Source organism: Kribbella sp. NPDC026596, from assembly GCF_040638415.1.
Taxonomy (GTDB): Bacteria; Actinomycetota; Actinomycetes; order Propionibacteriales; family Kribbellaceae; genus Kribbella.
This window is the reverse complement of sequence record NZ_JBEZYF010000041.1, coordinates 1-54,999: the sequence shown is the minus strand read 5'-3', so window position 1 is coordinate 54,999 and position 54,999 is coordinate 1. Positions and strand designations below refer to the sequence as shown.

Annotated in this window: 58 protein-coding genes (1 of these 58 only partly in view); 21 read left to right on the top strand and 37 right to left on the bottom strand. The window is 69.2% G+C overall.

Going from position 1 to position 54,999, the window contains the following annotated elements; genetic code table 11:
* Positions 1 to 48, top strand: the final stretch of a protein-coding gene (locus AB0E63_RS29135; protein ID WP_360373145.1) for an NADP-dependent oxidoreductase. Its footprint begins 897 nt before the window's first position; 48 of the gene's 945 nt are visible here — the last part of the coding sequence; its start codon lies beyond the left edge, outside the window; the stop codon is at positions 46 to 48.
* A gap of 221 nt (positions 49 to 269) precedes the next feature.
* A complete protein-coding gene (locus tag AB0E63_RS29130) occupies positions 270 to 893 on the top strand; it encodes a superoxide dismutase (protein ID WP_360373142.1) in 624 nt (207 codons plus the stop codon).
* Positions 894 to 991: 98 nt separating this feature from the next.
* Here the strand turns inward: AB0E63_RS29130 and AB0E63_RS29125 are convergent, their stop codons facing one another.
* The 4 genes from AB0E63_RS29125 to AB0E63_RS29110 form a co-directional block, all read right to left on the bottom strand.
* Positions 992 to 1,726, bottom strand: a complete 735-nt coding sequence (locus tag AB0E63_RS29125) for an alpha/beta fold hydrolase (RefSeq protein ID WP_360373139.1) — start codon at positions 1,724 to 1,726, stop codon at positions 992 to 994.
* Positions 1,723 to 2,496, bottom strand: coding sequence for an alpha/beta hydrolase (locus tag AB0E63_RS29120; RefSeq protein WP_360373136.1), 774 nt, complete (start codon positions 2,494 to 2,496; stop codon positions 1,723 to 1,725). The genes AB0E63_RS29125 and AB0E63_RS29120 overlap by 4 nt, the downstream gene beginning before the upstream one ends.
* Positions 2,497 to 2,665: 169 nt before the next feature.
* Entirely contained in the window at positions 2,666 to 3,922 is a 1,257-nt protein-coding gene (locus AB0E63_RS29115; protein WP_360373133.1) for an RNA polymerase sigma factor, read from the bottom strand.
* 326 nt (positions 3,923 to 4,248) lie between these two features.
* Positions 4,249 to 4,626: a YciI family protein gene (locus AB0E63_RS29110; RefSeq protein ID WP_360373130.1), complete on the bottom strand. Its 378-nt coding sequence runs from the start codon at positions 4,624 to 4,626 to the stop codon at positions 4,249 to 4,251.
* 322 nt (positions 4,627 to 4,948) lie between these two features.
* On the opposite strand from AB0E63_RS29110, the gene AB0E63_RS29105 reads away from it, so the two are divergent.
* A complete protein-coding gene (locus AB0E63_RS29105; RefSeq protein WP_360373127.1) occupies positions 4,949 to 5,242 on the top strand; it encodes a hypothetical protein in 294 nt (97 codons plus the stop codon).
* 353 nt (positions 5,243 to 5,595) lie between these two features.
* Here AB0E63_RS29105 and AB0E63_RS29100 read toward each other — a convergent pair whose 3' ends face one another.
* Together AB0E63_RS29100 and AB0E63_RS29095 are read right to left on the bottom strand one after the other, a co-directional pair.
* Complete coding sequence (locus AB0E63_RS29100; RefSeq protein WP_360373124.1) at positions 5,596 to 7,098, bottom strand: LCP family protein; 1,503 nt, start codon at positions 7,096 to 7,098, stop codon at positions 5,596 to 5,598.
* An 87-nt stretch (positions 7,099 to 7,185) separates the two neighbouring features.
* Positions 7,186 to 7,860: an SDR family NAD(P)-dependent oxidoreductase gene (locus tag AB0E63_RS29095; protein ID WP_360373121.1), complete on the bottom strand. Its 675-nt coding sequence runs from the start codon at positions 7,858 to 7,860 to the stop codon at positions 7,186 to 7,188.
* A 55-nt stretch (positions 7,861 to 7,915) separates the two neighbouring features.
* Between AB0E63_RS29095 and AB0E63_RS29090 the strand changes: the two genes are divergently transcribed.
* Positions 7,916 to 8,863, top strand: coding sequence for an NAD-dependent epimerase/dehydratase family protein (locus tag AB0E63_RS29090; protein ID WP_360373118.1), 948 nt, complete (start codon positions 7,916 to 7,918; stop codon positions 8,861 to 8,863).
* Positions 8,864 to 8,930: 67 nt separating this feature from the next.
* Here AB0E63_RS29090 and AB0E63_RS29085 read toward each other — a convergent pair whose 3' ends face one another.
* Both AB0E63_RS29085 and AB0E63_RS29080 read right to left on the bottom strand, forming a co-directional pair.
* A complete protein-coding gene (locus AB0E63_RS29085) occupies positions 8,931 to 9,806 on the bottom strand; it encodes a hypothetical protein (protein ID WP_360373116.1) in 876 nt (291 codons plus the stop codon).
* 33 nt (positions 9,807 to 9,839) lie between these two features.
* On the bottom strand, positions 9,840 to 10,772 hold the full coding sequence (locus AB0E63_RS29080; RefSeq protein ID WP_360373113.1) for a GntR family transcriptional regulator: 933 nt from the start codon (positions 10,770 to 10,772) through the stop codon (positions 9,840 to 9,842).
* A 94-nt stretch (positions 10,773 to 10,866) separates the two neighbouring features.
* On the opposite strand from AB0E63_RS29080, the gene AB0E63_RS29075 reads away from it, so the two are divergent.
* The 5 genes from AB0E63_RS29075 (at position 10,867) to AB0E63_RS29055 (ending at position 16,042) form a co-directional block, all read left to right on the top strand.
* Entirely contained in the window at positions 10,867 to 11,682 is an 816-nt protein-coding gene (locus AB0E63_RS29075) for an ABC transporter ATP-binding protein (RefSeq protein ID WP_360373110.1), read from the top strand.
* A gap of 9 nt (positions 11,683 to 11,691) precedes the next feature.
* Positions 11,692 to 12,663, top strand: a complete 972-nt coding sequence (locus AB0E63_RS29070; RefSeq protein ID WP_360373107.1) for an iron-siderophore ABC transporter substrate-binding protein — start codon at positions 11,692 to 11,694, stop codon at positions 12,661 to 12,663.
* Positions 12,660 to 14,744, top strand: a complete 2,085-nt coding sequence (locus AB0E63_RS29065) for an iron ABC transporter permease (protein ID WP_360373104.1) — start codon at positions 12,660 to 12,662, stop codon at positions 14,742 to 14,744. Before AB0E63_RS29070 ends, AB0E63_RS29065 begins: the two co-directional genes overlap by 4 nt.
* A gap of 20 nt (positions 14,745 to 14,764) precedes the next feature.
* Positions 14,765 to 15,349, top strand: a complete 585-nt coding sequence (locus AB0E63_RS29060; RefSeq protein ID WP_360373101.1) for an HhH-GPD-type base excision DNA repair protein — start codon at positions 14,765 to 14,767, stop codon at positions 15,347 to 15,349.
* 102 nt (positions 15,350 to 15,451) lie between these two features.
* Complete coding sequence (locus AB0E63_RS29055; RefSeq protein ID WP_360373099.1) at positions 15,452 to 16,042, top strand: TIGR03086 family metal-binding protein; 591 nt, start codon at positions 15,452 to 15,454, stop codon at positions 16,040 to 16,042.
* Here AB0E63_RS29055 and AB0E63_RS29050 read toward each other — a convergent pair.
* The 3 genes from AB0E63_RS29050 to AB0E63_RS29040 all read right to left on the bottom strand — a co-directional run bounded on the left by AB0E63_RS29050 (position 15,992) and on the right by AB0E63_RS29040 (position 20,020).
* The gene (locus AB0E63_RS29050) at positions 15,992 to 17,224 is read right to left on the bottom strand and encodes an FAD-dependent monooxygenase (RefSeq protein WP_360373096.1); all 1,233 of its coding nucleotides are present in this window, start codon (positions 17,222 to 17,224) and stop codon (positions 15,992 to 15,994) included. The two genes, AB0E63_RS29055 and AB0E63_RS29050, sit on opposite strands and share 51 nt — an antisense overlap.
* Before the next feature lie 113 nt (positions 17,225 to 17,337).
* Complete coding sequence (locus AB0E63_RS29045) at positions 17,338 to 19,359, bottom strand: NADPH-dependent 2,4-dienoyl-CoA reductase (RefSeq protein WP_360373093.1); 2,022 nt, start codon at positions 19,357 to 19,359, stop codon at positions 17,338 to 17,340.
* A gap of 118 nt (positions 19,360 to 19,477) precedes the next feature.
* The gene (locus tag AB0E63_RS29040; RefSeq protein WP_360373090.1) at positions 19,478 to 20,020 is read right to left on the bottom strand and encodes a PadR family transcriptional regulator; all 543 of its coding nucleotides are present in this window, start codon (positions 20,018 to 20,020) and stop codon (positions 19,478 to 19,480) included.
* A 170-nt stretch (positions 20,021 to 20,190) separates the two neighbouring features.
* Here AB0E63_RS29040 and AB0E63_RS29035 point away from each other — a divergent pair, with 170 nt between their 5' ends.
* Together AB0E63_RS29035 and AB0E63_RS29030 are read left to right on the top strand one after the other, a co-directional pair.
* On the top strand, positions 20,191 to 20,676 hold the full coding sequence (locus AB0E63_RS29035) for a TrkA C-terminal domain-containing protein (RefSeq protein ID WP_360373087.1): 486 nt from the start codon (positions 20,191 to 20,193) through the stop codon (positions 20,674 to 20,676).
* Between the two features lie 3 nt (positions 20,677 to 20,679).
* Positions 20,680 to 21,897, top strand: a complete 1,218-nt coding sequence (locus AB0E63_RS29030; RefSeq protein ID WP_360373084.1) for a cation:proton antiporter — start codon at positions 20,680 to 20,682, stop codon at positions 21,895 to 21,897.
* A gap of 195 nt (positions 21,898 to 22,092) precedes the next feature.
* On the opposite strand, the gene AB0E63_RS29025 is transcribed toward AB0E63_RS29030, so the two are convergent.
* The 4 genes from AB0E63_RS29025 to AB0E63_RS29010 are packed head-to-tail and all read right to left on the bottom strand — an operon-like array spanning position 22,093 to position 25,225.
* Positions 22,093 to 22,662 (bottom strand): YdeI/OmpD-associated family protein, encoded by a 570-nt coding sequence (locus AB0E63_RS29025; RefSeq protein WP_360373081.1) that lies wholly within the window; start codon positions 22,660 to 22,662, stop codon positions 22,093 to 22,095.
* A 54-nt stretch (positions 22,663 to 22,716) separates the two neighbouring features.
* Positions 22,717 to 23,202 carry a methylated-DNA--[protein]-cysteine S-methyltransferase gene (locus tag AB0E63_RS29020; protein WP_360373078.1) on the bottom strand — a complete coding sequence of 162 codons (486 nt, stop codon included), beginning with the start codon at positions 23,200 to 23,202 and terminating at the stop codon, positions 22,717 to 22,719.
* Positions 23,199 to 23,753: a GNAT family N-acetyltransferase gene (locus tag AB0E63_RS29015; protein ID WP_360373076.1), complete on the bottom strand. Its 555-nt coding sequence runs from the start codon at positions 23,751 to 23,753 to the stop codon at positions 23,199 to 23,201. Before AB0E63_RS29015 ends, AB0E63_RS29020 begins: the two co-directional genes overlap by 4 nt.
* A gap of 2 nt (positions 23,754 to 23,755) precedes the next feature.
* Complete coding sequence (locus AB0E63_RS29010) at positions 23,756 to 25,225, bottom strand: AlkA N-terminal domain-containing protein (protein ID WP_360373073.1); 1,470 nt, start codon at positions 25,223 to 25,225, stop codon at positions 23,756 to 23,758.
* Positions 25,226 to 25,360: 135 nt separating this feature from the next.
* Here AB0E63_RS29010 and AB0E63_RS29005 point away from each other — a divergent pair, with 135 nt between their 5' ends.
* The 4 genes from AB0E63_RS29005 (at position 25,361) to AB0E63_RS28990 (ending at position 30,721) form a co-directional block, all read left to right on the top strand.
* Complete coding sequence (locus AB0E63_RS29005) at positions 25,361 to 26,101, top strand: SDR family oxidoreductase (RefSeq protein WP_360373070.1); 741 nt, start codon at positions 25,361 to 25,363, stop codon at positions 26,099 to 26,101.
* Between the two features lie 30 nt (positions 26,102 to 26,131).
* The gene (locus tag AB0E63_RS29000; protein ID WP_360373067.1) at positions 26,132 to 26,911 is read left to right on the top strand and encodes an LLM class flavin-dependent oxidoreductase; all 780 of its coding nucleotides are present in this window, start codon (positions 26,132 to 26,134) and stop codon (positions 26,909 to 26,911) included.
* Positions 26,912 to 26,983: 72 nt separating this feature from the next.
* Positions 26,984 to 27,994 (top strand): LacI family DNA-binding transcriptional regulator, encoded by a 1,011-nt coding sequence (locus AB0E63_RS28995; protein ID WP_360373064.1) that lies wholly within the window; start codon positions 26,984 to 26,986, stop codon positions 27,992 to 27,994.
* Positions 27,995 to 28,036: 42 nt separating this feature from the next.
* The gene (locus AB0E63_RS28990; RefSeq protein WP_360373061.1) at positions 28,037 to 30,721 is read left to right on the top strand and encodes a glycogen debranching protein; all 2,685 of its coding nucleotides are present in this window, start codon (positions 28,037 to 28,039) and stop codon (positions 30,719 to 30,721) included.
* Positions 30,722 to 31,285: 564 nt separating this feature from the next.
* On the opposite strand, the gene AB0E63_RS28985 is transcribed toward AB0E63_RS28990, so the two are convergent.
* The 10 genes from AB0E63_RS28985 to AB0E63_RS28940 form a co-directional block, all read right to left on the bottom strand.
* Entirely contained in the window at positions 31,286 to 32,083 is a 798-nt protein-coding gene (locus AB0E63_RS28985; RefSeq protein ID WP_360373058.1) for a hypothetical protein, read from the bottom strand.
* A gap of 76 nt (positions 32,084 to 32,159) precedes the next feature.
* Positions 32,160 to 33,086, bottom strand: coding sequence for an ABC transporter ATP-binding protein (locus AB0E63_RS28980; protein ID WP_360373055.1), 927 nt, complete (start codon positions 33,084 to 33,086; stop codon positions 32,160 to 32,162).
* Positions 33,086 to 33,448 carry a GntR family transcriptional regulator gene (locus tag AB0E63_RS28975; protein WP_360373052.1) on the bottom strand — a complete coding sequence of 121 codons (363 nt, stop codon included), beginning with the start codon at positions 33,446 to 33,448 and terminating at the stop codon, positions 33,086 to 33,088. The genes AB0E63_RS28980 and AB0E63_RS28975 overlap by 1 nt, the downstream gene beginning before the upstream one ends.
* Positions 33,449 to 33,519: 71 nt before the next feature.
* On the bottom strand, positions 33,520 to 34,227 hold the full coding sequence (locus AB0E63_RS28970; RefSeq protein ID WP_360373049.1) for a GPP34 family phosphoprotein: 708 nt from the start codon (positions 34,225 to 34,227) through the stop codon (positions 33,520 to 33,522).
* Positions 34,220 to 34,429: a hypothetical protein gene (locus AB0E63_RS28965; RefSeq protein WP_360373046.1), complete on the bottom strand. Its 210-nt coding sequence runs from the start codon at positions 34,427 to 34,429 to the stop codon at positions 34,220 to 34,222. Before AB0E63_RS28965 ends, AB0E63_RS28970 begins: the two co-directional genes overlap by 8 nt.
* Before the next feature lie 9 nt (positions 34,430 to 34,438).
* Positions 34,439 to 35,350 carry an SPFH domain-containing protein gene (locus AB0E63_RS28960; protein ID WP_360373043.1) on the bottom strand — a complete coding sequence of 304 codons (912 nt, stop codon included), beginning with the start codon at positions 35,348 to 35,350 and terminating at the stop codon, positions 34,439 to 34,441.
* 283 nt (positions 35,351 to 35,633) lie between these two features.
* Positions 35,634 to 36,329, bottom strand: coding sequence for an aminotransferase class IV (locus AB0E63_RS28955; protein WP_360373040.1), 696 nt, complete (start codon positions 36,327 to 36,329; stop codon positions 35,634 to 35,636).
* Positions 36,326 to 37,699 carry an aminodeoxychorismate synthase component I gene (gene pabB, locus AB0E63_RS28950; RefSeq protein WP_360373037.1) on the bottom strand — a complete coding sequence of 458 codons (1,374 nt, stop codon included), beginning with the start codon at positions 37,697 to 37,699 and terminating at the stop codon, positions 36,326 to 36,328. The genes AB0E63_RS28955 and pabB overlap by 4 nt, the downstream gene beginning before the upstream one ends.
* A gap of 42 nt (positions 37,700 to 37,741) precedes the next feature.
* Entirely contained in the window at positions 37,742 to 38,521 is a 780-nt protein-coding gene (locus tag AB0E63_RS28945) for a methyltransferase domain-containing protein (RefSeq protein WP_360373034.1), read from the bottom strand.
* 81 nt (positions 38,522 to 38,602) lie between these two features.
* A complete protein-coding gene (locus AB0E63_RS28940) occupies positions 38,603 to 39,307 on the bottom strand; it encodes a metal-dependent transcriptional regulator (protein ID WP_360373031.1) in 705 nt (234 codons plus the stop codon).
* Between the two features lie 60 nt (positions 39,308 to 39,367).
* On the opposite strand from AB0E63_RS28940, the gene AB0E63_RS28935 reads away from it, so the two are divergent.
* Positions 39,368 to 40,684 carry a deoxyribodipyrimidine photo-lyase gene (locus tag AB0E63_RS28935; protein WP_360373028.1) on the top strand — a complete coding sequence of 439 codons (1,317 nt, stop codon included), beginning with the start codon at positions 39,368 to 39,370 and terminating at the stop codon, positions 40,682 to 40,684.
* 73 nt (positions 40,685 to 40,757) lie between these two features.
* Positions 40,758 to 41,150, top strand: coding sequence for a GntR family transcriptional regulator (locus tag AB0E63_RS28930; protein ID WP_360373026.1), 393 nt, complete (start codon positions 40,758 to 40,760; stop codon positions 41,148 to 41,150).
* 38 nt (positions 41,151 to 41,188) lie between these two features.
* Here AB0E63_RS28930 and AB0E63_RS28925 read toward each other — a convergent pair whose 3' ends face one another.
* On the bottom strand, positions 41,189 to 42,370 hold the full coding sequence (locus tag AB0E63_RS28925; protein ID WP_360373023.1) for a transposase: 1,182 nt from the start codon (positions 42,368 to 42,370) through the stop codon (positions 41,189 to 41,191).
* A 47-nt stretch (positions 42,371 to 42,417) separates the two neighbouring features.
* Here AB0E63_RS28925 and AB0E63_RS28920 point away from each other — a divergent pair, with 47 nt between their 5' ends.
* Both AB0E63_RS28920 and AB0E63_RS28915 read left to right on the top strand, forming a co-directional pair.
* Positions 42,418 to 43,347 (top strand): ABC transporter ATP-binding protein, encoded by a 930-nt coding sequence (locus AB0E63_RS28920; protein WP_360373020.1) that lies wholly within the window; start codon positions 42,418 to 42,420, stop codon positions 43,345 to 43,347.
* Entirely contained in the window at positions 43,344 to 44,393 is a 1,050-nt protein-coding gene (locus AB0E63_RS28915) for an ABC transporter permease subunit (RefSeq protein WP_360373017.1), read from the top strand. The genes AB0E63_RS28920 and AB0E63_RS28915 overlap by 4 nt, the downstream gene beginning before the upstream one ends.
* Here AB0E63_RS28915 and AB0E63_RS28910 read toward each other — a convergent pair.
* The 3 genes from AB0E63_RS28910 to AB0E63_RS28900 form a co-directional block, all read right to left on the bottom strand.
* The gene (locus AB0E63_RS28910; protein WP_360373014.1) at positions 44,359 to 45,606 is read right to left on the bottom strand and encodes an APC family permease; all 1,248 of its coding nucleotides are present in this window, start codon (positions 45,604 to 45,606) and stop codon (positions 44,359 to 44,361) included. The two genes, AB0E63_RS28915 and AB0E63_RS28910, sit on opposite strands and share 35 nt — an antisense overlap.
* Positions 45,607 to 45,720: 114 nt before the next feature.
* On the bottom strand, positions 45,721 to 46,245 hold the full coding sequence (locus AB0E63_RS28905) for a hypothetical protein (protein ID WP_360373011.1): 525 nt from the start codon (positions 46,243 to 46,245) through the stop codon (positions 45,721 to 45,723).
* Between the two features lie 73 nt (positions 46,246 to 46,318).
* Complete coding sequence (locus AB0E63_RS28900) at positions 46,319 to 46,876, bottom strand: hypothetical protein (protein ID WP_360373008.1); 558 nt, start codon at positions 46,874 to 46,876, stop codon at positions 46,319 to 46,321.
* Between the two features lie 86 nt (positions 46,877 to 46,962).
* Between AB0E63_RS28900 and AB0E63_RS28895 the strand changes: the two genes are divergently transcribed.
* Complete coding sequence (locus tag AB0E63_RS28895) at positions 46,963 to 47,220, top strand: hypothetical protein (protein ID WP_360373005.1); 258 nt, start codon at positions 46,963 to 46,965, stop codon at positions 47,218 to 47,220.
* A gap of 10 nt (positions 47,221 to 47,230) precedes the next feature.
* Here AB0E63_RS28895 and AB0E63_RS28890 read toward each other — a convergent pair whose 3' ends face one another.
* The 5 genes from AB0E63_RS28890 to AB0E63_RS28870 form a co-directional block, all read right to left on the bottom strand.
* Positions 47,231 to 48,067, bottom strand: a complete 837-nt coding sequence (locus AB0E63_RS28890) for a class II fructose-bisphosphate aldolase (RefSeq protein WP_360373002.1) — start codon at positions 48,065 to 48,067, stop codon at positions 47,231 to 47,233.
* A gap of 9 nt (positions 48,068 to 48,076) precedes the next feature.
* Positions 48,077 to 48,991, bottom strand: coding sequence for a hexose kinase (locus tag AB0E63_RS28885; RefSeq protein ID WP_360372999.1), 915 nt, complete (start codon positions 48,989 to 48,991; stop codon positions 48,077 to 48,079).
* Complete coding sequence (gene nagA, locus AB0E63_RS28880) at positions 48,979 to 50,109, bottom strand: N-acetylglucosamine-6-phosphate deacetylase (protein WP_360372996.1); 1,131 nt, start codon at positions 50,107 to 50,109, stop codon at positions 48,979 to 48,981. Before nagA ends, AB0E63_RS28885 begins: the two co-directional genes overlap by 13 nt.
* Before the next feature lie 118 nt (positions 50,110 to 50,227).
* Positions 50,228 to 51,178: an ROK family protein gene (locus AB0E63_RS28875; protein WP_360372993.1), complete on the bottom strand. Its 951-nt coding sequence runs from the start codon at positions 51,176 to 51,178 to the stop codon at positions 50,228 to 50,230.
* A 164-nt stretch (positions 51,179 to 51,342) separates the two neighbouring features.
* Positions 51,343 to 51,981, bottom strand: a complete 639-nt coding sequence (locus AB0E63_RS28870; RefSeq protein WP_360372990.1) for a TetR family transcriptional regulator — start codon at positions 51,979 to 51,981, stop codon at positions 51,343 to 51,345.
* Positions 51,982 to 52,309: 328 nt separating this feature from the next.
* On the opposite strand from AB0E63_RS28870, the gene AB0E63_RS28865 reads away from it, so the two are divergent.
* Positions 52,310 to 53,035, top strand: coding sequence for a hypothetical protein (locus AB0E63_RS28865; RefSeq protein WP_360372987.1), 726 nt, complete (start codon positions 52,310 to 52,312; stop codon positions 53,033 to 53,035).
* Here AB0E63_RS28865 and AB0E63_RS28860 read toward each other — a convergent pair.
* The 3 genes from AB0E63_RS28860 to AB0E63_RS28850 are packed head-to-tail and all read right to left on the bottom strand — an operon-like array spanning position 53,032 to position 54,900.
* The gene (locus AB0E63_RS28860; protein WP_360372984.1) at positions 53,032 to 53,631 is read right to left on the bottom strand and encodes a CGNR zinc finger domain-containing protein; all 600 of its coding nucleotides are present in this window, start codon (positions 53,629 to 53,631) and stop codon (positions 53,032 to 53,034) included. The genes AB0E63_RS28865 and AB0E63_RS28860 overlap by 4 nt on opposite strands.
* Positions 53,632 to 53,641: 10 nt before the next feature.
* Positions 53,642 to 54,604 (bottom strand): SPFH domain-containing protein, encoded by a 963-nt coding sequence (locus AB0E63_RS28855; protein WP_360372981.1) that lies wholly within the window; start codon positions 54,602 to 54,604, stop codon positions 53,642 to 53,644.
* A complete protein-coding gene (locus AB0E63_RS28850; protein ID WP_360372978.1) occupies positions 54,604 to 54,900 on the bottom strand; it encodes a hypothetical protein in 297 nt (98 codons plus the stop codon). The genes AB0E63_RS28855 and AB0E63_RS28850 overlap by 1 nt, the downstream gene beginning before the upstream one ends.
* Between the last annotated feature and the right edge of the window lie 99 nt (positions 54,901 to 54,999).

The following is a 54,999-nucleotide window of genomic DNA, read 5'->3' as shown; positions in this document are numbered from 1 at the left end:
CTGGAGGACGGGCGGACCCGCGGGAAGCTGGTGCTCGAGGTCGAATGAGACTCCCCCGTGGATCGCGCGGAGGAGTATGTGAAGCTGGGGGTGTCCGGTGCGTGCGCGTGTGTCAAAGCGGTCGCATCGGGCACCGGTCGGAGGTGCCGCCTGGCCCGTTCCACAGCGTGGCGTCTTGACCTCAACCGTGGTTGAAGTTTCAAGCTGGTGCCGCTGACACAGGACATCGGAGATATCGGCCCGGTCCGGGCCCCGACGAAGGAGCAGAGTTGACCACGTACACGCTTCCCGACCTCCCCTACGACTACAGCGCGCTGGCGCCGAGCATCGCCGGTGAGATCATGGAGCTGCACCACGACAAGCACCATGCGACCTACGTGAAGGGTCTGAACGACACCCTGGACAAGCTGGCCGAGGCCCGCGACAAGGGTGACTTCGGCTCGATCGTCGGGCTGGAGAAGACGCTCGCCTTCAACCTCGGCGGGCACGTGAACCACTCGATCTTCTGGAAGAACCTGTCCCCGGACGGCGGCGACAAGCCCGACGGTGAGCTGGGTGCCGCGATCGACGAGTACTTCGGCTCGTTCGACGGCTTCCAGGCCAACTTCACCGCCAGTGCCACCACGATCCAGGGCTCCGGCTGGGCGATCCTCGGCTGGGACGCGCTCGCCGGCCAGCTGCTCGTGCACCAGCTGTACGACCAGCAGGGCAACCTGCCGGCCGGCCAGATCCCGATCGTGATGCTGGACATGTGGGAGCACGCGTTCTACCTGCAGTACAAGAACGTGAAGCCGGACTACGTGAAGGCCTGGTGGAACGTGGTGAACTGGGCCGACGCGCAGGCTCGCTTCGACGCGGCCCGCAGCGCTTCCGGTCTGATCGCCGGGGCCTGACAGCCTTCCGGGGTCCGGCGAGCCATCGGTTGGCCGGACCCCGCGTGCTCAGCTCGTGAAGAACCCGGTCAGAACCGGGGCGATCGCGGTCGCCTTGATCAGGTGGTTCTGACCGGGGACCTCGCGGTGCTCCGCACCCGTACGGCGCCGGCGAGCGCGCGGACCGAGGTCTTCATCCAGGCCGGGCTCTTGCCGCCGTTGACCACCAGTGCCGGGATCTCGATCGCCGCCCACTGGGAAGCGTCCAGCGGCTTGCCGGCCACATTGCCGCCGACCACCCGGGCGTCGTACGGCAGCGTCGGGGCCATCGCCTTCAGGTGCTTCCAGGCCGGCATCAGCCTCATCATCGCGACGACCGGACCGGGCAGGCCGATCACCTTCGTCATGAAGTACTTCACCGCATCCGCCGGATCGCGGGCCTCGAGGTCCTCGACCCAGGTCGCCGGAATCGGCGTACGGCTGTCGTCCACCACGAACGGCGGCTCGAACGCGACCACCTTCTCGATCGGCACCCCCGCCGCCGCGGCCCGCAGCGCGAGCGCCGCACCGGACGACGAGCCATAGACGTACGCCGAACCACCCGCGGCCTCGATCACGGCGGCCAGATCCTCGATCTCGCGATCCACCTCATAGGCGTCCGTGTCGCCGGAACCACCCCGGCCGCGCCGGTCGTAGTTGTAGACGGTGAAGCTCGACGCGAGGGTCTCGGCAAGGTCGGGCATAGGTCCTTGGACTCGCCCGCACAGGGCGCCGTCGACCAGGACCACCGCGGGTCCGGCGCCACGCTTGTCGTACGCGATCGTCGTACCGTCCTTGGAATCCACTGTGTTCATCCGAAGAACTCCTTCACGAACGGCGCCAAAGCTGCCGGGTCCACATTGTGCTGCTGGTCGGGGACAACGCGGGCGGTGGCGTTCGGGATCGCCTCCACCACGGCCTCGTTGCCGACCTTCATCCACTCCTCCGACGCGCCGCCGGTGAACACCCTGGTCGGCACGGTCACCGATCCGGTCGCGGCCGGGATCGAGTAGTCGCCCATCACGGTCGCGTCGTACGCGAGCGTGTGCGCGATCGCCTCCTGCGCCGGCCACCACGGCGACTCCTTCGCCATCGCGACGAAGTCGGCTGGCAGCCCGACCACCTCGGCCATGAAGTACTCAGCCGCCTGGTCCCGGCGGCCCTCGGCGACGAACGCGCGGTAGATCGACGCGGTGTCGGCCGGAGGCCGCTTCCGGGTGCCTTCGAGGATGTACGGCGGCTCCCAGAGCGCAAGCTTGGTCACCGGGCGACCGGCGGCGGTCGCCAGCAGCGCGAGGGCGGCACCGGACGACGTCCCATACAGGTGGGCCGCGCCACCGACCGCCGCGAAGATCGCGTCCAGGTCCTCGAACTCGCGCTCGATCGCGTACTCGGCGCCGTCGCCGGAGTCGCCGCGGCCACGACGGTCGTAGTTGTAGACGGTGTAGTCCTGCGCCAGCAGCGCAGCCAGCGGGGCGTTGGACATCCGATCCACCGAGCCGCCACAGACGAGGACCACCGCAGGCCCTTCGCCGAGCCGGTCGTACGCAATGGCGGTGCCGTCCGCCGAAGTGATCTTCTCCATGATCTTCCTCCTGAATTGAGCTCTCACCCACGGCGTCGTACGACGGCACTCACGATCGACCCCGTGTGACGCAGATCACTGGACGGTTCTCGTCGTACCGGGGTGGTTGCGTAGCGGCCGCGCTCGGTGTCTGTGCCGTTGTCTGGAAGATCAGCGGGAACAAGGTGCGTCAGCAGGCGGCCGCGCGCTCCAGCAGCAGAGTGCGCTCGCGTTCGTTGCGGGTGAGGGCGGCGGCCTTCTCGAACTCAATCCTGGCCTCGTCGAGGCGGCCGAGTTTGAAGAGGAGGTCGCCGCGAACACTCGGGAGCAGGTGGTAGTCCTTCAGGGACGGGTCGTCGGCGAGGACGTCGACGGCGTCCAGGCCGCGCTGCGGGCCGAACGCCATCGAGATCGCGACCGCCTGGTTCAGCTCGACGACCGGTGACGGCGTGACCTGCGCGAGGATGGCGTACAGCCCGGCAATGCGGGCCCAATCCGTGTCCTCGGCGTCGGCGGCGCGGGCGTGACAGGCGGCGATCGCGGCTTGGAGCAGATACGGGCCGGGCGGTTTCTCCAGGGTCCACGCGCGGTCGAGGCCTTCGAGGCCGCGGCTGATCAGCAGGCGGTCCCAGCGGCGGCGGTTCTGCTCGAGGAGCAGGACCGGTTCGCCTTCGGGGCCGATGCGTGCGTTCGCGCGCGACGATTGCAGCTCCATCAGGGCGAGCAGGCCGAGGACCTCGGGTTCGTCGGGCATGAGCTCGGCGAGCAGCCGGCCGAGGCGCATCGCCTCGTTGCAGAGCGCCGGACGCATCCAGTCGTCCCCGGCGGTCGCGGAGTACCCCTCGTTGTAGATCAGGTAGACAACCTCGAGTACGGACGACAGCCGCTCGAGCAACTCGTCCCCGGCCGGCACCTCGAACTGCACGTTCGCCTTCGCGAGGTTGCGCTTGGCCCGGACGATCCGCTGCGCGATCGTCGCCTCCGGGGCGAGGAACGCCCGGGCGATCTCATCGGTCTTCAGGCCGCCGAGCAGCCGGAGTGTCAGCGTGACCCGCGCGTCCATCGTGAGTACCGGATGGCAGGCGGTGAACACCAGCCGGAGCAGATCGTCCTCGATGTGGTCCTCGAGGATCGCCTCCACGTCGTCCTCGACGCTGTCACCGTCGATCTCCAGCTCGTGACCCATCTCGGCGAGCTTGCGCTGGTAGGTCTCCTTACGCCGGATCAGGTCGATCGCGCGCCGCTTGGCGATCGCCATCAGCCAGGCGCCCGGGTTGTTCGGTACGCCGGACTCCGGCCACTGCTCCAACGCCGCCACCAGCGCGTCCTGGGCCAGCTCCTCGGCCAGCCCCACATCCCGCACGATCCGGGCGACACCCGCGATGATCCGGGCCGACTCGATCCGCCAGACCGCGTCGACCGCCCCCGCCGCCTCCGTAACTGTCACCCGCCGATAGAACAACACCCCCGCCCCAACATCAACCCACCCCACCCCCCGCAGCCGCGCGCACAACCCTCCAACTCACCGGGCAGCCCCCTCGTACACAACCCTCCACCTCAGCGGGCAGCCCCCTCGTACACAACCCTCCACCTCAGCGGGCAGCCCCCTCGTACACAACCCTCCACCTCAGCGGGCAGCCCCCTCGTACACAACCCTCCACCTCAGCGGGCAGCCCCCTCGCGCACAACCCTCCAACTCAGTGGGCAGCCCCCGAGCTGGAGGGTTGCCCACTGAGAATCTGAGGGGGCAACCCTCCAGCTGAGGGGGCAAGGTCAGCCCAGGTAGAGGTCGGAGTTCGGGTCGAAGTCGGCTTCCTCGACTACTCGGCGGACCTCGACCTCGTTGCCGAGGGCCTCGGCCAGGCGGGCGGCCCACTCGACGGCCTCGTCGCGGTTGCGGACCTCGACGACGATCACGCCGCCGATCAGCTCCTTGGTCTCGGCGAACGGGCCGTCGGTGACCGTGCGCCTGCCGTCCTCGACCTTCACCCGAGCGCCCAGCGAGCTGCGGTGCACACCCTCCGCGAACAGTAGGACACCGGCCTTCGCCAGGTCCTCGACGACCTTGCCGACGCCCTCGGCCACCTCCGGCGCCGGGAACTTCCCGGCCTCGCTGTCGGCGTCCGCCTTGTTGATGATCATGTAGCGCATCGCACCCGCTCCTCGTCATGTCGGTCGATCCTTACTCTCACGTCGATCGCCCCACCACCAGATCGACACCCAACTTCAGACCAATTGCGCGGCGAGAACGCCGCCGAGATCCGCGCGACCGTCCGCAGCGGCTGCGGCAGGTGATTGGTCCCGCTCTTCGTGTACGGCGGTGGCAGGTCGGCCCGCACGAACACCGCCTCTCCAGGCAGTACGGCGGCATCGCGCAAGAACTGCTCACCCCGCGCCGCCGTGCTGCCAAGTCCGCCCTGTTCACCGAGGCGATGGCTGGGTCGACGGCTCCCGTCGTACGCCGGACGGGCCGGTGGAGGAGCTACCGGCGAGGCTGTTGCACCAATTGGTGTTCGGGGCCTGGCTGCTCGGGATCGGCATCCTGCGGACCGCCGTGGGTACGCCGACGTTGTCCAAGGCAACGGAAGCAGAGCTCAGGCCGCACCTGGCCGCGGTTGCCGAGGCGCTGTTCGGCCGCCCGATCCCTACATCTCCCCCGGGGTCTCCGGTTCCTGTCCAAGGCCCCGACAACCTGTTCAACCGCCCGACCCCCGGGACTCCGCAGCTGTCGGCCGCGGTGGGTTCGGAGAGTCACCGGTGGCCGTGAACAAGCAATAACCTGTTCAAGGCCCCGGGTCCCCGTCACAGGTCCCCGGTTCCCGCCCATGGTCCCCGGTTCCCGCCCGAGGCCCCGGTTCCGGCCCAAGGCTCCCGCGTCCTGTCCAAGGTCCCCGGTTCCCGCCCAAGGCCCCGGGTCCCCGTCACAGGTCCCTGGTTCCTGTCCAAGGTCCCCGGTTCCCGCCCAAGGCCCCGGGTCCCCGTCACAGGTCCCTGGTTCCTGTCCAAGGTCCCCGGTTCTCGCCAGAGACCCGGTTCCTGTCCGAGGTCCCGAGGTCCCGCCCAAGGCTCCGGTTCCTGTCCAAGGCACCCAGTTCCTGGGCGCGGGCCCGGCGTCGGTCGTTAGTTCGGCTGGTCGCCGTTTGGGTGGTAGGCGCAGGCGTCTACGAGGTTCTGGGTGGGGCCTGGGGGCGTGGCCGGCGGGGTGACGGGATTGCGGGTTGTCTTCGTGGAGGGCGTCGTGGGCGGGGTGGCTGGGGCCGGGTCGGATTCGAGGGCGGTCTCGACGGTGTCGCGCAAGGCGTCGTAGTCGGGGTGCAGGTACTTGAGCCGCAGCTTCGCCACGTCGAGGGTGACGTTGGAGACGGTCCCCGACTTCACCTTCAGCGCGAGCTCGACCAGCGCGGGCAGGAGCTCCTGCGGGATGTCGGTGCGCAGCAGGTGCTGACCGGCCTTGGCGATCGCCTTGTACTTCGTCACCAGCGTCTGCGGGTTCGCCGCGTCGACGATGCCCTTGATCGCGCACCGCTGCCGGATCTGCCGCTGATCGTCGTCGGCGCCGTACCGGCCGCGGGCGAACCACAGTGCGTGCCGGCCGTCCAGGTGCTGGTCCGGTCCCGGCTCGATCCACTCCGACGGCGGGATGTGCGAGCTGCTGATCCCGCCCATCGCGACCCGCTCATTGACGTTCACGTTGATCCCGCCGATCGCGTCGACGAGCTCCGGGAAGCCCTGCAGGTTGACCTGCAGGTAGTAGTCGAGCTTCAGCCCGGTCGCCTCACCGACCGACTGCTTCAGGACATCGGCGCCCTCGTTGTCGGACGGACCGAGGATGCCGGGATGCGCGTCCGGGACGTTCTGGTACATCGCTGTCAGCATCCACTCCAGCCGGTCTTCGAGACCGAGGCCCTCCTTGCCGAAGCCGTTCGGGTAGTACTTGGACAGCGGCGAGTCCTTCGGGAACGGCATGAAGGTGAGGTTCCGCGGCAGCGAGATCAGCGCGGTGTTGCCGGTCCGGGTGTCGATACTCGCGACGATCACGGTGTCGGTCCGGACGCCTTCCCGGCTCGGCGCGTCGTCGCCGCCGAGCAGCAGCAGGTTCAGCCGCGGCTTGTCCTCCCACGGGTCCTCGACGTTGACCGTCGACGGCCGGGTCGCGCTCTTGCCCTCCGCCTGCGCCTGGAACACGTCCTGCACGAGGGTGCGCTGTGCGAGCGCGCTCTGTACGCCGATCGCCGCCGGCGCCGCGATCGCGAAGCACAGAACCCCGACGAACATCGCCCCGACCACGCGGCCGCCGACCCCACCTGTTGCCGGTCGCAACGACCGGTGCGAGGCGACGATCACCACGATCCAGTGGAATCCGAGGACCCCGATCGCCACCGAGGTCATCAACAGCCGGCTCGGTACGACGGCCGCCGCGAGGACCTCGTCCCGCCGGGTCAGAGCGACGTACACACCCAGGCCGACCAGGCCCAGGCTGAGGGTGAGGATGAACGCACCGATCCGCCGGCGACCGCCGGCGATCAGGCCGAGTCCGGGCAACAGTGCGCCGAGTAGCGTCAGACTCAGCAGGTTCGGCATCGACCGTGGTCGCTTGCCTGCCTCGTGCGCACGTCTCCCCATGGCTCCCCTGTCGCCGTCCCCAGATCCAGTGTGCGTCAAGTACCCGCACCTGTACCTCCTCAGACGTGTTACAGGGCCAATCGGTTGTCAAACGGTCAGATGAGCACCAGCGAATCCGTCGACCTCGACCAGGGTCCGGATGACGGTGGCGATCCGGGCCGGCGGGGTCCATTTGGTGGTGTCGGCCTTCGGCCGCGCGGCCCGGTTGGCGGGGGTGTCGATGGTGCCGGGGATGATGGTGTTCACCCGGATGCCCTCGTGCGCGTACTCAGCGTGCAGCGCGTCGGCGAATGCGATCACGCCGGCCTTCGCGGTGATGTACCCGGCCGCCCCGGAGAACGGGCGCTGCGCCGCGCCACTCGACGTACACACGATCGCTCCGCCGCCGGCCGCGAGCAGGTGCGGGAGCACCCCCTGAGTGATCAGGTACGTCGGGCGCAGGTTGAGCCGGAGTTGTTCCTCGAAGTCCTCGATCGGGGTCTCGTGCACTCGCGCGCCGGAGGCGAACCCACCGACCAGGTTGACCAGCGCGGTCAGTGGCGCGGCCTCGTCGGAGGCGGCCAGCGCGACGACAGCCGCCGTATTGGCTGGGTCGAACGGATCGGCGAGCACTGGGTTCAGCGCCGGGTCCGTGCCGAGCCGGGCCAGGGAGTCCTCGGTCCGGCCGGGTACGACGACGCGCCAGCCGGATCGCAGGAACTCCGCGGTCACCGCGACGCCCAGTGCCCCGGTGCCGCCAGCAACCACCACGGTGTTCGTCATGGTCGGAGCTTAATCGGGTGCGGCAGGAATCTAGCGAGAGATAGGTTGGGCGGTTGTGCGGATTCTGATGCTGGGCGGGAACGGATTTGTCGGGCGGGCGGCCATCGCCGACGCGCTGGCACATGGCGCGGAGGTTGCGTCTTTCAGTCGGGGCAAGAGCGGAACCGACCTGCCGCCAGAGGTGACGCAGCTCGTCGGGGACCGGGACACCGGCGACTACGAGGCACTGCGGACCGGTGAGTGGGATGCCGTTGTCGATCTGAGCGGCTACCAGAGCAAGCAGGTCGACGAGACGATGGACGTGCTCGGCGATCGGGTCGGGCGGTACCTGTTCGTTTCGAGCCACGCGGTCTACGTGCGCGACCTCCCGGCGGGCACCGACGAGACCGCACTCCGGCGCCCGCCGATGCGCTCGGCCGACGTCCTCACCAACGAAACCTACGGCCCGTGCAAGGTCGCCTGCGAGGACGACGTGCTCGAGCGGTACGGCGATCGCGCGACGATCGTCCGGCCTGGTCGGGTGACCGGTCCCGGTGACACGGCGAGCACGGTCCTCTACTGGGTACGACGTGGCGCGCGGGGCGGCCGGGTTGCGTTGCCGACGAAGCCGGAGCAACCGCTGCAGCTGACGGACAGCCGCGACCTCGGGCGACTCATCGTGCAGCTGATCACGGACCAGCGGTCCGGTGCATTCAACGCGGTCGGTCCGTTCACCACGATCGCCGAGCTGATCGAACTCTCGGCCGACCTGGCCGGCACCACCGTCGAGCTGGTCCAGGTCCCGACGGACGCCGTACCTCCGCGCTTCCCGTTGGTGGAACCCGAGACCGAGTGGGGCGAGCGCCGGCGCAACCCAGCCAAGGCCCGAGCCGCCGGCATGCCGGTCACGCCAGTCCGCCAAACCATCGCCGATCTCCGCACCTGGGACCAAGCCCGCGGCGAACCCGACCTCGGCTTCGGCCTGTCCCCCGAGGACGAAGCCAACCTCCTCGCCGGCAGGTAAACACCCTCCAGCCCGGCAGGGCCGGTCCACCCAAACCCCCGCCCTGCCCGGCCCGGAGGGCCGGCTGCTACTCCGGGAGGGCTAGGGTGCGGCCGGCGTCTCGGGCGGCGTTGATGGTTCTGGTGAGGGTGTCCTTGAGGGCGGTGGCTTCGTCGGTGAAGCCCTGGACGACTGATGTGTCGCCGGCCGGTTCGGTGCGGGCGAGGAGCTCGATGTAGCGGTCGCCGTCCTCCAACGCCGCCTCGGCGCGGAGGGCCGCGTCGGCGGACCGGACTCGGTCGGCATACCTGTCGAGCAGGTCGACCTTGCGCTTGATCGCCTCCACGGACAGGGCAAGCGCGCGACGCTGCGGCCCGAGCACGGCCTCCAGTTCGGCGGTCTCCATCCCGCGCGCCACCTCGCGCTGCCGGGCCCGCAACGCGGTCTGCTCCCGCAGCACCTGCGCGATGTCCCAGAGCTGTTCGGGCAGCACCAGCTCGTTCTTCACGTCATCGAGCAGCCCGCGCCGGGTAACTGTTGCCTCAAGCACCGTTTTCACCGCGCGCTGCGCCCGCCCGAGCAACCGCCCCGCAGCCTCGTCGAAGTCCACCGGCAGCAGGTACTTGCTGTGCTGCAGCCGGACCGACTTGTGCCCGCCGTCCTCGAGCATCGTCTTCACCACGACCCCGCCGGTCGCCACCACCGCGATCCCCGCCAGCGCCAGCGCGGACCAGGCGGCGACCTCCGCCGGCAGTGTCGACGCCATGACGATCAGCGCCAGGATCCACCCACCGACGCACACCGCGATCCACACCAGCAACGTGCCGAACGTGTTCGCCGGCGCGACCGACCACGAGGTCTCCCGCTTCGGCCGCGGCGCGTCCGCCGGGACGAACAGCTCGGGCCGGCGCTCGTACAACCGCCGTACGCCGGCCGGCACGTCAGGCGCGAACACGGGCTCCATCGCCACCTCCGCCTCGGTCGAATCCCTCGACACTCAGCGTAGCCGGGTGAAGCGTCTCTCCAGGCCGTCCAGGATGAGTTCGAGACCGAACTCGAACAGTCGGTCCAGGTCGTACTCGAAGTCGAAGTCGTCCGCGAGCAGTTCGCGGAACCCGGTCAGGTTCCCCGCGGTGACGAGCGCGGCCAGCTGATCGCCCTGGCGGTCGACCCACTCGTCCGCCGTCAGCCCCGTGTCCTGCTCGGCGTACGCCTCGGACTCCACCGCCAGCGCGACCCCGCGGACGTACGCGAACAGACTGATCGCGGCGTACAGCGCGTCCGTCTTGTCGACCCGGCCGAGCGCGCGCAGGACGGCATCGGTGTGCGGGAGCAGGTTCGGCAGCAGTTGCGGCCGGCCGAGGCTGATCGCACTCGCCAGCCAGAGATGCCGCCGGTACGCCGCCCACTGTGCCCGCGCGACCGCGGCGACCCCATCCCGCCAGCCGGTCGGCTGCTTGCGCGGCAGCGGGTACTCCGCGATCGCGGTGTCGACCATTTGCAGCACCAGCGCGTCCTTGCCGCCGACGTACCGGTACAGCGCCATCGTCGACACCCCGAGCTCGGCTGCGATCCGCCGCATCGACAACGCGCCAAGCCCCTCGGCGTCCGCAATCGCGATGCCCATCCGGACAACCTCGGCCCGATGGAGATCCAGGCCGCCGCCGTCCAGCTGCACCGCGCGTTGGGGGGCAGCACCTGGCCGGTTCGCGCGTGGAGGTGGACCGACCACCGTCCCGACTCCCGGACTCGGATGCACGAGCCGCTCCTGCTGCAGCGCCTGCAACGCCTTCGTCGCGGTCGCCATCGCCACCCCGAAGTCGCGGACCAGCGCCCGCGTCGACGGCACCCGATCCCCCGGCCGCAGCTCCCCCGCCTCGATCCGCCGCCGGATCTCCGCCGCGATCAGCTGGTACGGCGCCTCGCCCATCAACCCTCCCGAGCTAGTACGCATACATCGTACGCGCACTAGCCGAGAGCCCTGCGCCTGACATCTCAGGTTAGGTAAGGCTATCCTCCTCCACATGCACGAAACGGTGGGGCTGACGGGCGACGACCTGCGGCTCGGTTATCACGGCCACCTCGTGGTCGACGGCGCCTCGTTGCACATCGAGGCGGCCAGTGTGACCGCACTGGTCGGACCCAACGGCAGCGGCAAGTCGACGCTGCTGCGTGCGCTCGCCCGCCTCCATCAGCCCGACGCCGGCCGGATCAGCCTCCCCGACGGCGGCAACGCCCTCGACCTGTCGGCGAAGGAGTTCGCGCGCAAGGTCACCCTGCTCTCCCAGTCGCGACCGACGCCCAACGGGGTCAGCGTCCGCGACGTCGTCGGGTACGGGCGGCACCCGCATCGCAGCCGCTGGCGCAACGACGACGCGGACGGCCCACGGGCGATCGAACACGCGATGGCCGTCACCGGCGTCACCTCGATGGCCGAGCGGGCCATCGACGAACTGTCCGGCGGCGAACTGCAGCGCGTGTGGCTCGCGACCTGCCTCGCTCAGGACACCGGCGTCGTGTTGCTCGACGAGCCGACCACATTCCTCGACCTGCGGTACCAGATCGAGATCCTCGATCTGATGCGCGACCTCGCGGACGAGCACGGGGTCGCGGTCGGCGTCGTACTGCACGACCTGAACCAGGCCGCCGCGGTGGCGGATCGGATCGCACTACTCGATCAGGGGCGAGTACGTGCGACCGGGACGCCGGAGGAGGTCCTGCGCGCCGACGCACTGACCGAGACGTACGGCATCCCCATCGAGGTCGGCACCGACCCGGCCACCGGCCTGGTCACCACCCGCCCCATCGGCAAACACCTGTCCCGCGCCACGACTATCTGAGGTCAACTGATGAGACGAACCACTGCCCTGATCGCTGCTGCCCTGTTCGTGCTGACGGCGTGCGGGACCAGCGAGCCCGCCGCGTCGAGCGACACCAGTGAGGCCGCCGCCCAACCGGTGTCGCTGACCGACGCGCGCAACAAGAAGCTCGACCTCAAGGCGCCGGCGACCAAGGTCGTCGCGCTCGAGTGGGGCGCGGCCGAGAATCTGGTCAGCCTCGGAGTGATGCCGGTCGGCGTCGCCGACACCAAGGGCTACACGAACTGGGTCACCGCGGCCAAGCTCGACCCGTCGGTCAAGGACGTCGGCACCCGGGGCGAGGCCAGCGTCGACGCGATCGTCGCCCTCAACCCCGACCTGGTCATCACCACCACCGACGAGGCCGCGAACACGATCGCCCAGATCGAGAAGGCCGCACCGGTGCTGGTGATCCGCGGCGCCGACGCGGCCAACGCGATCCCGCAGATGAAGACCAACCTCGAGCTGATCGGCTCGGCGATCGGCAAGGCGGACCAGGCCAAGCAGGTCAACGCCGACTTCGACAAGGCGCTTGCCGACGGCAAGCAGAAGATCGCGGACGCGGGCAAGGCCGGCGAGGGCTTCACGATGGCCGACGGTTACAAACAGGGCAGCACGATCTCGATCCGGATGTACACCACCGGCTCGCTGCTCGGCGCGGTCACCACCGAACTGGGGCTGAAGAACGGCTGGGCCGGGGCCGGCGACAAGGACTACGGGCTCGCGCAGACCGACCTCGAGGGGCTGACCAAGCTCAAGGACGGCAGCTTCCTCTACATCGCCAACAAGAACGACGGTGGTGACGTGTTCGGCGGCGATCTGGCCGGGAACGCGATCTGGAAGAACCTTCCGTTCGTGAAGAGCGGCAGCGTGCACCGCCTGCCGGACGGCATCTGGATGTTCGGCGGCCCGAAGTCCACCGAGCAGTACATCGACGCCGCAGTCCAGGCAGTCACCTCTTGACCCAGGTCACCACCGCCCCGGCTGCTGTCGTACAACAGCCTGTACGGCGGGTTCGTGTTGCTGGGGTGTTCTTGCTTGCGGCGATCGCGATCGTCGTACTGGCCGGGGTTCATCTCACGCAGGGCACGTCGTCGGTGAATGCCGGCGACCTGCTCCGGCTGCTGGTCGGGCGTGGGTCCGACAACGCGGCCAACGTACTGGTCGCATCCCGGCTGCCCCGACTGCTGGCCGGCGTACTCGTCGGTGTGGCGCTCGGGGTGGCCGGCGCAGGTCTGCAGTCGCTGGCCCGCAACCCGCTCGCCTCGCCCGACACGTTGGGGGTCAATGCAGGGGCGTACCTGGCGGTCGTGGTGGTGGCCGCGTTCGGGATCTCGTTGCCCGTGCTTCCGGCCGGCGGAGTCGCCTTCGCCGGCGGGCTGGCGGCTGCTGTTCTGGTACTGGCGTTGTCCGCGGGCGGCTCGTCCGGACCGACTCGGCTGATCCTGGCCGGGTCGGCAGTCGCGATGGCGCTGGCCGGCGTGACCACGCTGCTGCTGTTGCTGTACCGCGAGGAGACGATCGGCACGTTCGCCTGGGGTGCGGGCACCCTGGTCCAGACCGACCTGAACGCGGTCACCCAGATGGCACCCGTCGTTGCCGTTGGCATCATCGCGTCGTTGCTGCTGGCCTCGAAGCTCGACATCCTTGCCTTGGGCGACGACACCGCGTCGGTGCTCGGCGTGAACGTACGACGGGTCCAAGTACTGATCACTCTGGTCACGGTGCTGCTGTCCGCGGCCGCGGTCACGGTCGCCGGCCCGGTCGGCTTCGTCGGTCTGGTCGCGCCGGTGCTCGTGCGGCTGATCGCTCCCCTGGTTCCAGGGCTGCTGCGACACCGGGTCCTCCTGCCGCTGTCCGGGCTGGCCGGCGTGCTGATCGTCCTCGCGTCCGACGTCGTTCTGCGGGCGGCCTTCGGCGGTCAGGCCGGCGTCGAGATCCCGACCGGGATCATGACGATGGTGGTCGGCGCGGTCGTCCTGATCTGGCTGGCTCGACGGTTCCGCGACTCCGGACCGAGCCGCTCCCCCGGCGGCGCGGGCTCGGGGCTGCGCAGCCGCCGTACGTTCTGGATCGTCACGGGTGCTCTCGTCGTACTGCTGGCCGTCGCCGCCGTCGGAGCAATGCTGGCCGGTGACGCGTTGCTGCGCACCGGTGACATCGTCAACTGGGTCAACGGACGCTCCGGGCGCGCGATCACCTACGTCCTCGACCAGCGCTTCCCGCGGGTCGTGTCGGCCGTCCTGTGCGGCGCCGCGCTCGCGATCGCCGGTACGACGGTGCAGGCGGTGTGCCGGAATCCGCTCGCCGAGCCGGGCATCCTGGGCATCACCGGCGGCGCCGGGGTCGGCGCGATCGCCACGCTCATTCTTTTGCCGTCGGCAAGCATCTGGTTGCTGTCCGGCATGGCCGCGCTCGCCGCGCTGGTCACCTTCGCCCTGGTCTATCTCGTGTCCTGGCGTGGCGGGCTGAGCTCGGACCGGCTGGTCCTGATCGGCGTCGGCGTCTCGTCCGCGGCGACCGCGATCGTCACACTGCTGATCGTCGCGACCGACCCATGGAACCTCAGCCTGGCGATGACCTGGCTGTCCGGGAGCACGTACGGGCGAACGCTGCCGCAGGTCGCCCCGGTCGCGATCGCGCTGCTCGTCCTCACCCCGTTGATCGTCCATGCCCGGCGCGAACTCGATCTGCTCGCGCTCGACGACGACGTACCGCGGATCCTCGGCGTACGCCTCGAACGGACTCGCTTGGCCGCCTTGGTCTGTGCCGCGTTGCTGACCGCGGCCGCTGTCTCGGCAATCGGGGTGGTCGGCTTCGTCGGACTGGTCGCACCGCATGCGGCCCGCGCGCTGGTCGGCGGGCGGCATGCCCGGATCCTGCCGGTCGCGGCACTGCTCGGCGCGATCCTGGTCAGCCTCGCGGACAGCCTCGGCCGGACCCTGCTGGCCCCGGCCCAGATCCCGGCCGGACTCCTCACCGCCCTGATCGGAGCGCCGTACTTCGTCTATTTGTTGTGGCGGACCCGGGTTCCGGCCCGCTGACTCGTGTCAAGATGGGCGCCATGCTGCGCGAACTACACCTCACCGGCAACCCGGACGCCGACAAGTTGCTCAACGACGACCCGTTCGCTCTGCTCGTCGGGATGCTCCTGGACCAGCAGTACCCGATGGAGCACGCGTTCTCGGGTCCGCTGAAGATCGCCAACCGGATGGACGGCTTCGACCTGCACAAGATCGCCGCCACCGACCTCGACACCTTCGTCGAACTCTGTGTGACCCCACCGGCCATCCACCGGTACGGCGGATCCATGGCCCGGCGGGTCCATGCACTCGCCCAGCACATCATCGAGAACTACGACGGCGACACTGCGGGGATCTGGACCGCCGGCCGCCCCAACCCCGACGGGCCCGAGGTGCTGAAGCGACTGAAGGCGCTCCCGGGGTTCGGTGAGCAGAAGGCCAAGATCTTCCTGGCACTGCTCGGCAAGCAGCGAGGGATCCAGCCCAAGGGCTGGCGCGAAGCGGCCGGCAGCTACGGCGACCGCGGCTCCCGCCGCTCGATCGCCGACGTCACCGACGCCGCCTCCCTCGGCGAGGTCCGCTCCTTCAAGAAGGCCGCGAAAGCTGCGGCCGCCGGGACGGCCTGACACCGCGCGGGTTGTCCCTTGTGCTCACCCGGGTTCCTGCCGAATCAGCTGCGAGCAGCCTATGCTCGCTGAGGCGGCAGGCGGGTTACGGGAGGAGCGCGGATGGACATCCGGGATCTGGATCGGCGGGCCGGCGCGGTGCTCGGCGAGGTGGTCATGCAGGTACGGCCCGAGCACATGTGGTTCCCCACGCCGTGCCCGGACTGGACCGTCCGTGGTCTGCTCCGCCACATCGTCAGTGAGAACGAGGGCTTCGCGGCCGCGGCGGTGAATGGCACGGCGCCCACCCAGACCTGGAACGGCGGCCGGCTCGGGGACAACCCGGCCGGGGCCTACCGGCGGTCGAACGTGGGGGTCGCGGACGCGTTCGCCGACGGTGGCGCGCTGGACCGGCTGATGGAGGTCCGCGAGTTCGGCTCGTTTCCGCGCCGGATCGCGCTGACCTTCCACCAGCTCGACTGCGTCGTGCACGCCTGGGACCTGGCCAAGGCCATCGACGTCTCGTACGACGCGCCGCCGGACATGGTCGAGATGGCGCTCGATCTGGCCCGCCGGATTCCGGACACCGACTCCACCCGCGGCCCGGGCGCGGCCTTCGAGCGCAGCGTCAAGGTGCCCGGCGACGCCTCCGACTTCGACCAGCTACTCGGCCTGCTCGGCCGCACTCCGGACTGGGTCTCCCCGCTCGATTGAGTAATCCGGCAGTTCGATGGCGTCCGGCTGACCGATCGCCATTTTCGCGAGTAGACCGGCGAACGGGCGGGACGTCATCAGCCGGGTCGAGGTGTCGCGCAGCCGGATACCCAGTGCGCTCAGCGGCATCGCCATCTTGACCCCACCGGGCGGCAGTTCCATCCGCTGCTCGACGTACGCCTGCATCCGGGCCTGGTACGCCGGGAACGCGCGGACGTGATCGCCGTCCGCGGCAGCCAGCTCGCCCGCGAGGACATACGCCCCGACGAGCGACAGCGCCGTACCGTGTCCTGCCAGCGGTGAGCCGCAGTACCCGGCGTCCCCGACCAGCGCGATCCGGCCGCGCGACCACTCCGGTACGACGACGCGGCTGATGCTGTCGAGGTAGAAGTCGTCCGCGTCGCGGAGGTCGGCGAGGATGCGTTCGGTGTGCCAGCCGAGTCCCTTGAACCGCTCGACCAGCAAGGCCTTCTGCGCGGCGATGTCGTGCCGGTCGTAGCTGATGACCGGTGAGCGGAAGCTCAGCAGGGCCTTCGCGGAGCGCGGATCGTGATCGGGCCGCAGCCCGACCCAGCGGCCGCCGGGCGCGGAGTGGATCTTCATCCAGTGGTTCAGCGACTCCGGGGCCTCGACAGTGAAGTACGACGTGTAGCCGCCGAGATGCCGGACGAACTGCTCCTCCGGTCCGAAGGCGAGCCGGCGGGTCCGCGAGTGCACGCCGCCGGCCCCGACCACCAGGTCGAATCGCCTCCGGGTCCCGCTCGCGAACGTCGCCTGCACGCCGCTCGGATCCTGGTCCAGCTCGGTGATCGAGTCGCCGTACAGATATTCGACGTCGGTCGTCGCATCGGCCAGGATCGCGGCCAGGTCGCCGCGGAGGATCTCGATCTCGGCGACCGGGCCGGCGCCGTCGAGCAACTCGGCCGGCATCGCGGCGGCCCGGCGCCCGTTCGCCCGGACGTACTCGAGACCGCGTTCGTGCAACTGCCGCTCGGCCACCGCGGGCAGCAGACCCATCCGGTCGGCCACGACCCGGGAGATCCCGCGAAGGTCCACGGTCTGCCCACCGGGTCGCGGTGCGGGCGCGATCTCGACGATCGTCGGCGTGAACCCGTGCCGCCGCAACCAGAACGCCAGCGCCGGCCCGGCGATCCCGGCCCCGGAGATCAGAACAGTCTTCATGGTCCACCTCTCATCAGACTAGTGCGCGTACGCCGTACACGGTGCACTGCACTGCCCGCCTGAGGCCAGCGCGTACTAGAGCACTACGGTCCGGTGCTCTAGTACGCGTTCGGTCAGAGGGTAAGAGCTAGGCGGGTGGCCTGGTCGATGGCTCGTTTGGCGTCGAGCTCGGCGGCAATATCGGCGCCGCCGATGAGATGGACGGGCCGCCCGCTCGCTCGGAGCGCGTCAGCGAGATCGCGGACCGGTTCCTGGCCGGCGCAGACCACGATCGTGTCGACGGCGAGGACGCGCGGCTTCTCGCGCTGCGGCCCGAAGCTCAAGTGCAGGCCTTCGTCGTCGATGCGTTCGTAGTTGACGCCGCGGAGTTGCTCGACCTGCTTGTTCTTCAGCGCGGCGCGATGCACCCACCCGGTGGTCTTGCCCAGACCGGCACCGATCTTCCCGGGCTTGCGCTGCAGCAGATACACCTTCCGCGGCGAGGGCTCCGGTTGCGGCTTGGTCAGTCCGCCAACCGCGATCGTCGGATCCGCGACACCCCATTCGGCCTTCCATGCGGTCAGGTCGAGCGCGGGTGACGCCTCGGTGGTCAGGAACTCGCTGACATCCACACCGATCCCGCCGGCGCCGATCACGGCAACCGTGGCCCCGACGGGCTTGCGCTCGCGGACGACCTCGACGTACGACAGCACCTTCGGGTGGTCGATGCCGGGAATGGCTGGGACCCGCGGTACGACGCCGGTCGCGAGCACGACCTCGTCGAAGCCGGCCAGCTCCTCGGCGGTGGCGCGGCGGCCGAGATGCAGTTTCACGCCTGTCAGTTCGAGCCGGCGCCCGTAGTACCGGATCGTCTCGGCGAACTCCTCCTTGCCGGGGATCTGCTGAGCGATCCCGAACTGGCCGCCGATCTCGTCAACGGCCTCGAACAGCTCGACCCGGTGCCCCCGCTCGGCGGCCGTCACCGCCGCCGCCAGGCCGGCCGGTCCGGCACCCACTACCGCAATGTCCTTGGTACGCCGAGTCGGCAGCAACTGGAGCTCGGTCTCGCGAGCGGCGCGCGGGTTGACCATGCAGCTGGCTTTCCGCTTGGCGAACACGTGATCCAGGCAGGCCTGGTTGCAGGCGATGCAGACGTTGATCTCGTCGGCCCGGTCAGTCGTTGCCTTCAGCACCCACTCCGGATCGGCCAGGAACGGGCGCGCCATGCTGACCAGGTCGGCGTCGCCGCGGGCCAGCACCTCCTCGGCGACCTGCGGCAGGTTGATCCGGTTCGACGTGACCACCGGGATGCTGACGTGCGGTTTGAACGCGGCGGTCACGCTCGTGAACGCCGCACGCGGCACGGACGTCACGATCGTCGGCACCCGGGCCTCGTGCCAGCCGATACCGGTGTTGATGATCGATGCGCCGGCCGCCTCGATCTCCTTGCCCAGCGCAACCACGTCGTCCCAGGGCTGGCCGCCTTCGACCAGGTCGGCCATCGAGAGCCGGTAGATGATCAGGAAGTCGTCGCCGACGCGCTCGCGGGTCTGACGGACGATCTCGACGGCGAGGCGGCGACGGTTCTCCGGGCTGCCGCCCCAGCGGTCGGTGCGCTTGTTGGTGCGCTCGGACAGGAACTGGTTGATGAAGTACCCCTCGGAGCCCATGATCTCGACACCGTCGTACCCGGCTTCACGGGCGAGCGCCGCGCAGTCGACGTACGCCTTGATCTGTTGGCGCACCCCGCGGTCGGAGAGGGCTCGGGGCTTGAACGGGTTGATCGGAGCTTTGAGGGCTGAGGCGGAGACGCTGAAGGGGTGGTATGAGTAGCGGCCGGCGTGCAGGATCTGCAACGCGATGCGGCCGCCCTCGGCGTGGACGGCGTCGGTGAGCAGGCGATGCTTGCGGGCTTGGCGACGGCTGGTCAGCTTGGACCCGAAGGGCGTGAGCCAGCCGGTGCGATTCGGGGCGTAGCCGCCGGTCACCATCAGGCTGGCGCCACCGCGCGCCCGCTCCGCGAAGTACGCCGCCAGCTTGGGCAGATCCTTCAGCCGGTCCTCGAGACCGGTATGCATCGAGCCCATGATCACCCGGTTGGGCAGAACAACGTGACCAAGGTCCAACGGTTCAAGCAAGTGCGGGTACGCGGTCATGGGGCCTCCCGGCCTGGACTGAGGAGTGGAGGGAGCGAAGCGACTGGAGCGACGAGGGAAGGCCGGGAGCCAAGGCCCCATGACCCCGCCGGCGCCGAAGGCCCGGCCAAAAGCACTGTCATCGGTGGTCCTTCCGGAGGGCTTCGATCACTTCGTCACACCAGTCCACGAACGACTCCTCGGCCCGGATCCCGCCGCGGAGTACGAGGTACTGATGCAGGTCGCGGTCCTGCAGCTTGGCCGGCTTCGGGAAGTCCCGACGCTGGATCCCCCGGTACACCTCGAGCCGCGTCGCATGCTCCGCCCGGTGCCGCTCGACCTCCTTCAGTACGACGCCTGGGTCGCCGAGCGACGCACCACGGAGCTTCACCCCGAGCCCATCCCGCAGTACGGCGGGATCGGCCGGCTCGGCCAGCCAGCGGGAGAGCTCGTCCCGACCCGCCGCGGACACTCGATAGACCTTCTTGTCCGGGCGGCCCTCCTGGGCGATCTCCGTGTGCTTGACCCAGCCGGCTTCGTCCATCCGGCGCAGCACCCGGTAGATCTGCTGGTGCGTGGCCGGCCAGAAGTAGCCGATCGACCGGTCGAACCGCCGGGCCAACTCGTACCCGGACCCGGCCCGCTCACTCAACGCGACCAGGATCGCGTGCTCCAACGCCATACCCGGCACTGTACCTATGCAACTCGTTGCAGTGCACCTGAGTGCATGACAAGTCACAGCAACCCACTGGTGGACCGGGGAAGGGTGCCAGATCACATCCAGCGACCGGACCCGCTGTTCGGAGTTTGAGAGAATGGTTGCAGACGCCAGCTATCGCGGATCGAGGAATCATGGACCAGCAGGCCCACCCGACCAAGACGACGTTGCCCGGGATCGGTACCCGGTACGACCTGATCACCGACGGCGGCAAGCACGTCTCGGTGGTGGTGCACAACGACGGCCGGCGCTTCCTCGGCTTCCACGATCCCGATGACGACGACAACTGCAAGGACTCGGTCCCGCTCGGCTCCGCGGAGGCAGCCGCGCTCGCTCAGCTGCTGATCCCCACGCCGCTCGACCCGGTGCGCGGCGAGATCGAGATCGACCTGGTCACCGAACACATCCCGATCACCGCCAAGTCGCCGTACTCGGGGCGCACCCTCGGGGACACCCAGGCCCGCAGCCGGACCGGTGCGTCGATCGTCGCGGTGCTGCGGCGGACCGGCGCAACCCCGTCGCCGACGCCGGACTTCCGGTTCGCGACCGGTGACACGCTCGTCGTGGTCGGCACCCGCGAGGGCGTGGACGCCGTTGCCGATCTGATCGCGGGTGGGTGACCGATGCATGAGAACATCACCGCCCTGCTGATCGAGCTCGGCGCGGTCATCCTTGCCCTCGGCGTCCTCGGGCGGATCGCCGGGCGCCTCGGCTTCTCCCCCATTCCGCTCTACCTGCTCGCCGGCCTCGCCTTCGGGCACGGTGGGTTGTTGCCGTTGGCAGCCAGTGAGGAGTTCGTTGCCACCGGCGCCGAGATCGGCGTGATCCTGCTGCTGTTGCTGCTCGGACTGGAGTACACCGCGTCGGATCTGGTCGGCACGCTGAAGACGCAGTACGTGTCCGGTGCGGTCGACTTCGTGCTGAACGCCGTACCCGGTGCCGCCGTCGCGTTGCTGCTTGGCTGGGGTCCGGTCGCCGCGGTCGCGCTGGCCGGAGTCACCTGGATCTCGTCGTCCGGTGTGATCGCGAAGGTGGTCGGCGATCTCGGCCGGCTCGGCAACCGCGAAACCCCAGTGGTGCTGGGGATCCTGGTCCTCGAGGATCTGTCGATGGCGGTCTACCTGCCGATCCTGACCGCGCTGCTCGCCGGTGCGGGGCTGGCCGGTGGCAGCATGACGCTGTTGATCTCGCTCGGCACGGTCAGCGTCGTTCTGTTCGTTGCCTTGCGCTACGGACGCGTGATCAGCCGGGCGGTGTCCTCGGACAACCCGGAGATGTTGCTGCTCGTCGTCCTCGGGCTGACGCTGCTCGTGGCCGGGATCGCGCAGCACCTGCAGGTGTCGGCGGCGGTCGGCGCGTTCCTGGTCGGGATCGCGTTGTCGGGCGAGGTCGCGCACGGTGCGCGGAACCTGCTCAGCCCGCTCCGCGACCTGTTCGCCGCGGTCTTCTTCGTGTTCTTCGGGTTGAGCACCGACCCTGCCAAGATCCCGCCGGTGCTGGCAATCGCTCTCGGCCTCGCTGTACTCACCGGCCTCACCAAGATCACCACCGGCTGGTACGCCGCCCGCCGGGCCGGCGTGGGCACAGCCGGCCGCTGGCGAGCCGGCGGGACCCTCGTCGCCCGCGGCGAGTTCTCCATCGTCATCGCCGGCCTCGCCGTGGGGGTCGAACCCAAGCTGGGCCCGCTCGCAACGGCGTACGTCCTCATCCTCGTCATCCTCGGCCCCATAGCCGCCCGCTACACCGAGCCGATCGCCCGCCGCCTGACCAACCGCAAGACACCAGGCACGGACGCACCAGCCACCGAACGCCTGGACACCACCGCCAACACCCCCACCTGACAACTACCCGGGCGCCCGCCGCCGAGCAGCTCCACAACCCAGCGTCCCCACCTGACCCCATCCTGCTCACGCCACCTGTCGGGGCCTGACCCGCGCGCCCGGGCCCTTGAACAGGTTATTTCCTGTGCCAGGCCCCCAGTTCCTGTTCAAGCCCCCGGCGAGTGGCGGGGTGGCGGGACGCGGGTGGTGGGCGGGTTAGTGGGGCTGGTTGGCGCGGTGGTTGTGGGCGGCTTGGGTGACTGTTTGGTTGATGCGGCCGGCTCGGGTTTCCGGGCGTTTGGCGAGGGTTATCCACTCGAGGATTGTGCGGCGGGCTGAGGGCGGGAAGGCTTGGAAGTGCTTGTCTGCCAGGGGGTTCTCCGCCAGGGCGGCGGCTAGGTCGGCGGGGACGATCAGGTTCTGGGCGTCGGCGAGGAGGTCCCAGGTGCCGGTACGGCGGGCGTGGTCGATCAACTCCTGGCCGGGTGCTTCCATCAGACCGGCGGCAGTTAGGCGCTCGACGCGTTCGCGGTTGACTTTGCTCCAGGTGCTGCGTGGGTTCCGTGGTGTGAAGCACTGGTACGTCGTACGGTCGTCGCGCTTCACCGTCTTGCTGTCGATCCACCCGAAACACAACGCATGCTCGACCGCGGTCGCGAGGTCCACCCCGGTCTCGTCACGCCGGACGATCAGCCAGACCGACCGCTCGCTCCGCCCGTTCGCCGCCAGCCAGTCTCGCCATTCGTCCGCTGAGCCGCAGTCCAGTGCCACCGTGTCGTCGATCATGGCTCCAGCATGCGCCGGAAAAGTGCTCACCGAGTGAGCACTTAAACAGAGCACTTAAAACAGGGCGTCGCCGCGTTCGTGGTCGAGGAGGGCCTGCTTGCGTTCGAGGCCGCCGCCGTACCCGGTCAGGCTGCCGGTCGAGCCGACGACGCGATGACACGGCACGATGATGCTGATCGGGTTCTTGCCGTTGGCCAGTCCGACCGCCCGGGACGCACCCGGCACGAGGCCGAGGGTTCGGGCGAGTTCGCCGTACGTCGTGGTCTCGCCGTACGGGATGTCCTGGAGTGCCGTCCAGACCTGCTGCTGGAACGGCGTGCCGGCCAGGTGCAGTGGTACGTCGAACGTCGTCCGGTCGTGCTCGAAGTACTCGGTGAGTTGCTCGGCGACCGCGGGCAGGACGGAGTCGTCGCGGTGGCCGAACGTCTCCATCGCCGGACGATGCCGGTGCTCGACCATGTAGAGCCCGGCTAGCTCGTCGGCGTCAGTCGCCACCAGCGTGAGCGGGCCGAGTGGGCTGTCCATCACGGCGTACGTCACTGCGTCGTCTCCCACTGCGCACGGCTGATCCGGTAGAGGACGTGCCGCTGCAACCGGTGGCCGGCCGGCAGGCGGACGTGGTCGAAGTCGCCGGCCTCGTCGTGCGTCATCCCGATCCGCTGCATCACCCGCTGCGACGGCAGGTTGGTGGTCGCGGTGAACGAGACGATCGCGTTCAGCCCGGCCGGTCCGAAGCCGTGCGCCAATGCCGCCCGGGCCGCCTCGGTGGCATAACCGTTGCCCCAGGCCCCTTTCGCCAACCGCCAGCCGATCTCGACCGCCGGCATGAAGTGCGCCTCGAAGCTCGGCACCGACATCCCGGTGAAGCCGATGAACTCACCGGTGTCGCGCACCTCCAGCGCCCACAGACCCCAGCCACGCCCGTCGATCTCGGGAATGTTCCGGTCGATCAGCGCATCGCTCTGCTCACGCGTCTGCAGCGCCGGGAAGTGCTCCATCACCGCCGGGTCCGCGTTCAGGGCCGCGAACGGCTCCCGGTCGGACTCCCGCCACTGGCGCAGCAGGAGACGGTCGGTGGAAAGCTCACTCATGCTCACTCCGGGATCTTGTTGATGGGGTGGTCACCGGTGGCCCACAGGTACTGAACGGCGTACGCACGCCAGGGCCGCCACGCGCGTGCGTGGTCGGTCAATGGTTTGGGGGCCTCCGGCAAGCCTAGGTCACGCGCGGCGTACCGGACACCTAAATCACTGGCCACGAAGGCATCCGGATCACCGAGCGCTCGCATCGCGATCGACTCCACCGTCCACGGCCCGATCCCCGGCAGTGCGGCCAGTTGCTCGCGCGCCTTGTCCCAGTCCGCACCGGCACCGAGGTCGATCTCCCCGGCCGCCAGCGTGGCGATCAACGTCGTCAGCGTCGTACGCCGGGACTTCGGGAACGCCAGCGTCTCCGGATCGAGCCCGGCCAGCGCCTGCATCGTCGGGAACAGGTGCGTCAGCCCACCGGCCGCGTCCTCGATCGGCTCGCCGTGCTGCAGCACCAGCCGATGCGCGTGCGTCCGCGCCGCGGCCGTCGACACCTGCTGCCCGAGCACAGCCCGTACGGCGAACTCCTCGCCGTCGACCGTGTGCGGAACCCGGCGCCCCGGGGCCTTCGCGATCAGCGGCGCGAGCACCGGATCCGTGCTGAGCAGATCGTCGACCGCGACCGGGTCGGCGTCGAGGTCGAGCATCCGGCGGCAGCGGGTGATCGCGATCGCCAGGTCGCGCTGGTCGGTGAGCGAGAGTTGGCAGGCGATGTGGTCCGGCATCGGCCGCAACGCGACCACGCCATGACCGTGCGGGAGCCGGAGCGTGCGCCGGTAGTGGCCGTCGCGCCACTCCTCCACGCCCGGCACGCCGGTCGCGATCAGGTGGCCGAACAGGTTGTCCGGGGTGAGCGGAGCACGGAACGGCAGGCGCAGCGAGATCGTGCCCGGCGCGGAGGTCGCCGTACCTCGTCTGGCCCGGCGACGTAGCTCGGTCGGCTTGAGTGCGAAGACCTCCTGCACGGTCTCGTTGAAGGTCCGCACGCTGGAGAAGCCCGCGGCGAACGCGACGTCGGCCATCTGCAGATCGCTGGTCTCGATCAGCAGCCGAGCGGTCTGTGCGCGCTGCGCCCGTGCAAGGGCGAGCGGTCCGGCGCCGAGCTCGGCCTGCAGCTGGCGTTGCACCTGGCGGACGCTGTAACCGAGCTGTCCGGCCAGTCCTGGCACGCCGTCGCGGTCGACCACACCGTCCGCGATCAGGCGCATCGACCGGGCGACCAGGTCGGCACGGTCGTTCCACTCCGGCGAGCCCGGGCTCGCGTCGGGACGGCAGCGCTTGCAGGCGCGGAATCCGGCCTGTTGCGCGGCCGCGGCGCTCGGGTAGAACCGCATGTTCTCGACCTTCGGCGGCACCACCGGACAGCTCGGCCGGCAGTAGATCTTCGTCGTCAGCACCGCGGTGAAGAACCAGCCGTCGAACCGCGCGTCCTTCGACTGGACCGCCCGGATGCATCGCTCCCTGCACTCGTACATGTGCTCCAGCATCCCTGCCGCCACCGACAGTCTCTAGCGATTTTGCGCCATCGAGGCATCGCGAGAATACGACGCGAGGATCTGCGGTCGGATTTCCGCCAGCTTCGCCGCCCGCACCCCGGTGGACTTGAACACATGAACGAACTACAGGACCTGAAGGCACTGGTCACCGGCGGCAGCCGCGGGATCGGGGCAGCCACGGCGATCGCATTGGCGGAGCGCGGCGCGGATGTGGCGCTCACCTACAACAACTCAGCGGATGCTGCCGCGAAGGCAGTGAAGGAGATCGAGGCGCTCGGGCGGCGAGCGTTCGCCCTCGAGGTCGATGCAGCGGACGCAGTAGCGGTCGCGGACGGCGTTCAGCGGGCTGCAGACCAGCTCGGCGGGCTGGACATCCTGGTGAACAACGCCGGCGTCGGCGCGATCGGCCCGATCACCGAGCTCACACTGGCCGACCTCGATCGCGTGCTCGCGGTCAACGTCCGCGGGGTGTACGCCGCCACGCAGGCCGCCGTACCGCTGCTGTCAGACGGCGGACGGGTGATCCACCTCGGGAGCTGTGCTGCAGGCAGGGTGACCAGTCCGGGGATGACGCTGTACGCGATGAGCAAGGCCGCGCTGGTCGGGCTCAGCAAGGGACTGGCCCGTGAACTCGGATCGCGTGGCATCACCTCGAACGTCGTCCAGCCCGGTCCGATCGACACCGACATGAACCCGGCCGATGGCCCGTTCGCGGCGGCTCAGATCGGCGACCTCGCCCTCGACCGCTTCGGCAAGCCCGCCGAGGTCGCCGCAGCGATCGCCTTCCTGGCCGGTCCGCACGGCGCCTACATGACCGGCACGGAGCTGACGATCGACGGCGGCCACACCGCCTGATTGTCGGTGCCCGCCGTTAGCGTCACCGGCATGAAGTTCTCGGTGACGGTTGGCGCGGTGGGAGCGGGACGTGACCCGCGCGGGCTCGCCGAGCTCGCGCGGGCCGTCGAGGACTGCGGCTGGGACGCGCTGTTCCTGGAGGACTATCTCGTCTACCAGGGCGACGCGTCCGAGCCGACGTACGACCCGTGGATCTGCCTCGCTGCGATGGCTGTGGCCACGTCGCGGATCAGGATCGGTACGACGGTGACCCCACTGCCTCGGCGACATCCCTGGAAGGTCGCGGCCGAGGCGGTGGCGCTGGATCACCTGTCCGACGGAAGAATCATCCTCGGGGTGGGCATCGGTGATCCTGGTGATCCGTTCCTGCCGGCGCAGCCGCCTAAGGTGCTGGCGGAGATGCTCGATGAGGGGCTCGACGTGATCGACCGGCTGTGGACCGGGCAGCAGGTCAGTTTTGCCGGCGAGCACTACCAGCTCGACGGAGCTCAGCTGACCGCTCGACCGGTGCAGAGGCCGCGGATCCCGATCTGGGTGGGCGGGAACCTGTTGGTCCCGGCGGTGCGACGCCGGATCCTTCGGTGGGACGGTTCGTGCGCCGACAAGGGCAGTACTGACGCACCACAGCAGCTCCTCCCGGACGACGTACGAGGACTGCTCGCCGAGCGGGGTGACTTCACCGTCAAGGTCAGTGGCGGCGACCCAGCCGCGTTCGCCGCCGCCGATGCCGCCTGGTGGGGTCGCTGGATTCCTCCGCTTCCGGCGGACGAGACGCTGGCGATCGTCAGGCAGGGACCGCCGACACTCTGAGCCGTTGACACGGCGCAGGTCGCAAGAGAGACTGCCGGTGTTTTTAACGTTCAAACACCTGTGGGAGGTCGCGTGGCCACGTTGAAGCAGGTCGCCGCCCACGCCGAGGTGTCGGTGCAGACGGTGTCGAACGCGTTGAACGCGCCGCACCGGCTCCGGCCGGACACGCTCCAGCGGGTCAACCGCTCGATCGAACTGCTCAACTACCGGCCCAATCGTAACGCCCGCAGCCTGCGCACCAGCGCGGTCGAACTGATCGGGTACTGCGTCCCCGACTGGCCGAACCAGACCCACCTGGTGATGGACCAGTTCCTGCACGCCCTGTGCGCGGCGGCCGAGCGTACCGGCCGCCACATCCTGCTGTTCACCGCACCGCCCGGCGTCGGCGGCATGCCTGTGTACGACGACCTGCACGCGCGCCGCCTGGTCGACGGGTTCGTCCTCTCGCAGACCGAGACCCACGATCCACGGCACGCCTGGCTGAAGGACGAGAAGATCCCGTTCGTCTCGTTCGGCCGGGTCTGGAAGGAGACCACCCAGCCCGGTCCGTGGGTCGACGTCGACGGTGCGGCCGGATCCGCGCTCGCGGTCCGGCACCTGCACGAGACCGGCCGCCGGCGGATCGCCTTCCTCGGCTGGCCGAAGTCATCCGGCCTGGGCGAGGACCGCCTCGGTGGCTGGCGCGCGCAGTGCAATGAGCTCGGACTGCCCGTCACCGGCCTGTCCGTGCGCTGCCACGAGGACAGCATCGAGGAAGGCGCGCGGGTCACCGCGGAGTTGCTCGACTCCGGCAAGGCGCCGGACGGAATCGTTGCCCTGAGCGACATTCTCGCCCTGGGCGCGCTCCGCGAGCTGAGCCGCCGCGGCCTCACCCCCGGCCGCGACGTCAGCGTGACCGGCTTCGACGACTCACCCCTCGCCGACGTCGTCTCCCCCGGCCTGACCAGCCTCAAGCAACCGATGGACCGGATCGCCGCCGAGCTGATCGCGATCCTGACCGACCCGGCCGGCCTGGCCGACCCGTCGACCGAACGCCTGCTGCAACCCGAGCTCGTGATCAGGGGCAGCTCAGCCCCTGGCTGATCCGGCGCATCCCCCGAGCGCCGCGAGAAGGAGGAACCGCCAATGACTCCCTATCCCACCGTCCGACGCAGCACCGCTCCACCACGCCGATCCAGACCAGGACGCCGTACGGTCGGCATCGCCTTGCTGGCCACGGCCACCGTCCTGGCCGGCTCGGCCTCCGCGATCGCCGGCCCCATCACCGCCGGCTCGGCCACCGCCGGCTCGACCTCTACCGGTGCGGCCACCGCCGCTCAGGCCGCCGGATCATCCGAGCTGTCCGAGACCACCCGCCTGGCTGACCGGCGGTCGCTCGTCGTCGGTGATCGCGCCTACGCGATGGGCGACGAGAGCGGGCTCTACCCCGCCTCCGGCTGGCACATCCGCGGTGAGATGGGCGGCTTCTGGACCCAGCCGATCAAGCTGCTCGACGGTCTGTGGTTCGGCCTCGACGGCAACTGGCTCGGCAAGGACGTCGCAGCCGCGAAGTACACGAGCGGCCACGGCTACAGCCGGATCGACTACTCCGGTTCCGTCAACGTCCGCCGTACCGACTTCGTCCCCGACGGCATCCGCGCAACGCTCGTCGGCCTGACGCTCAGCTCGAGTACGACGAAGACGGTGAAGCTCGCCGTGGACGCGCACTCCGAACTGATGCAGTCGTACCCGTGGGGCTGGACCACTCCTGGCGCGGCCGACGCCAACCTGCCGGACACCGGCGCCTACGCCAACGGTGCATTGGGGTTCCGCGAGCAAGGTACGCCGTCGTACCCGAACGCGACCGCTCACGACTACGCCGCGTTCGTCGGATCGTCCCTGCGTCCGACGAGCCACGCGCTCGGCCCGAACCACCGCGGCCCGCAGGACCCAGCGGTGATCTGCCCGGCCGACGGTACGACGCCGGCACGCTGTGACGACTCGCTCGTCGGCAAGGGCACGGGCGGACAGCTCACGTACGACGTCAACCTCGCACCGGGTCAGGCGAAGACCATCTGGTTCGCCGTGGCCGGATCGGACCAGGGCACGTCGGCCGCACAACGCGAGTACGGCAAGGCCCTGAGCAACCCGGACAAGTTGCTGAAGGCAAAGAGCGCCGAACGCAAGCAGATCGACGAGCAGTCCGCAGTGGACCTTCCTGGTGATCGTCTGCTGCAGCAGAGCGTCGAATGGAGCAAGCAGAACCTAGCCGACTCCGTCCAAGAGGCGCACAACCTGAAGATCCGGGACGTCAACGAGGGCAAGGACTACCCGGCCCCGGTTGGCACGGTCGACACCGCACGCTGGTTCGGCGCCGGCTTCCCGGACTACCCGTGGCTGTTCGCGACCGACGGTGAGTACACGGCGTACGCCGCTGTCGCCGCCGGCCAGTTCGACACGGTGAAGGAGCACCTCCGCGCACTGCGCGATGTCAGCGACATCCTGAACAACCGCAGCGGCAAGGTCGCCCACGAAGTGACACCGACCGGTGACGTGTACTTCGGCTCCAACCAGAGTGCGGGGAACACGGACGAGACAGTGAAGTTCCCGAGCACCGTCGCGCTGCTGTGGCGGTGGACCGGTGACGACAGGTTCCGCGACGAGATGTACGACTTCAGCGTCCGCAACCTGCAGTACGTCTACCGCGAACTGGACAAGGACGGCGACGGCTGGCCGGAAGGCCTCGCGAACGTCGAACGCGCCGGGATGGGCGTGGAGAAACTCGACAGCACCGTCTACCTCGCCCGTGGGCTGCGCGACCTGGCCGACCTGGCCGCGTCCAAGCACGACACCACCGTCCAGCAGTGGGCGACCGCCCGCGCGACCGACCTCGAGTCCCGCTTCGAGGCGCAGTGGTGGGTACCGCAGGCCATGGGGTACGCCGACTCCGTCGACAACGCGGCGGACCCGGCGAACGACAACACGCCGATCTTCCAGCGGCACTGGATCGGTGTCACACCGATGGAGGCAGTCCTGGTCCGGCCGGGTCAGCCGAACTCGCCGCTCGCGTCCGCCGAGCACGCGAAGACCGCTCTCGACCAGCGCGAAAAGCCTTGCTACACAGGAGAATTCGGCCTTTACCACACGGGCACCGGCCCGACCTCGGACCCGGCCGGCAACCCCGGTCCGTCCTGTGATCCGGTCGTGTCCCAGGTGAAGAGCGAGCGCGCCATCTTCGGCCTGAACACCTCGATCATGGCGGTTGCTGAAGGCAACTTCGGGCGGCTGGGCACGAACCAGCAGCAGGTCTACACGACCGGCAACGCCCGGATCCAGCTCGACCCGACCGTGTGGGAGACGCCGGGCGCGATGCCGGAGATCGCTCCGTCACCCGACTCACCGGCGAACATCGGCCGGCCGTTCTACGACCGTTCGATGGCGCTGCAGGCGTGGGGCGCGTACGGCATCCTCTGGCCGGTGATTCACCAGCAGCTCGGCGTCGACCCGGATCTCGGGCACGGTCGGGTCACGGTGGTCCCGCAGCTCCCGCAAGGCCAGCAGAAGGTGGCCGGGAGCAACATCCGGGTCGGTCGCGGATCGGTCGATGTCTCCGCACGCCTTGCAGGTAACGAATTGCGGACCGATGTCACCGTGAAGGGTGTCGGGGCAACAATCACGATCGGTGCTGTTCTGCCGACCGGCGCGAAGGTGAACAGTGTCACCCTCGACGGCCGGGCGACGGCGTACAAGCTCGTCACGACGACACGCGGAGTGGAGGTGCGGGTGCCGGCGCACGGCGCGTCCTCGGCACTGAAGATCACTCTCGCCTGAGACCCCGGGGTCGTGGCCGGTACGGCACGGCCCCGGATCGCCGGTCGGTGCACATCCGTTCTGTGCGCCGGCCGGCTTTCTGTTGCCCGATCTCGCCGTTTGCCGGATCTTTCCGTTTGCCGGATCTTTCCGTTGCCCGGACGCGCTGTTATCGATACCTGCACGTGTCGTTAGAGGACACAAGTGCCGGGTGCCGACGTGAGGCGGGCCCCTCCGAGTATGAGTCGGAGGGGCCCGCACTAGCTGAAGGAAGGTGACGTCTCCAGCTTCCCGAAACGAGTCCGTAGGCGCCGGCAGACCCCGTCACCGGTCTACCTCGGTGGGGATCCCCACCGCTAGGGGCCTCGGTATCCGTTCGACCCGCCCTCCCTTTTTCAGAAGTAGCGTGTCGATATTTCTACCGCCGAGGGCCACAGTCGCACAAGCCCTTCCTGCCAACAGTTTCCGCCACTTCGCGACCTCGCGCGCGTCGTCCACAGTGACCGCGCAACCATCCACAGAAATGGCCTGACTTATACACACCCCCTGTGCATAAGTCAGCCCGTTGTCAGTTCAGTCAAGCGTTCATCCTTTGGCTGGTTTCAGTGCCATCGGTCGCAGTACGAGATAGCCGGCGTACAGACCGAGAGCGCTGACCACGAGAACGGAAGGCACGGCGACGGCCAGTGGTGGACGGTGGTAGCCGAGGCCGGTCAGGACGTCGGCGAGCCACTGCGCGACGAGCAGGAACTCGGCCGCGACGGCCGGCATCACGGACAGCGGCAGCAGCAGCACGCCACGCCAGAATCCGAACCGGACGAACGTGATGCCGAGCAACCAGCCGGCCACCTCGTGCGACAGGATCAGCAGGAAGAACTCCGCGAAGATCAGACCCACCTGCGAGGTCTTGGTGAACAGGTGCGGGTTGGCGAACGTCTGTGTCCAGCCCTGCCAGCTGTAGATCACATTCTCGACCTGGTAGACCAGCACCCACAGCAGCGCGGTCGCCGCCGCCGCGCCGGTCAGATAGATGCTCGCGGCAACGGACGTCATCCGCCGGGTGATGCCCTGGGCGACCAGCAGGGAGAGGAATGCCGGAGTGACCGTGATGCCGATCGCCATCGAGAAGTACTTCGGTGACTGGGTGCCGTAATCCCATGTGCTGTGGTCGATCCCGCCGGTCACAGCCTTCACCGCGATGCCGACGACGAGGAACCCGACCAGCATCACGAGCCAATAGCCGACCAGCATCGGCCGCAGGCCGATCACCATCGCAAGCACGATCCGCCGCAGCCGCTGTCCGGACGTCACGCCACGCGGCAAGGTCGCCGAAGCGCTCGCCCGCGACACCTGCTCGGTCCTCTCGTCAACAGCGGTGCTCATCCACGTCCTCGCTTCGCTCCGGCCGCGGATGAGACACGATGCGCGCTGTGCCTTCTGATGAACTCGCTGCGCTCGTTCATGAGCGAGCTCCCTTCGTCGGGGCGGTCAGGTGGACGAAGAGCTCCTGCAGGCCGACCGGGCCGACCTCGAGGCCGGCTGCCGCTGCCTCGGCGAGCAGCGCGGGATCGAGATCGCCGAGGACGGTGGTGGACTTGGTTCCACCGAGCCGCTCCTGCGCGAGGACCGTGAAGCGGCCGGTGAACTCGTCCACCGCCGCGGCCGGGCCGACGATCGAGGCACCGCGGCCGCGCAGCGCGTCCACCGGGGACTGGGTGACCAGGCGTCCGTTGTCGAGGATGACGACCTCCTCGAGCAGCGTGCTGACCTCGCTGACCAGGTGGGTGGACAACACGATCGTGCGCGGCACCTCGGTGTAGTCGGCGAGCAGCGCGTCGTAGAAGAGATTGCGGGACGGGACGTCCATACCCAGGTAGCTCTCGTCGAAGATCGTCAACGGCGCCCGGCTGGCGAGCCCGAGCACGACCCCGAGCGCGGATTTCTTACCACGAGACAGCTTCTGGATCTTCTTGTTCAGCGGGATCTCGAAGCGGTCCAGCAGATCACCGGCCACGTCCTCGCCCCAGTACGGGCGCAGGCTCGCGGCGAGACCGACAGCCTGCCGGACCGAGGCCTGTTCGACCAGGTCACCGGACTCGCGGATCAGGCAGACCCGGCTCGTCACAACCGCGTTCTCGTACGGCTCCTGCGCCGTACCGAGGTCGCCACCCTCGATCAGTACCCGACCCTCGTCCGGCCGCCGAAAGCCCGCCAGAACCGCCGCCAGGGTGCTCTTACCGGATCCGTTGCGGCCGAGCAGGCCGTGGATCTTGCCCGGCGCCAGCCGCAGGTCGAGCCGGTCGAGCGCCGGCACCCCCGCGAACCGGACCGACAGGCTCTCTGTCCGCACCGTCAGGGCGAGGTCTTCGATGGTGTCCGTGGTCATCACGCTTCTCCATAGCTGCGGATGTGCTGGATGACATCCTTGAGGGGTACGCCGATCGCCTTGGCCTCCCGGATCATCGGGTCGACCACATCGGCGATGAACGAGTCCCGCCGGCCGGTGCGGAGCAGGTCACGGGCGTTCGGGCTGACGAACATCCCGATCCCGCGCTTCTTGTACAGCACGCCCTCGTCGACCAGTTGCGCGAACCCCTTGGCCGCGGTCGCCGGGTTGATCCGGTAGAAGGCGGCGTACTGGTTCGTCGACATGACCTGCTCATCCTCGGCGAGCGCGCCGGTGACGATGTCGTTCTTGATCTGCTCCGCGATCTGCAGGTAGATCGGACTGCGGTCGTCGAACACCACGCCACCCCCTCACCGGTTCCTTGGTTAGTTACTTGAGTAACGAACCATAGCACCCGGCAGTGTCAGGCCGTCTAGCCGCCGGCGGAGTACTGGGACTGCTGGAGGGACTTCTTCAGCGCGGGCACGGTCGGCCCGACGCGGACGGCGAGTTGGGCCAGCCGGTCCTTGTGGCGGGTGCGCTGATCCTTGGTGACGACCGTGCGGAGATCCGCGGTGGACGCGAGTACGACGACCGCCGCGTCGCGCAGGTCCACCCGGGAGACCAGCCGGGACGGCCGGAGAGTGTCACGTGCGCTCTGCAGGATCTGGCGCCGTACGAGCGGTTGCCGCAGGGTGATGCGGTCGGCGGGGATCAGGCCGAGGATCCGGTGCGGCTCGACCCTGATCAGGTGCGCGCGCTCGAGGTCGTCGCGGACCGCGCGGATGATCGCGCGCGGCCGCCGATCGATCCAGCGCCGCCACTTCCGCGGACCGACGGCGCGGATGTCCTCGAGGACACCGGCCAGCACCGGATCGTACGGCGCGGGCGCCATCGTCAGCCGGGCCCGGCCGTTGTCATCGGCAAGGTTTCCGGTCAGCTGCAGGTCGGTCAGCGCCGCGGCCCGCAGGACTTTCCCAAGATTCGAGCGGGCCGTCAGCCGGCCGCGCTGCGGATCGTAGGCGAGCAGGAAAAGCCTTGCAGGCAAGGCGTCCGGGGCCTTCGCGTTGCCGAGCGCAACAGCCTTCCGGCGTCGGGGCGCCGACGGCCTCCGGAGCGGGGTCACCACTGTCTTACTCATCGTCTTCCTCCTTGGCCGGTCGGCCCGGGCGACGCATCTTACCGACTCCGGTGGGCAGCCGGCCCGCCTCGGCCAGCGCCCGCCGGAGCAGGAACTCGATCTGAGCGTTGGTGCTGCGCAGGTCGTCGGCCGCCCACCGGGCCAGCGCGTCGTGCACCACGGGATCCAGCCGGAGCAGGATCTTCTTGCGTTCGACGGCCACGACAGCCGCTCACTGATAGAGGGAGCCGGCGTTGACCACCGGCTGGGCATCTCGATCGCCGCACAGCACGACCATCAGGTTGCTCACCATGGTCGCCTTGCGCTCCTCGTCGAGCTCGACGACCTCGTGCTCGGACAGCCGGTCCAGCGCGAGCTCGACCATGCCGACCGCACCCTCGACGATCCGCTGCCGGGCCGCCACCACCGCACCGGCCTGCTGACGACGCAGCATCGCCTGGGCGATCTCAGGGGCGTAGGCGAGGTGCGTGATGCGCGACTCGATCACGTGCACGCCGGCCGCCTGCACCCGGGCCGCGATCTCGGCGGACAAGGTCTCGGTGATCTCGTCGGTGCTGTCCCGTAGCGACAGGCCGCCGTCGTCGGTGTGGACGTCGTACGGATAGCTGTTCGCGATGTGCCGGACCGCGGTCTCGGTCTGGATCGCCACGAACTCGACGAAGTCGTCGACCTCGAACATCGCCTGCGCGGTGTCCTCGACCTGCCAGACCACCACCGCGGCGATCTCGATCGGGTTGCCGTCGGCATCGTTGACCTTGGCAACGGCCGTCTCGTGGTTGCGGATCCGGGTCGAGACTTCCCGGCGGGTGGAGATCGGGTTGACCCAGCGAAGACCGTCGGTCCGGATCGTTCCGGCGTACCGACCGAGGATCTGCAACACCCGCGCCCGCCCCGGCGAGACCGGAGTCAGCCCGGCCGCGACGATCACCCCGACGACGAACAGGACGCTCCCCAACGCGATCATCCCGCCCTCCCCGTGCGCGGCGCCGACGCTGAACTGCACCACGCCCGCCACCAGCAGCACGAACGCCACCAGCGCCACTGGCCACCCGTTGACCTGCCAAGCCACCCGCTCAGTCACCTTCGGCTTAGGCATCTCCACCGCAACATCCATCTCCACCATCACCACTCCCTTTCGCTATCCCCAAGCTCGCAAACTGATATCACTTTAACAACCCAGGCCTGCACGCACGCGGCTGAGTCAAGCGGCGTACGGCGCACGCCGGCCTGACCGACCGCCATGAGCGGACGACCGCCGCGAGCGCGTGAGCGGACGACCGCCGCCGGGAGCGCGGGCAGGGCGAGAGCCCCGGGAGCCATTTGAGGGGCGGGAGCGACCCCGCTGGGCCGCGCGTATGGGCGGGGCCCGGCTGGGGACGCTGGGTCGGGGTGTGTGGGCGGGGCTCTTAGAGGGGGCGGGCCAGGGAATCCAGGTGGGATTGCCAGGGGGTGGAGTGGGAGTTGGGGAGGGGGTCTATGGGGGAGTCGGACCAGGCGTGGATGGGGCGGATGCCGTGGAGGGCGTTGACGAGCCAGGCTTCGGTGGTGGATTGGAGGTCGGTGGGGGTGATGGGGTGCTCGACGACGGATACGCCCTGGGTGGTGGCGATGCGGCGGAGGAGTTGAGCGGTGACGGACGGGAGGAGGGGGCGGTCGGAGGGCGGGAAGCAGAGGGTGTCGTCTTCCCACCAGGCGAGAGCGGAGTACGCCGCCTCGAGCACGGAGCCGTCGTGGTCGAGGAGGAGGATCTCGTCGGCCCGATGGGGAGCGGATTCCTTCAGCTTGCCGAGGAGCTCGAGATCGGGGCCTTTCACCCGCGGCGCCGTCCGCGGATCCGGGCCGTCATGTACGGCGACGCGGACGCGCCCGCCGATCGGAGGCGCCGGCCGGAGCTGGACCGCCAGCTCGCCGGACATCCGCAGCTCGAACCGCGGGAACCATCGGCCGAACCCGGGCAACCGCCCGGCCTGCTCGTCCCAGAACGCCTCGGCGGACACCCCGACTGCCGCACACGACCGTACGAACCGTTCCCGGTGCAGCTCGATCCCACGGACCTTCCCGCCTGCCACGAGGAACGAATCCGCCACCTGCAAATCACTCATTTCCCCCACCCTTCGGCCGCGGCGGTTGCGCCTACGGCTGCTGTTGCCTTTAGCACCATTTCTTCGTACTCCGCGACCGGCTCGGAGTCGAGCACGATCGCACCCCCCGCTCCGATCATGGTCTCGTCCGGCGTGAGCACCGCCGTCCGGATCACCACGCTGAGATCCGCGCGCCCGTCCACGGTCAGGTAGCCGAGAGCACCCGAGTAGACCCCGCGCGCGCTCCACTCGAGCGAGTCGAGGATCTCCATCGTGCGGATCTTCGGCGCGCCCGTCATCGACCCCGGCGGGAAGCACGCGCGGACCGCGTCGACCGCGGACACCCCGGACCGCAGCCGGCCGCGCACGGTCGTGACCAGCTGATGCACGGTCCGGTAGGTCTCGACCTCCATCAGCTGCGGCACGTGCACAGTCCCCGGTTCGCTCACCCGGCCGAGGTCATTGCGGATCAGGTCGACGATCATCAGGTTCTCGGCCCGGGTCTTCTCGTCCTCGGCCAGCGCCTTCGCGGCGAGCTGGTCCTGCGCCGGGTCCGACTCGCGCGGCGCGGTTCCCTTGATCGGCCGGCACTCGGCCCACCCGTCCCCGTCAACGGTGAGGAACCGCTCCGGCGACGAGCTCGCCACCGCGAGATCGCCGTACCGCAGGAAGGCGGCGTACGGCGCTGGGTTCGTGGCCCGCTGCCAGCGGAAGAACTCGAACGGGTCGGGCACCGCCGGCAGCCGGACCCGGTTCGTCAGGCAGACCTCGTACGTCTCGCCCGCCTCGAGCTCGGCCATGCACGCGGCGATGCCGGCCAGATACGTCGCGCGGTCCTGCTCGAGATGCGCCTCGAGATCAAGATGAGCGATCGCCGGAATCTCGACGCTGCCCATCCACCAGTCGGACGCGGCCAGCTCGGCGCGCTCGAGCCAGTCCTCACCCGCGCCGGGTTCGTCCACCGCGACGAGGTAGGTGAGGTCGTTGTCGTGATCGATGACGACGAACCGGTTCGCCCAGATCCACAGCGCGTCCGGCGCCGGCGACTCGTGGGCCGCCACTCCCCCGGTCAACGCCTTCAACTCGTACCCGAAGTACCCGACATAGCCACCGCTGAACAGCCCGTCCAGCTCAGCCGGTACGTCGGCCACCCGCGCACCCAGCAACCCGTTCAACTCGGCGAACACGTCACCGTCGGAGACCTCCCGTACGACGACCTCCGCCTGCGGACCCAGCGTCGTACCGAGGACGGAGACGCGGCGGATCGCCCGGTCCGTCAGGCTGCCGTCGAGCCAGAACGCGACCGGTTCACCGGCCAGCAACTCGCGGTAGACCGTCTCACCGTCGAGCGCCCGGTCGACCCTCCGGACGGACCAGCTCAGCGCACCCACAGGCACACGGTACAGACCGTGGAGGCTGGTGCCACCCAGTGATCAGGAACCAGTCAGAGCGAGCTTGGTGCGCATCGCGGTGATCCGGCGGATCGGGATCGCGACCTCGAGGCCGTCCTTGGACTCGGCCCGGTCCGCGAGCCACCCGGCGGCGGTGTTCCGGCGGACGTCCGGCGTACCGGGAAGGTAGAGCGCGTTGACCAGCCGGCAGGCGTCGTCGCGGCTGTGGATCGTGTACACGTACCGCTCCCGCTGGCTCTCCATCACGTCGAAACCGGCGTGATGGAGCTGGTCCTTGAGCTCGGTGATCTCGCCACCGGCCGGGAACTGCGGGGTCGACCGCAACCGCGTGGTCAGCCCGCTCAGCGTGCGGATGTCACCGCGTCGCAGCGGTCGCACGGCCGGCACGATCGCAGCCAGTACGCCGCCCCGCCGCAGCACCCTGGCTGCCTCAGCCAGCACCTCGGGCAGCGGCTGCAGCACCATCAGGCCCATCGAGCAGGTGACGACGTCGAAGACCTCGTTGGCGAACGGCAGGTGCAGCGCGTCCGCCTGAACCTTCGGCCCCGGCGCACCGGCCAGCTGAGCCTGGTTGTTGTCGACACCCACGACCCACCGGCCGTGCAGCTCGCGGGAGACCGGGCCGTTGCCGCATGCGAGGTCGAGGACCCGGCGGGCCTCCCCCGAGACAGCACGGGTCAGCCAGCGGTACGGCGTATGGTCGCCTGCCACCGCCCTGGACAGCAGGGCTTCGGTGCTGCCCGGAGCCGCGGTGTGGAACTCCCGCAGATACTCCGGCCAGTCGATCGCGTTCTCAGACATTGCGGTCAGACGCTACCTGGTGCACACACGCCGTACAGCATCGAGCGCTCTCCGTACGAGGTCTTAATGGAAGCTTGAACGTCAGACCCGGCTCACGAAGATGTGCCCGGCCGTCTCGTCACTGATCACGCCGCCGGCCTCGCGGCTACCCACCAGCACACCCTCGGCGTCCAGCGTCGAGTCGACCTCGCGGCCCGGAAGCGCGCCGGCCTTGCGCAGCACCGCCATCGCGCCGTCGTCGCTCTGCACCGGCTCGGCGATCCGGCGGACCAGCACCCGGACGCTGTCCCCGGTGGCCTGGTCGAGCACCTGGTCCAGCGCCTCGACGCCGATCCGGAAGTCCTCGGTCGCACTCGCGTGGCCGTCGTTCTGCAGTTCCTCCAGACCCGGGATCGGGTTTCCGTACGGCGACTCGGTCGGGTTGCCGAGGATCTTGAGCAGCCGCAGCTCGACGGCGTCACTCATCACGTGCTCCCAGCGGCAGGCCTCCGCGTGCACGTCCTCCCACTCCAGCCCGATCACGTCGACCAGCAGCCGCTCGGCCAGCCGGTGCTTGCGCATCACCCGGGTCGCCTGTTTGCGGCCGACATCGGTGAGCTCGAGGTGCCGGTCGCCTTCCACCTTGATCAAGCCGTCGCGTTCCATCCGGGCGACCGTCTGGCTGACCGTCGGCCCGGACTGGTGCAGCCGCTCGGCAATGCGCGCGCGCAGCGGGAGGATGCCTTCTTCTTCCAGCTCGTACACGGTCCGCAAGTACATCTCGGTGGTATCGATCAGCTCGCTCACGACAACCATTCTCACCTATGCAGGCAAGCCTTACCCAATCGCCGTGGGTACAGGCGGAGGATGCGACCCGTGACAGCGATGATGTGGTTTCGACGGGATCTCCGACTGGCCGACAACCCAGCGCTGCTCGACGCGGTGGCTGCGGGTGACGGGCGGGTGCTCGGGGTCTTCGTGCTGGACCCGTTGTTATGGGACCGATCCGGCGATCCACGTCGCGAGCACCTCGCCGCCTCGCTGCACCGCTTGTCCAGGTCCATGGGCGGCAAGCTCGTCGTACGGCGGGGTGATCCGGCGGACGTGATCCCGGCCGTCGCCGAGGAGGTCGGAGCGAGCAGCGTGCATGTCAGCGCTGATCACGGTCCCTATGGGCAGCGGCGCGACGGAGAAGTTGAAGCTTCATTGAAGTGTCCGCTGGTGGCGACGGGCTCGCCGTACGCGATCGCGCCCGGGCGGATCCTCAACCAGCAAGGCCGGCCCTATCAGGTGTTCACGCCGTACTTCCGGGCGTGGCTCGAGCACGGCTGGCGGAAGCCCGTCGACGCACCGGCCGAGGTGGACTGGACCAAGGCCGACAGCGAGGACCTGCCGGAGGGCAGCGCGGACGGCGCCGGTGAGCAGGCTGCGCTCGAGCACTGGCGCGCGTACCTCGACGACGTCGCCGGGTACGGCGATGAGCGGGATCGACCCGATCTCGACAGCACGTCGCGGATGTCGATTCCACTCAAGTACGGCGAGATCCACCCGCGGACGATGCTGGCCGACCTGGCTCGCAAGCGGAGCGCCGGCGCGGAGGCCTATCGCCGCGAGCTGGCCTGGCGGGAGTTCTGCGCGGATCTGCTCGCGCGCAACCCGCATGCGGCCTGGAAGCCGCTGCGACCGGAGTTCGAGCGGATGCGGTACGACGAACCCGGCGAACTGTTCGACGCCTGGTGCGAGGGCCGGACCGGGTTCCCGCTGGTCGATGCCGGGATGCGACAGCTTGCCGAGACTGGCTTCATGCACAACCGGGTGCGGATGGTGGTGGCGTCGTTCCTGGTCAAGGACCTTCATGTGCACTGGAAGTTCGGCGCGCGCTGGTTCATGCAGTCCCTACGTGACGGCGACCTGGCCTCGAACTCGCTGAACTGGCAGTGGGTGGCCGGCTGCGGCGCGGACGCCTCGCCGTACTTCCGGATCTTCAACCCGGTCGGGCAGGGCGTGAAGTTCGACCCCGACGGTACGTACGTCCGCCGGTGGGTGCCGGAGCTGCGGCACCTCGACAGCAAGGCCGCCCACGAACCTTGGAAACACGGCGGCGCCGACGACTACCCGGATCCGGTGGTCGACCACGCCGAAGCCCGCCGCGAGGCGCTCCGCCGGTACGACGCGATCCGCTGATCCATCGCGGCTCTTGACCCGGCCTTGGCCCATACCCCTATAGTGCTAGGTAACTAGATGAATGGGGTTACGGATGATCGAGTTTCATCTGGACGGGCGGTCGGGGGTCTCGCCGTACCAGCAGATCGTTCAGCAGGTCCGGAACGCGTTGCGGCTCGGTCTGCTCCGGGAGGGAGACCAGCTGCCGACGGTGAAGGACGTCGTCGCCGCGCTGGCGATCAACCCGAACACGGTGCTCAAGGCGTATCGCGAGCTCGAGCACGAAGGCCTGGTGCAGGCCCGGCCGGGGCGCGGCACGTTCGTCACCCGCACCCTCACCGACAACTCGCTGGCCGCGCACGGCCCCCTGCGGCAGGACCTCCGCCGCTGGCTGGCCAAGGCCCGCAAAGCCGGCCTCGACGACGAGAGCATCGAGGCGTTGTTCCTGACAACCTTTCGGACCGCCGCTCAGGAGGACATAGCTTGACGTCCTCCCCGCCCACCAGGACAGGGATTTCAACCCATCTACGCGGAGGTAGTCAGTTGAGGTTCGCGCTTCAATGCCGACAGACTTGCAACGGCTCCACGCGCAGTCACGGCACGCCCTGCCGCGATGTTGATGGCTGCATTCACTTCGGCGTTCGCGGTGTAGCCGCAGGACCGGCACAGGAAGACGGCTTGGCTCTCGCGCGCCTCTTTGTCCGTTGTCCCGCAGCGCGAACACGTCCGCGAGGTGTTGGCCGCCGGCACCTTCTCGACCCGACCGGCAGCCTTGTCCTTCAGTCGCTGGACCAGTCGCCCCCAGCCGCTGGCGAGAATGCCGCGGTTGAGCCCGGCCTTCTGCCGAACATTCCTCCCCGGGACGGCAGTCGTCCCCTTCGCCGAGCGAGTCATGTTCCGGATCTTCAGGTCCTCGACTCGGATCACGTCGAACCGACGCGCAAGCGCGGTGGAGGTCTGCTCGACCCAATCCTTGCGCCGATCCGTTTCCCGGGCCTTCAGCTTGGCGATCGCCGTCCTGATCCTGACGCGCCGGTTCGATCCGCGTTGAGCACGTGCGAAACCGCGCTGCAACCGGAGCAAACGGGTCTTCTCACCGGGGGTGAGTCCGGGGCACGACAGGAACTCCCCCGTCGACAAGGCAGCCGACACGACCACGCCTCGATCCACGCCGACAATCTCCCCGGTGCCGGGCGGCGGGATCGGCTCCGGGGCCACAGCGAACGCGAGATGCCACCTGCCTGCGCTGTCGCGGGTCACCCGGTACGACTTCGCCTCGGGCAACTGGCGGGACAGCCGGAACTTGATCCAGCCGACCTTCGGAACGAGGACCTGTCCCCACTTCCGCGACAATCGTTCGACCCGAGACGCCTGACGACCGACGATCCGGAACCCTTCGTGTCGACCGGCCTTGCGCCAGGTCGGCCGCCGGTGAGTGCCGGCGAAGAACCCGGTCACGGCTTGATCGAAATCCCGCAACGCCTGCTGCTGCACCGTCTGCGACCCAGCGCGCAACCAACCGTTGTCCTCGCGGGCTCCGGTGAGCTGCCGTGCCTGCTCGACGAACCGGGGAGGCTGCGAACGGCGGCCGGGCCGCCACATCGACCACTGCTCGAGCGCAAGGTTCCACACGAACCTGGCGTGCCCGCAATGCTCCAGCAACGCCGCGACTTGAGCAGGCGTTGGAGCGAGGCGGTAACGGGACACGCACAGAAGCCAATCAGACAACACCGACACTTTCCGAAGGGAGGGAGATGGCGTTTCCTCCTCGCTCCGAAGGGCGAGGTTTCCACGCCATCAATCCGATGACCGCGGTGCTGCAAGCCCAGGGGTTGGGGAAGAAATATGGTCGGCGCTGGGCGTTGACTGACTGCGATTTAGAGGTTCCGGCCGGGCATGTTGTGGGGCTGGTGGGGCCTAACGGGGCCGGTAAGAGCACGTTGCTCAATATGGCTGTTGGGATGCTGACGCCGACGACGGGGTCGGTCAGTGTGCTGGGGGCTCCGGCCGGGACTCAGCAGGCCAAGGTCGGGTACGTCGCTCAGGACACGCCGACGTACCAGCGGTTGAGCGTCGCCGATCACCTGAAACTCGGCGCGCGACTCAACCCGGGGTGGGACGAATCCCTTGCTCAGCAACGGATTCAGCACCTGCAGCTCGACCCTAAGCAGCGGGCCGGCAAGTTGTCCGGCGGACAGCGGGCGCAGCTCGCGCTCACCCTCGGCCTGGCCAAACGTCCCGACCTGCTGGTCCTCGACGAACCGGTCGCCCCGCTCGATCCGCTGGCCCGCCGGGAGTTCCTGCAGGACCTCATGGCGGCGGTCGCCGAGCAAGAGTTGAGCGTCATCCTGTCGTCGCATCTTGTCTCGGACGTCGAGCGCTCCTGCGACTACCTGATCGTGCTGGTCGGTTCGCGCGTCCAGGTGAGCGGGGAGATCGACACGTTGCTCGCGACGCACTTCCGGCTGATCGGACCGCGGCGCGATCAGAAGGACCTGCCACAGGACCAGCACGTGGTGACCGCGAGCCACACCGACCGGCAGTCGACGTACCTGATCCGGACGGACCGGCCGATCCTCGATCCGGCCTGGAACGTCACCCAACTCACGCTCGAGGACCTGGTGCTGGCCTACATGGGCCGCGACGTCCAGCCCGAGCGTCCGGTCCTGGAGGTGCAGCGATGATCTGGCTGACCTGGCGGCAGTTCCGTGTGCAGTTCCTGGTGGTCGCGGGGGTGATCCTCGCCACCGCGATCGTCCTCGCGGCGACCGGCCCGAACCTGCTCGACGACTACCACCGCCTCACCGACAACTTCATCCGGAACCTCGGCTTCGAACGCCTCAACCCGACGCTGTACATCGTCGGCCAGGTTCTGCTGTACGCCGTTCCGCCGGTGATCGGAGCGTTCTGGGGCGCACCGCTGATCTCCCGCGAACTGGAGACCGGCACCCACCGGTTGGTCTGGAGCCAGAGCGTCTCGCGCCGGCGCTGGCTCGCCACCAAGATCGGGGTCACCGGGCTGGCCGCGATCGCGATCACCGGCGTGCTGAGCCTCGCGGTGACCTGGTGGGCAGACCCGATCGACGACGCGATCAACGCCGGCCAGAACTCGAACACCTACCTGCCCCGGATGTTCCCACCGGTCTTCAGCGCCCGCGGCCTGGTTCCGATCGGGTACGCCGCCTTCGCGTTCGCCCTCGGGGTCGCGCTGGGGCTCGTGATCCGCCGCACCCTGGTCGCGCTCGCGGTCACACTGGCCGCGGTGATCCTGATCCAGGTCCTCACACCGTCGCTCATCCGGCCGCACCTGCTCGCGCAAACCGACCAGTACATCGTCGCGTCCGCGGACAACATCCGGGGCTTCATGCTGAGCGGCGACACCCAGCCGCCCGAGGTGAAGGCGATCGAGGTGGCGAGCGGATCCGTCGGCGCGTGGAAGCTGTTCGACAAGACCGTGGACAAGAACGGCAAGGTGCTGAGCACGCTGCCGAGCTGGGCGATCGAGTGTGAGCCGGAACCTCCGCCAGGTATGTCACAGCAGCGCGAGACGTCGCCGAAGTCCGCCGCATGCTTCCAGCGGCTGGCCGACGAAGGCTACCGCCAGCACGTCAAGTACTTCACCGCGGACCGGTTCTGGGCGCTGCAGTGGCGGGAGTTCGGGTTGTTCATGCTGCTGGCGTTCGCGCTGACCGGGTTCAGCTTCTGGCGGATCCGCCGCGACCTGTCCTGACCGCTCGTACGATCAGGGCCAGCGCAAGGAGTACGGCGGCCACCACCGCGGAGGTCCACGGGAGGGTGACCGCGAGGACGACGCAGCCGATCAGGCCGATCACGTTGATGGCGCGAGGCCATCGACGTTGATCGGCCGGTTGCGTGAACGCGGCCGCGTTCGCGATCGCGTAGTACAGCAGAACGCCGAACGACGAGAACCCGATCACTCCTCGCAGGTCGGTGGTCAGCACCAGCACGCCAACGACCACGGCGAGCGCAACCTCAGCGTGGTGCGGCACCTGGAACCGGGGATGTACGGCGGCCAGCCACGCAGGGAGATCGTGGTTGCGCGCCATCGCGAGGGCTGTACGGCCGATGCCCGCGATCAGGGCGAGGAGGGCGCCGAGGCTGGCGAGGGCCGCACCCACCCGCACGACCGGTGACGCCCAGGCAGCGCCGACGGCGTCGACCGCATCAGCCAGTGGTGCGGTGCTGGTCGCCGGGTCGAGGACCCGGAGGAGCCCAAGGCCAACGGCAAGATAGATGCCGATGGCAACGACCACGGAGATGCTGATCGCCCGCGGAATGGTCCGGGCGGGGTCGCGGACCTCCTCGCCCATCGTCGCGATCCGTGCGTACCCAGCGAACGCGAAGAACAAGAGCCCAGCCGCCTGCAGAACGCCGTACGGCGAGGTGCCCGCGAGGGTCGGCAGGTCACGGTGCGGCCCACCGGTGAACAGCACCACCAGCACCAGGGCAAGCACTGTCAGGGTGCAGGCGACGATGATCCTGGTCAGCCGGGCGGTCCTGGTCACGCCGCGGTAGTTGACCGCGGCAAGGCCGACAACCGCTGCCAACGCGACCAGCCTCTGCTGCCATTCGGCTCCCGGCACCGCGTACGTCGCGAACGTCAACGCCATCGCCGCACACGACGCTGTCTTGCCCACCACGAAAGACCAGCCGGCGGCGAACCCCCACCACTCTCCCAGCCGCTCACGCCCGTACACATACGTCCCGCCCGAGACGGGATAGACAGCAGCCAACTGCGCCGACGAGACCGCGTTGCAGTAGGCAACCACTGCCGCGATCACCAGCCCGATCAACAACCCGGAACCGGCGGCCTGCGCGGCCGGCACCCACACCGCGAACACCCCGGCACCGACCATCGACCCCAGCCCGATCACCACCGCATCGCCGACACCGAGCCGGCGGGCCAACTGAGGTGAGGTCATGGGGCCTCCCGGCCTGGACTGAGGAGCGTAGGGAGCGAAGCGACTGAAGCGACGAGGGAAGGCCGGGAGGCAAAGCCCCATGACCACGCCGGTGCCGAAGGCCCGGCCATAAGCTCAGTCGTCCGCCGCCATCGCCGCAGCGATCTTCCGCTCGGCATCGGCCACGACCTCCTCGGGCGCCTCGGGCAGCAGGTCCGCCCACAGCGGCAGCATCTCCCGCCTGGCCTCGAGCATGCCCAGCGGGCGGGGGAAGAACCACACGTGGAAGTGGGCCGAACCGTCGCCCCAACGATAGACGTGCACCCGCGCGATGTCGCCGAGGGCCAGGATCGCCCGCTCGACCCGGGCGACGACCGGACCGTAGCTCGCGGCGACCTGGTCGGGCAGATCGGCGAAGGAGTCGTGATGGCCCCGGCTGGCCAGCCAGACCACCCCGGGAATCGTGACGCCGGTGGCCCGGCACAGTGCCCAGTTCTCGTCGACCCAGAGCGGCGGCTGGTGCTCGGACTGCTCGTAGCTCGCCAGCCAGTCACACAGTCCGCATGGATCGCCGCCGGGTTCCCCGACCCGCGGCGGCTCGGGGATCACTCGCGGCTGCGGCTCGAGCCGGGTCAACGGTTCGGCGTAGGGAAGAGTCATGGCGGTCCCTCCAGAGACGTGGTTTCCGCCAGTGAAACATGGCCGTTGCAGAAAATGCAACGGTTATGTTGCATCAGAAGGTGACGACGCCCCGCAGCACGAGGTCGAGGGTGAGCCGGCGCACCCGGGACCGGGACCAGTGGTGCCGCCCGCGCATGTGCACGTAAGTGAAGGCAGCCGAGACCATCACCACCTCGGCGACGTCGCTGATCCGGCCGTGCGGATGCAGCGTGCCGTCCGCCTCGCCCTCCCGCAGGAACCGCTCGAACGGATCGATGAACGACACCGGGCCGTTGCGCGCCTGCTCCTGGTGGAACACCAGGTCGGACGACAGCATCAGCGGCAGGTGCCGGTCGATCACGTCGAACAGCGCCTCCAGCGTCCGGACCAGGCCCTCGCGACCGGTGCCGGAACCGGACAGCACGGGCCACATCGTGTTCCGGTAGTCCTCGGCCAGGGCGTCCAGCAGAGAGTCCAGCAGGGTCTCGACGGTCAGACCCTGGCGCCACAACGTGACCCGGGACCGGCCGACCTTCTCGGCGACCCGCTCCAGCGTCACGCCGGACCAGCCGTGCTCGGAGAGAACGGCGATGGTCGCCGCACGCAGCGTTTCGTCCACCGCCACCGTCATCGCGATCGACTCCTCACGCGCGAGTCTTGTGCAACATGATCGTTGCACTGCACGATGACTGTATCAAGCGCCGAGGAGGACATCGCGTGGACGCCAGGACCGAGATCTCGCTGCGGTTCACCCCGCAGGAGCAGGCCGGACTGACCGCGCTCGCGGCCGGGCTGCGTGCAGTGGTCGAGTCCGACCTCACCGAGGAGGACGCCGTGGTCGCGGCGATGGAGTTCGCGCTGACCCGGCTGATCGACGACTTCGAGGTGCCCGACCCGACGGCACGCGACCAGGTCCAGCAGGCGCGGGACGAGCTGCGCGCCCACTGGATCCGCGGCAACGCCTCGTTGATGTAGCCGCGGAACCTCAGACCGCCTTGAGAACGCCGAGCAGGCGGGCGACCTCGGCAGCTACCGCGTCGCGAGCCGGCCCCAGGTACTTGCGGGTGTCGACCAGCTTCGGGTTCTCGGCCAGGACTGCGCGGACCCGCTCGGTGAACACGTTGTTGAGGTGGGTCGCGATGTTGACCTTGGTCATCCCGGACTCGACCGCGCGGGTCAGGTCGGGATCGGCCACGCCGGACGAGCCGTGCAGGACGAGCGGTACGGCGACCGCCGCGTGGAGTTCCGCGATGAGGTCGAAGTCGAGGGTGGCGGTGCGTTCGGTCATCGCGTGCGACGAGCCGACCGCGACGGCGAGTGCGTCGACGCCGGTGGCCTCCGCGAAGGCGACCGCCTCATCCGGACGGGTCCGGGCACCGGGTGCGTGGACGCCGTCCTTGCCGCCGACCTCACCGATCTCGGCCTCGACGAAGACGCCGTGGTCGTGGCAGAACGCCGTCACTTCGCTCGTGGCCGCGACGTTGTCGGCGTACTCGAGTTTGGAGGCGTCGTACATCACCGAGGTGAAGCCGAGCGTGACCGCCTCGGTGACCAGGTCGCGGTCCATCGCGTGATCGAGGTGCACGACCACCGGAACCGACGCGGCGGCCGCGGCGGCCAGCGTGGCGACGCCGATCGGCTTGAGCGCGCCGTGGTACTTCACCGCGTTCTCGCTGATCTGCAGGATGACCGGTGCGCCGGCCCGCTCGGCACCGGCGATCAGCGCGGTCGCGTGCTCCAGCTGGATCACGTTGAACGCACCGACCCCCCGCCGGGCCTTGGCCGCAGCCAGCACCACCTCGGCCCCAGAAACCAACGGCATGGATCCTCCTTAGTTGACCGCGACCTGCGGTTGCCAGCGCCGGTAGGCGGCCAGATCGATGTCGCCGGCCACCGGTGTCAGCACGGCCGCGGCCGACGCGGCGACAGCAGACTTGAGTACGACGGACCAGTCGGGCTCCGGCGATTCCGCGACGGCCGCCGCGACCACCGCCGTACAGGCATCGCCCGCACCGGTCGGGTTCCCGCTCACCGTCTCGACCGGGAGCGCCCGCCAGACGCCCTTGGTGCTAGCAGCAACCATCCCGCGGGAGCCGTCGGTGATCACGGCCGCGGTCGCGCCGAGCTCGACCAGTTGCCGGGCGCCGTCCTCGACCGTCGTGTCACCGAGCGCGTCCCGCAGCTCGGCCGCGTTGGACCGCACCACCGCACCGGCCTTCGCGGCCGCGGTCAGCCTGTCACCACCCGCGTCGATCACGGTCAGTACGTCGTGATGCCGTGCGCGGACCGCGAGTTCGGCGTACGCGTCGGCCGGCAGCCCCGGTGGGAGGCTGCCCGAGCAGGCCAGCACACCCAGCCGGCTCCACGGCATCCGATCGCCGAACGCGCGCCACTCGTCCGCGCTCACGGTCGGCCCGGCCTCGTTGAAGATCGTCGCGTCCCCGTCGGCACCGTTGACAATGGCAACCGTACGGCGGGTTTCGCCGGCGATCGGGGTCAGCAGCGCGGTGAGCCCGGCGTCGAACAGCTCCTCGGCGACCAGCTCACCGGTGATCCCGCCGACGAACCCGAAGACCAGCACCTGATGCCCGAGCGTCGCCGCCACTCGCGCGACGTTCACGCCCTTGCCGCCAGCGCGTCGCCGGATGTGCTCGACCCGATGACTCCCACCGACAACGAGATCGTCGACCTCGTAGGTGACGTCCAGTGCGAGGTTGAGAGTGACGGTCCCGATCAGTCCAGCCACGACCCTGCCCGCATCACCTTCTGGACGGCGTACTCGTCGTCCAGCAGCACCAGGTCCGCCCGCTTCCCGACCTCGAGCGAGCCCACGTCGTACCAGCCGAAGGTCTGGGCCGGTGTCGTCGACGCCATCCGGGACGCGTCCACCAGCGACACCCCGGCCTTGACCGCGTTGCGGTAGGAGACGTCCATGGTCAAGGTGCTGCCGGCAATCGAGTGCGTGCCGTGGGCAAGCGTCACCAGGCCCTCTTTGACGTCGACCTCGAGGCTGCCGAGCTTGTACCGGCCGTCCGGCATCCCGGTGGCTTCCATCGCGTCGGTGATCAGCGCGATCCGGTTCACGCCGGCGGCCGCGAGCGCGACCCGGACCACCTGCGGATCCAGGTGCAGGCCGTCGTTGATCACCTCGAGCAGCAACCGCTCGTCGTTGATCGCAGCGCCGACCGGGCCTGGGTCGCGGTGATGGAACGGCCGCATCCCGTTGAACAGGTGGGTCGCCACGGTCGCGCCGGCGTCGGCGCCCGCGATCATCTGCTCGTACGTCGCATCGGTGTGCCCGAGCGCCGCCACAGCGCCCGCGTCGACCACCTGGCGGATCGCCTCCAGGCCGTTCTCCAGCTCCGGCGCGATCGTCACCATCTTGACCGCGTCGCTGAGCACCTTCGCCACGTCATCCTTCAGCGGCGGCCGCAACAAAGTGGGCTCGTGCGCACCACACCGCGCCTCGGACAGGAACGGGCCTTCGAGGTGGACGCCGGCGATCACGCCATCGGTGATCAGCTCGGCCAGGCAGGCCGTCTGCGCGACCAGGTCGTCGAGCGGCGCCGTGACCAGGCTGGCGAGGGTGGTCGTCGTACCGTGCTTGGCGTGGAAGGCCGCGACCTTGCGCGCCTCCTCCGGATCGGTGGTCGAGTACGTCGACCCGCCGCCACCGTGGGTGTGGATGTCGACGAACCCCGGCACCACGGTCACGTTGCCGAGATCCTCGGGCCGCTTGCCGTCGGCGGGCATCCCGTCCGAGCGGCGGCCGAACGCGCGGATGTCCTCGTCGACCACCTGAATCCAGGCGCCCTCGAGAACGTCGTCCGGCGTCACCAACCGGCCTACGCGGTACGTGGTCATGGGGCCTCCCGGCCTGGAATGAGGAGTGTAGGGAGCGCAGCGACTGGAGCGACGAGGGAAGGCCGGGAGCCAAGGCCCCATGACCCTGCCGGCGCCGAAGGCCCGGCCAAAAGCACCGTCATTCAGCGCTCCCCTTCTCGTTGGCTTCCACCCGGTCCCACGCCATCAGGGCGGCGCCGAGACAGCCCGCGTCCTCACCCAGCACGGCGGCGACGATCTCCGGCTCCCGCTGGAACGTCAGCCGCGCGTGGATCCCGTCGCGCAGTGGCTGCAGCAGCGTCTCGCCCGCTCCGACCAGTCCACCGCCGATGGCGATCCGCGTGGGCGCAACCAGGGTGGTGTAGAGGACGAGGGCGTCGACCAGCACGGCCAGCGCGTCGTCCCAGACCTGAGCGGCATCCGGATCACCGGCCGCGACCAGCTCCAGCACCTCGCGGGCGCCGTCCATGGTCCGACCGGTGCGAGCGCCGTACCGGCGGGCCAGCGCGGCAGCGGAGGCGACCGTCTCGAGGCAGCCCCACTGACCGCATGCGCACAGCTCGGCCGTGTCACCGTGGATGAACCTCGTATGGCCGAGCTCGCCGGCGTAGCCGTCGCCGCTGACCAGGGAACCGTCGATCACCATCGCCGCGGCGATCCCGGTGCCGAGCGGCAGGAACATCGAGTTCGTGGTGCCGGCCAGGGCGCCCTGGCGGAGCTCGGCGTACCCGCCGGCCCGGACGTCGTGGGCGAGCACGATCGGTACGTCGTTGCGGACGGCGGCGGTGATCTCGGCCAGGACCGGCGTACCGACCCAGGCCAGGTTCTCGGCGCCGACGGTGCCGGTGGCGGCGTCGATGACACCGGGGACGACGACGCCGATGGCGCGCACCCGGTGGGCGTCGGCGGTCGCCTTCTGGCCGAGCTCGACGACGGTTTCCAGCAAGGCGTCGAGCACGGCGCGGCCCCCGGCCTCCCGGGGAGTGGGCCTGGTCTCGCGGTGCAGCACGGCACCGTCGGCGGCGACCAGGCCGCACTTCATCCGGGTTCCACCGAGATCGACGGCAACCACGACTTCACAGGGGTCCACGGAGCGCCATTATGCAGCGTTACCCGGCAGTCCGAACATCCGTGAGCAATTCTCGGACAACTCCCGCCAGACCACCGGACAGCTCCGAGCAGACCACTGGACCCTCTGGTTCAGTTGCTTCCGGAATCCGTGGGCAGGGTGCCACGGGTTTCGGACGCCACCGATCAGGGGCGCAGGCCGCGGTCGAAGGCCGCCACCAGGAAGGCGATCAGGTCCTCGGCCAGACGGCCGGGATCCTCTGCCACCGTGACACCGGGTGCGATACCGGATGGACGGGACAGTGCCTGGGACTGGTGCAGGGCCAGCAGGCCGAGCATGTTCACGTACCCGAACCCGACGGCCTCAGGCGTCGCGTGCGGCAGCGCGGCCTGGAGTGCGGCCAGGTAGCGCTTCTCGATGGGATCGGACTCCGCCGCGTACAGCTCGCGGATCCGCTGGCTCGGATCGAACGCGATCCGGCCGATGAAACGTGCGACCACGGCACCACGCTCGCCGCGGCGCATGACCAGCTCCAGTCCGGGCTCGATGAACGCCCGGATCAACTGCTCCTGCGTCGGTCGTCCGGAGGCTTCCAGCTGGTCCAGCCGGCGCCGCCGCTCGGTGTTGACCGGCGCCATCGCCCGCGAGACCGCAGCCCTCAGCAGGGCTTCCTTCGAACCGAAGTGATAGTTCACCGCCGCGATGTTCGCGGCCGCCGCGACCGTGATCGCGCGCAGCGATGTTCCCTCGTAACCCCCTTCTCCGAATCGTTGCTCAGCGACGTTGAGCAACCTCTCCCGGGTCGATTCGACCGGTGTCTCCACAGAGTTCTCCTTCCCCCCGGGCCACTGCTCGCTCAGGCACCCCACCTGCTCACTCGCCGTAGCCTGCAGTCAGCATAGTTCAAACGGTCGTTTGAACTGGAGGGCTCAGCTCTGTTATCTCCGAGAATTCCTCAGATTTCTCTGAAACTGCTTCCTTCCCACCGTGATCGGAACTCACACCTGTGTATTTCGCTCGCTGCCGCGACCGTGCCCGGCGATGTGGTCGACACTGTGCCGGACGCTTGTTTGGCTACTCTGCGTGGCAGAGCGAACGACCGAACGTGAGCGGTTGGGGTCCGGTCCTCGATTCTGGTTAGGGTCGTGGCCCATGAGCGTGGTTCGGGTTGAACAGCGGTTTCGGGGACCGGAGCGATCGGGCAACGGCGGCTACGTGGCCGGCCTGGTCGGTACGGCGTTGGCTGGGCGGCTCGACGGGACCTCCGTGCCGCGCGTGACCCTACGGATGCCACCGCCACTCGACCGGGATCTCGACCTCGCGGCGAACGCCGACGGGGCGCAGCTGACGGACGGGGACGCGCTGGTGGCGGATGGGTCGCCGGTCGACAGCGCCTTTCTCGCGGACGCGACGATCGACCCGGTGTCGCCGGAGGAGGCTCTGGCGGCGGAGGCGTCGTACCGCGGGCTGAGCAATCACCCGTTCCCGACGTGCTTCGTGTGCGGGCCGGCCAACGCCGGCGGGCTGCAACTGAAGCCCGGGCCGGTCGGCGACGGGCGTACGGCGTGCACCTGGACGCCGGCCGCGGACCTTGCGAACGGCGACGGACTGGTGGACGAGACCTTCCTGTGGTCCGCGCTGGACTGCCCGGGCGGCTGGGCGATCGACCTGGAGGGCCGGCCGTCGGTCCTCGGCCAGCTGACCGCGTGCATCGACGCACGCCCGCCGGCCGGCGAGGAGTGCGTCGCGCTCGGCCGGTACCTCGGCGAGGACGGGCGCAAGACCTTCACCGCCAGCACCCTGTACGACGCCGACGGCCGGGTGCTCGCCCGCGCCCGGCACACCTGGATCATGGTCGACCCAGCTCTGTTCAACTAACGCCCGCGGGCCGCGTGGGCGCGGACCTTCGCGCGGTTCCCGCAGGTCGCCATCGAGCACCAGCGGCGGCGGCCGCGCGGATCGAGGAACAACCATCCGCAGGCCGGGCAGACGCGGACGTGCGCCCGGGACGGGCCGGTGACCAACTCACCGGCCAGGAGCGCGAGTTGGTCGAGCGGCTTGGCCAGATCTTCCGGAAGCTCCCAACCGGCTCCCTCGTCGGTCGACACCAGTCGCCGTCGCCCGGAGGCCTTCTCGATCACCCGCGCCACCGCCTCCAAGGAGGTCGCCGCGCCGGTCAGGACGTCGTACAGGTCGGCGCGGAACTCCAGCGTCGCGGCGAGCCGCCGGGACGCCTCGGTCGGCTTGGCCGCGGCCTGCTCGATCAGCCGGAACACGGTCGCCGGCGGCAACAGGCCGACGTACGAGTTCCAGATCAGGAAGGCCTCGTACGACGTCAGCCACTCGGTCCGGGCCGGGCCAGGGGTGGTCCAGTCGGACCGAGTGTTGACGAAGTCGAGCACCGGGTCCGCGCCGATCGGCTTGGGCAGGACGACCCCCTGCACGAGCTCGAGATGTGACGGCAGCGCGGGCACGGTCCGGCTCTCAGCGGGTCGGCTGCGTGGTCGTGGTGGGCGTGGTCGGCACCGGGATGCTGACGTTGCCGTTCTGCGGGATCACCATGAACTGGATCTTGCCCGACTCGATCGCGGTCTTCAGCAGGTAGCCCTGCGCGCCGAGCATCGCGACCTGCTGCTTGACCGACTGCAACTCGACGTTCACCTGCTGGTTCTTCTGCTCCTGGGTGGCCTTGGCCAGCTCGGCGCGCTGCTTGGCCTCCAGGCCGTCGATGATGCCCTTGTCCAGCGGCGTCGGCTTCTGGATCGTGAACGACAGCTCGCCGCAGTCGTTGTTGCCGTTGTACGACGGTCCGCAGAAGTAGTCACCGCCGACGGCGGCCGGCAGCAGCCGGGTGAACTCCTTGGCCGCCGCGGTCTGGAAGGCGGACTTCTTCGCCTCGTTGTTGTACAGCTCGGCCCACGCGTAGTTGGTGGCGACCGCGGCCAGCGCCCGGTCGATCTGCGGGCGGAAGTAGGACTGCAGCATGTCGTTCCAGCCGCTCTCCTCGTAGGCCTCGGTCTTCAGGCCGATCCGCTCGTGGAAGGACTTGATCACGTCCTTGGCCCGGTTCAGCGTGAAGTACACCTGGACCCGGACGCCGAGCCGGACGTTGTCCTTGCTGACCACGGTGACCTCGTCGGCCGCATCGGTGTCGGCGCCGTCACCGCCGATGATGTACGAGCGCTGGTCGATCGGGTAGGTGTACAACGTGTCGCCCGGGCCGATCAGCTTGTTCGTCGAACCGGGCGGGATGATCGACTTGAACTTCTTCGCCTCGACCACGCCGCCGCCGTAGTGCAGGCCGATCCGGTTCGTGTCGGTGCTGGCGAAGTTGAAGATGTTGAACAGCACGATGATCAGGATGACGAGCAGGACCAGACCGCCGATCACCTTGGCCTTCGCGCCCCCGCCCTTCGCGACAGCCGCCGCGTTCCCCAGTCTTGCCATCAGTCGTCGAGCTCCTTGCTCTTGCGTTCCACCAGTCGCCGGATGTCGGCGAGGGTCAGGTCGGCGGTGACCGCGACGTCGCGCGGCACCGACGGATGCGAGGAGAGCGTACGCAAGCCCTGCTCCGCAGCCGCGACCGCCCGTTCCAGCGACCTGACCTCCTGCAGCAGCGCCCGATGCTCGGCGTTGACCGCGGCCAGGGCCCGCTCTGCCTGGGCAGCCCGGCGGTACGACGCCCACGCGAACCAGCCGGTTCCGATCAACAGCAGGATGGCCGGCAGCCCGAGTCTGATCATGGGTCCTGCATCTCTGCTTGAGTGCAGTTGCCGCTCAGCCGCCGATGAGTTCCTTGAGGGGGTGGGGGTCGGTGTCGACGGCTTGTTGGAGCAGTCGGT

What these genes read in the sequence shown, in the direction of transcription:
- AB0E63_RS29125 (WP_360373139.1), bottom strand. Translation starts at nt 1,726, where the DNA reads ATGAACACAGTGGATTCCAAGGACGGTACGACGATCGCGTACGACAAG.
- AB0E63_RS29120 (WP_360373136.1), bottom strand. Translation starts at nt 2,496, where the DNA reads ATGGAGAAGATCACTTCGGCGGACGGCACCGCCATTGCGTACGACCGG.
- AB0E63_RS29110 (WP_360373130.1), bottom strand. Translation starts at nt 4,626, where the DNA reads ATGCGCTACATGATCATCAACAAGGCGGACGCCGACAGCGAGGCCGGG.
- AB0E63_RS29100 (WP_360373124.1), bottom strand. Translation starts at nt 7,098, where the DNA reads ATGGGGAGACGTGCGCACGAGGCAGGCAAGCGACCACGGTCGATGCCG.
- AB0E63_RS29095 (WP_360373121.1), bottom strand. Translation starts at nt 7,860, where the DNA reads ATGACGAACACCGTGGTGGTTGCTGGCGGCACCGGGGCACTGGGCGTC.
- AB0E63_RS29085 (WP_360373116.1), bottom strand. Translation starts at nt 9,806, where the DNA reads ATGGAGCCCGTGTTCGCGCCTGACGTGCCGGCCGGCGTACGGCGGTTG.
- AB0E63_RS29080 (WP_360373113.1), bottom strand. Translation starts at nt 10,772, where the DNA reads ATGGGCGAGGCGCCGTACCAGCTGATCGCGGCGGAGATCCGGCGGCGG.
- AB0E63_RS29075 (WP_360373110.1), top strand. Translation starts at nt 10,867, where the DNA reads ATGCACGAAACGGTGGGGCTGACGGGCGACGACCTGCGGCTCGGTTAT.
- AB0E63_RS29070 (WP_360373107.1), top strand. Translation starts at nt 11,692, where the DNA reads ATGAGACGAACCACTGCCCTGATCGCTGCTGCCCTGTTCGTGCTGACG.
- AB0E63_RS29060 (WP_360373101.1), top strand. Translation starts at nt 14,765, where the DNA reads ATGCTGCGCGAACTACACCTCACCGGCAACCCGGACGCCGACAAGTTG.
- AB0E63_RS29055 (WP_360373099.1), top strand. Translation starts at nt 15,452, where the DNA reads ATGGACATCCGGGATCTGGATCGGCGGGCCGGCGCGGTGCTCGGCGAG.
- AB0E63_RS29050 (WP_360373096.1), bottom strand. Translation starts at nt 17,224, where the DNA reads ATGAAGACTGTTCTGATCTCCGGGGCCGGGATCGCCGGGCCGGCGCTG.
- AB0E63_RS29045 (WP_360373093.1), bottom strand. Translation starts at nt 19,359, where the DNA reads ATGACCGCGTACCCGCACTTGCTTGAACCGTTGGACCTTGGTCACGTT.
- AB0E63_RS29040 (WP_360373090.1), bottom strand. Translation starts at nt 20,020, where the DNA reads ATGGCGTTGGAGCACGCGATCCTGGTCGCGTTGAGTGAGCGGGCCGGG.
- AB0E63_RS29035 (WP_360373087.1), top strand. Translation starts at nt 20,191, where the DNA reads ATGGACCAGCAGGCCCACCCGACCAAGACGACGTTGCCCGGGATCGGT.
- AB0E63_RS29030 (WP_360373084.1), top strand. Translation starts at nt 20,680, where the DNA reads ATGCATGAGAACATCACCGCCCTGCTGATCGAGCTCGGCGCGGTCATC.
- AB0E63_RS29025 (WP_360373081.1), bottom strand. Translation starts at nt 22,662, where the DNA reads ATGATCGACGACACGGTGGCACTGGACTGCGGCTCAGCGGACGAATGG.
- AB0E63_RS29015 (WP_360373076.1), bottom strand. Translation starts at nt 23,753, where the DNA reads ATGAGTGAGCTTTCCACCGACCGTCTCCTGCTGCGCCAGTGGCGGGAG.
- AB0E63_RS29010 (WP_360373073.1), bottom strand. Translation starts at nt 25,225, where the DNA reads ATGTACGAGTGCAGGGAGCGATGCATCCGGGCGGTCCAGTCGAAGGAC.
- AB0E63_RS29005 (WP_360373070.1), top strand. Translation starts at nt 25,361, where the DNA reads ATGAACGAACTACAGGACCTGAAGGCACTGGTCACCGGCGGCAGCCGC.
- AB0E63_RS29000 (WP_360373067.1), top strand. Translation starts at nt 26,132, where the DNA reads ATGAAGTTCTCGGTGACGGTTGGCGCGGTGGGAGCGGGACGTGACCCG.
- AB0E63_RS28990 (WP_360373061.1), top strand. Translation starts at nt 28,037, where the DNA reads ATGACTCCCTATCCCACCGTCCGACGCAGCACCGCTCCACCACGCCGA.
- AB0E63_RS28985 (WP_360373058.1), bottom strand. Translation starts at nt 32,083, where the DNA reads ATGAGCACCGCTGTTGACGAGAGGACCGAGCAGGTGTCGCGGGCGAGC.
- AB0E63_RS28980 (WP_360373055.1), bottom strand. Translation starts at nt 33,086, where the DNA reads ATGACCACGGACACCATCGAAGACCTCGCCCTGACGGTGCGGACAGAG.
- AB0E63_RS28970 (WP_360373049.1), bottom strand. Translation starts at nt 34,227, where the DNA reads ATGAGTAAGACAGTGGTGACCCCGCTCCGGAGGCCGTCGGCGCCCCGA.
- AB0E63_RS28960 (WP_360373043.1), bottom strand. Translation starts at nt 35,350, where the DNA reads ATGGTGGAGATGGATGTTGCGGTGGAGATGCCTAAGCCGAAGGTGACT.
- AB0E63_RS28955 (WP_360373040.1), bottom strand. Translation starts at nt 36,329, where the DNA reads ATGAGTGATTTGCAGGTGGCGGATTCGTTCCTCGTGGCAGGCGGGAAG.
- AB0E63_RS28945 (WP_360373034.1), bottom strand. Translation starts at nt 38,521, where the DNA reads ATGTCTGAGAACGCGATCGACTGGCCGGAGTATCTGCGGGAGTTCCAC.
- AB0E63_RS28935 (WP_360373028.1), top strand. Translation starts at nt 39,368, where the DNA reads ATGCGACCCGTGACAGCGATGATGTGGTTTCGACGGGATCTCCGACTG.
- AB0E63_RS28930 (WP_360373026.1), top strand. Translation starts at nt 40,758, where the DNA reads ATGATCGAGTTTCATCTGGACGGGCGGTCGGGGGTCTCGCCGTACCAG.
- AB0E63_RS28920 (WP_360373020.1), top strand. Translation starts at nt 42,418, where the DNA reads ATGGCGTTTCCTCCTCGCTCCGAAGGGCGAGGTTTCCACGCCATCAAT.
- AB0E63_RS28915 (WP_360373017.1), top strand. Translation starts at nt 43,344, where the DNA reads ATGATCTGGCTGACCTGGCGGCAGTTCCGTGTGCAGTTCCTGGTGGTC.
- AB0E63_RS28910 (WP_360373014.1), bottom strand. Translation starts at nt 45,606, where the DNA reads ATGACCTCACCTCAGTTGGCCCGCCGGCTCGGTGTCGGCGATGCGGTG.
- AB0E63_RS28905 (WP_360373011.1), bottom strand. Translation starts at nt 46,245, where the DNA reads ATGACTCTTCCCTACGCCGAACCGTTGACCCGGCTCGAGCCGCAGCCG.
- AB0E63_RS28900 (WP_360373008.1), bottom strand. Translation starts at nt 46,876, where the DNA reads ATGACGGTGGCGGTGGACGAAACGCTGCGTGCGGCGACCATCGCCGTT.
- AB0E63_RS28890 (WP_360373002.1), bottom strand. Translation starts at nt 48,067, where the DNA reads ATGCCGTTGGTTTCTGGGGCCGAGGTGGTGCTGGCTGCGGCCAAGGCC.
- nagA (WP_360372996.1), bottom strand. Translation starts at nt 50,109, where the DNA reads ATGACCACGTACCGCGTAGGCCGGTTGGTGACGCCGGACGACGTTCTC.
- AB0E63_RS28865 (WP_360372987.1), top strand. Translation starts at nt 52,310, where the DNA reads ATGAGCGTGGTTCGGGTTGAACAGCGGTTTCGGGGACCGGAGCGATCG.
- AB0E63_RS28855 (WP_360372981.1), bottom strand. Translation starts at nt 54,604, where the DNA reads ATGGCAAGACTGGGGAACGCGGCGGCTGTCGCGAAGGGCGGGGGCGCG.
- AB0E63_RS28850 (WP_360372978.1), bottom strand. Translation starts at nt 54,900, where the DNA reads ATGATCAGACTCGGGCTGCCGGCCATCCTGCTGTTGATCGGAACCGGC.